Source organism: Candidatus Neomarinimicrobiota bacterium, from assembly GCA_022573815.1.
GTDB lineage: Bacteria > Fidelibacterota > SORT01 > SORT01 > SORT01 > JACZTG01.
In genome coordinates this window covers 1-40720 of record JACZTG010000018.1, presented here as the reverse complement: position 1 = coordinate 40720, position 40720 = coordinate 1, and the positions used below count along the sequence as shown (strand labels likewise).

The 40720-nt window shown below is 41.4% G+C and carries 43 protein-coding genes; 25 read left to right on the top strand and 18 right to left on the bottom strand.

What is annotated here, in order from left to right:
- On the bottom strand, positions 1 to 436 hold a 436-nt coding region (locus IIB39_08055; protein ID MCH8928651.1), incomplete at its 3' end, for a peptidase.
- Between the two features lie 114 nt (positions 437 to 550).
- Entirely contained in the window at positions 551 to 1696 is a 1146-nt protein-coding gene (locus IIB39_08050; protein ID MCH8928650.1) for a putative sulfate/molybdate transporter, read from the bottom strand.
- 588 nt (positions 1697 to 2284) lie between these two features.
- Between IIB39_08050 and IIB39_08045 the strand changes: the two genes are divergently transcribed.
- Positions 2285 to 3814 (top strand): outer membrane protein transport protein, encoded by a 1530-nt coding sequence (locus IIB39_08045; protein ID MCH8928649.1) that lies wholly within the window; start codon positions 2285 to 2287, stop codon positions 3812 to 3814.
- Positions 3815 to 3833: 19 nt separating this feature from the next.
- Positions 3834 to 5141: a hypothetical protein gene (locus tag IIB39_08040; GenBank protein MCH8928648.1), complete on the top strand. Its 1308-nt coding sequence runs from the start codon at positions 3834 to 3836 to the stop codon at positions 5139 to 5141.
- Positions 5142 to 5239: 98 nt separating this feature from the next.
- On the opposite strand, the gene IIB39_08035 is transcribed toward IIB39_08040, so the two are convergent.
- From IIB39_08035 to IIB39_08000, 8 genes are read right to left on the bottom strand one after another with little or no spacing between them, the layout of a single operon-like run.
- Positions 5240 to 6172, bottom strand: a complete 933-nt coding sequence (locus tag IIB39_08035; GenBank protein MCH8928647.1) for a hypothetical protein — start codon at positions 6170 to 6172, stop codon at positions 5240 to 5242.
- Complete coding sequence (locus IIB39_08030; GenBank protein MCH8928646.1) at positions 6172 to 7341, bottom strand: hypothetical protein; 1170 nt, start codon at positions 7339 to 7341, stop codon at positions 6172 to 6174. Before IIB39_08030 ends, IIB39_08035 begins: the two co-directional genes overlap by 1 nt.
- Before the next feature lie 20 nt (positions 7342 to 7361).
- Positions 7362 to 8072 carry a flagellar motor protein MotB gene (locus tag IIB39_08025; GenBank protein ID MCH8928645.1) on the bottom strand — a complete coding sequence of 237 codons (711 nt, stop codon included), beginning with the start codon at positions 8070 to 8072 and terminating at the stop codon, positions 7362 to 7364.
- Between the two features lie 21 nt (positions 8073 to 8093).
- A complete protein-coding gene (locus IIB39_08020; protein ID MCH8928644.1) occupies positions 8094 to 8888 on the bottom strand; it encodes a MotA/TolQ/ExbB proton channel family protein in 795 nt (264 codons plus the stop codon).
- Positions 8889 to 8900: 12 nt separating this feature from the next.
- Positions 8901 to 10271, bottom strand: a complete 1371-nt coding sequence (locus IIB39_08015) for a hypothetical protein (protein ID MCH8928643.1) — start codon at positions 10269 to 10271, stop codon at positions 8901 to 8903.
- A gap of 15 nt (positions 10272 to 10286) precedes the next feature.
- Positions 10287 to 11312: a tetratricopeptide repeat protein gene (locus IIB39_08010; GenBank protein ID MCH8928642.1), complete on the bottom strand. Its 1026-nt coding sequence runs from the start codon at positions 11310 to 11312 to the stop codon at positions 10287 to 10289.
- Positions 11313 to 12026 (bottom strand): tetratricopeptide repeat protein, encoded by a 714-nt coding sequence (locus IIB39_08005; GenBank protein MCH8928641.1) that lies wholly within the window; start codon positions 12024 to 12026, stop codon positions 11313 to 11315.
- Positions 12019 to 13005 carry a hypothetical protein gene (locus IIB39_08000; GenBank protein ID MCH8928640.1) on the bottom strand — a complete coding sequence of 329 codons (987 nt, stop codon included), beginning with the start codon at positions 13003 to 13005 and terminating at the stop codon, positions 12019 to 12021. Before IIB39_08000 ends, IIB39_08005 begins: the two co-directional genes overlap by 8 nt.
- 312 nt (positions 13006 to 13317) lie before the next feature.
- On the opposite strand from IIB39_08000, the gene IIB39_07995 reads away from it, so the two are divergent.
- Complete coding sequence (locus IIB39_07995; GenBank protein ID MCH8928639.1) at positions 13318 to 14022, top strand: hypothetical protein; 705 nt, start codon at positions 13318 to 13320, stop codon at positions 14020 to 14022.
- A 262-nt stretch (positions 14023 to 14284) separates the two neighbouring features.
- Here IIB39_07995 and IIB39_07990 read toward each other — a convergent pair whose 3' ends face one another.
- From IIB39_07990 to IIB39_07965, 6 genes are all read right to left on the bottom strand, one after another.
- Positions 14285 to 14758, bottom strand: coding sequence for a cyclic nucleotide-binding domain-containing protein (locus IIB39_07990; GenBank protein MCH8928638.1), 474 nt, complete (start codon positions 14756 to 14758; stop codon positions 14285 to 14287).
- Between the two features lie 75 nt (positions 14759 to 14833).
- Positions 14834 to 15328, bottom strand: coding sequence for a VOC family protein (locus IIB39_07985; GenBank protein ID MCH8928637.1), 495 nt, complete (start codon positions 15326 to 15328; stop codon positions 14834 to 14836).
- Positions 15312 to 15674: a 4a-hydroxytetrahydrobiopterin dehydratase gene (locus IIB39_07980; GenBank protein MCH8928636.1), complete on the bottom strand. Its 363-nt coding sequence runs from the start codon at positions 15672 to 15674 to the stop codon at positions 15312 to 15314. The genes IIB39_07985 and IIB39_07980 overlap by 17 nt, the downstream gene beginning before the upstream one ends.
- 84 nt (positions 15675 to 15758) lie before the next feature.
- Positions 15759 to 16007, bottom strand: coding sequence for a hypothetical protein (locus tag IIB39_07975; protein MCH8928635.1), 249 nt, complete (start codon positions 16005 to 16007; stop codon positions 15759 to 15761).
- A 187-nt stretch (positions 16008 to 16194) separates the two neighbouring features.
- Positions 16195 to 16770, bottom strand: a complete 576-nt coding sequence (locus IIB39_07970; GenBank protein ID MCH8928634.1) for a DNA-3-methyladenine glycosylase I — start codon at positions 16768 to 16770, stop codon at positions 16195 to 16197.
- Positions 16771 to 16810: 40 nt separating this feature from the next.
- Positions 16811 to 17437, bottom strand: a complete 627-nt coding sequence (locus tag IIB39_07965) for a hypothetical protein (protein ID MCH8928633.1) — start codon at positions 17435 to 17437, stop codon at positions 16811 to 16813.
- Between the two features lie 284 nt (positions 17438 to 17721).
- Here IIB39_07965 and IIB39_07960 point away from each other — a divergent pair, with 284 nt between their 5' ends.
- From IIB39_07960 to queF, 22 genes are all read left to right on the top strand, one after another.
- Complete coding sequence (locus IIB39_07960; GenBank protein ID MCH8928632.1) at positions 17722 to 19101, top strand: alkaline phosphatase family protein; 1380 nt, start codon at positions 17722 to 17724, stop codon at positions 19099 to 19101.
- Between the two features lie 14 nt (positions 19102 to 19115).
- Entirely contained in the window at positions 19116 to 19736 is a 621-nt protein-coding gene (gene cysC, locus IIB39_07955; protein ID MCH8928631.1) for an adenylyl-sulfate kinase, read from the top strand.
- Positions 19737 to 20570, top strand: coding sequence for a PHP domain-containing protein (locus tag IIB39_07950; protein ID MCH8928630.1), 834 nt, complete (start codon positions 19737 to 19739; stop codon positions 20568 to 20570).
- A gap of 56 nt (positions 20571 to 20626) precedes the next feature.
- Positions 20627 to 21964, top strand: coding sequence for an alkaline phosphatase family protein (locus IIB39_07945; protein MCH8928629.1), 1338 nt, complete (start codon positions 20627 to 20629; stop codon positions 21962 to 21964).
- A gap of 39 nt (positions 21965 to 22003) precedes the next feature.
- Positions 22004 to 22579 (top strand): D-glycero-beta-D-manno-heptose 1,7-bisphosphate 7-phosphatase, encoded by a 576-nt coding sequence (gmhB, locus tag IIB39_07940; GenBank protein MCH8928628.1) that lies wholly within the window; start codon positions 22004 to 22006, stop codon positions 22577 to 22579.
- Entirely contained in the window at positions 22572 to 24134 is a 1563-nt protein-coding gene (locus tag IIB39_07935) for a hypothetical protein (protein ID MCH8928627.1), read from the top strand. The genes gmhB and IIB39_07935 overlap by 8 nt, the downstream gene beginning before the upstream one ends.
- Positions 24135 to 24144: 10 nt before the next feature.
- Positions 24145 to 25131, top strand: a complete 987-nt coding sequence (locus IIB39_07930) for a D-alanine--D-alanine ligase (protein ID MCH8928626.1) — start codon at positions 24145 to 24147, stop codon at positions 25129 to 25131.
- A gap of 103 nt (positions 25132 to 25234) precedes the next feature.
- Positions 25235 to 25390, top strand: coding sequence for a hypothetical protein (locus IIB39_07925; protein ID MCH8928625.1), 156 nt, complete (start codon positions 25235 to 25237; stop codon positions 25388 to 25390).
- A gap of 450 nt (positions 25391 to 25840) precedes the next feature.
- Positions 25841 to 26533, top strand: coding sequence for a hypothetical protein (locus IIB39_07920; GenBank protein MCH8928624.1), 693 nt, complete (start codon positions 25841 to 25843; stop codon positions 26531 to 26533).
- A gap of 497 nt (positions 26534 to 27030) precedes the next feature.
- Positions 27031 to 27984, top strand: a complete 954-nt coding sequence (locus tag IIB39_07915; protein MCH8928623.1) for a hypothetical protein — start codon at positions 27031 to 27033, stop codon at positions 27982 to 27984.
- A 52-nt stretch (positions 27985 to 28036) separates the two neighbouring features.
- Complete coding sequence (locus IIB39_07910) at positions 28037 to 29719, top strand: amidase (GenBank protein MCH8928622.1); 1683 nt, start codon at positions 28037 to 28039, stop codon at positions 29717 to 29719.
- Between the two features lie 21 nt (positions 29720 to 29740).
- Complete coding sequence (locus IIB39_07905) at positions 29741 to 31879, top strand: S9 family peptidase (GenBank protein ID MCH8928621.1); 2139 nt, start codon at positions 29741 to 29743, stop codon at positions 31877 to 31879.
- 425 nt (positions 31880 to 32304) lie between these two features.
- Positions 32305 to 33783: a cysteine--tRNA ligase gene (locus IIB39_07900; GenBank protein MCH8928620.1), complete on the top strand. Its 1479-nt coding sequence runs from the start codon at positions 32305 to 32307 to the stop codon at positions 33781 to 33783.
- A gap of 58 nt (positions 33784 to 33841) precedes the next feature.
- On the top strand, positions 33842 to 34534 hold the full coding sequence (locus IIB39_07895) for a YggS family pyridoxal phosphate-dependent enzyme (protein ID MCH8928619.1): 693 nt from the start codon (positions 33842 to 33844) through the stop codon (positions 34532 to 34534).
- Between the two features lie 10 nt (positions 34535 to 34544).
- Positions 34545 to 34838, top strand: a complete 294-nt coding sequence (locus tag IIB39_07890; GenBank protein ID MCH8928618.1) for a YggT family protein — start codon at positions 34545 to 34547, stop codon at positions 34836 to 34838.
- Positions 34839 to 34853: 15 nt separating this feature from the next.
- The gene (locus tag IIB39_07885; protein MCH8928617.1) at positions 34854 to 35477 is read left to right on the top strand and encodes a DivIVA domain-containing protein; all 624 of its coding nucleotides are present in this window, start codon (positions 34854 to 34856) and stop codon (positions 35475 to 35477) included.
- Positions 35470 to 36237 carry a hypothetical protein gene (locus IIB39_07880; GenBank protein ID MCH8928616.1) on the top strand — a complete coding sequence of 256 codons (768 nt, stop codon included), beginning with the start codon at positions 35470 to 35472 and terminating at the stop codon, positions 36235 to 36237. The genes IIB39_07885 and IIB39_07880 overlap by 8 nt, the downstream gene beginning before the upstream one ends.
- A gap of 60 nt (positions 36238 to 36297) precedes the next feature.
- Positions 36298 to 36741 carry a single-stranded DNA-binding protein gene (locus IIB39_07875; protein ID MCH8928615.1) on the top strand — a complete coding sequence of 148 codons (444 nt, stop codon included), beginning with the start codon at positions 36298 to 36300 and terminating at the stop codon, positions 36739 to 36741.
- A gap of 14 nt (positions 36742 to 36755) precedes the next feature.
- Entirely contained in the window at positions 36756 to 37334 is a 579-nt protein-coding gene (locus tag IIB39_07870) for a biotin transporter BioY (protein ID MCH8928614.1), read from the top strand.
- A gap of 80 nt (positions 37335 to 37414) precedes the next feature.
- On the top strand, positions 37415 to 38053 hold the full coding sequence (locus IIB39_07865; GenBank protein MCH8928613.1) for a radical SAM protein: 639 nt from the start codon (positions 37415 to 37417) through the stop codon (positions 38051 to 38053).
- A gap of 31 nt (positions 38054 to 38084) precedes the next feature.
- Complete coding sequence (gene queC, locus IIB39_07860) at positions 38085 to 38777, top strand: 7-cyano-7-deazaguanine synthase QueC (GenBank protein ID MCH8928612.1); 693 nt, start codon at positions 38085 to 38087, stop codon at positions 38775 to 38777.
- Positions 38774 to 39178, top strand: coding sequence for an NADPH-dependent 7-cyano-7-deazaguanine reductase QueF (queF, locus tag IIB39_07855; protein ID MCH8928611.1), 405 nt, complete (start codon positions 38774 to 38776; stop codon positions 39176 to 39178). The genes queC and queF overlap by 4 nt, the downstream gene beginning before the upstream one ends.
- Positions 39179 to 39310: 132 nt before the next feature.
- On the opposite strand, the gene vsr is transcribed toward queF, so the two are convergent.
- The gene (gene vsr / locus IIB39_07850) at positions 39311 to 39715 is read right to left on the bottom strand and encodes a DNA mismatch endonuclease Vsr (protein MCH8928610.1); all 405 of its coding nucleotides are present in this window, start codon (positions 39713 to 39715) and stop codon (positions 39311 to 39313) included.
- Positions 39708 to 40463 (bottom strand): hypothetical protein, encoded by a 756-nt coding sequence (locus IIB39_07845; GenBank protein MCH8928609.1) that lies wholly within the window; start codon positions 40461 to 40463, stop codon positions 39708 to 39710. Before IIB39_07845 ends, vsr begins: the two co-directional genes overlap by 8 nt.
- Between the last annotated feature and the right edge of the window lie 257 nt (positions 40464 to 40720).

Here is a 40720-nt window from a genome sequence, read left to right as displayed (position 1 = left end):
ATCCATATAAAGTCTCGACCTGTGCTGTTTCCGCTGCGATTCTTCTTTTAACAATATCAGGTACGGTTTGAGGTGAATCTGCAGCGTAATATAAAATAGTTTCGAGTTGCTTAGTTTGGATGGGACTCAAACTGCCCTTCCGGTCTAAAAAATATCTCGCCCTTTCAATGTTCTCAATGCTTCCGGAGAAAGCAGAAACCGCCTCATTCGCCTTATTCCGATTGAAGGAATTCATAGTGTCTCCCTCAACTATCATCGTGTTTGATGCCCATGAAGCCTTTGCATAAGAATATTGAAGCTCAAGGAAAGTTGCCGTGTAAGAGTCTATAAATGCTTGTGCCTCGGAAGAAGTATTCATATTGATATCAGAGGTTTTACCGCCCGTGCAGGAAAGAAGTAAAAGCGAAGAGACGAGAAGAAAGATTAAATTTTTCATACTATATCCTTTTTGAGTTAGAGTTTTGATAATAAAAGCAATTAGTGTTTAATATATCTGATTAGCGAATATTTATCAACTTTAAACACCAGATGATAGAATTAAGTTTCGCTGTCATCGAAGCACTGATTTTGATGCAGCTAAAGATAATAAAAACCCAGCAGTCAGGCTGCCGAACACAAATGATACTGCAACCAAAATAAAAATAGTTAATAAATTCCGCAACCCCCTCTGATCTTTTACGGCGGAGCCAAGTTCTATGCCTGCAACTATCAGCAAAACACCGAGAAGGCTCTCAGGAAACGCAGAAATTAGAGGAACAATTGAAGCCCCTAATACGACAGCGATTAAGATCTTTGCTGTGCCAAGAAAGATTATGCTGCCATTTGTTTCGGCACCAAACCGACTTTGAGCGGCTAATCCCCCGGAGCCGTGACACATTGGCATCCCCCCAAAGAAAGAAGCGAAATTCAATAGACCTACGCTGAGAGTTATATTACCGGTATCGGCACCCCGTTTCGGGAATAAATCATACGATAATGCCGAAACGGCTATAACTGAATTCAGCATTGTTAGAGGGAGTTGCGGGATCGCACCAGAGAACAAACCACCGGAGAAGGCAGAGAAATTGATATTAATAAGACCCGGGATGAATAATCCGGCTTTTAAAGATTTTAGTAGTTCGAAATCACTTAAAATAGCTATTGATAACCCGCAAATAAATATAATTAAGGCGGTTGGTATTCTATTGTTTTTATAAAGCGCCAATACGAATAAAAGCCCAAGGACTCCTACAACGATACTATCATAGCCGATTAGCGGTTTTAAATAAATCATATCAATGCCCTTTATCAAAAGCCTAAGACCGATACTGAGCTGAATTCCCCTTACAACAGCTTTCGGCACGAATTTTTCCAGCACGTTGGGCAATTTTAGGCTCCATATAAGTATCAACAAAACTGCCATAATGATACCGGAAGCATAAACCTCATCGGCACTCATTCCGCCGGATAATGCCACTGCGGCGATCGCTTTCATTGGCTGAACGGGCATAGGTATGGCAAATACCAAGCCCGTTAAAATGTTTGCCGCCCCGGACCAGAAAAGCATTGCTGAAAAAGAAAGCCCTGTAACATAAGCTAATCCGAGAATTATCGGTAAGAATGTGCCGAGGTCGCCAAGTGAACCGGAAAGCTCCCTCCGATTAAATTTTGCATAGGAAAGATTATTAGATATTTTTTGGAAAAGGGTGCGTATCAATCGTAAAGCGCCCTCCCCGCTATAGCCGATTCATGGTAAGAAACAGTAATACTTAATAATATTCCGTCATTAATGAATTCAGTGGGAACGAAACAACTCTTTTTTATTCCGACCGGCGGGTCGGAAACAGTTGGGGCGATTGAAATACCTATATAAGCCTTATAATAGCACTGTTTTAAGCCAATAAATATAAATCTACCTACAAGTTTGATTTCGGCAGGAAGATTAAATAAATTATCCGGAACGTCGAAATTGGTAATCGAAACGCCTCCCTAAATTTGTTTGCAATTGTCGGACATTAGCTTCTAAACATATTTTATTGGTATAAAGTGACTTAAGATACTTAATAGAACCCCCTTAATTCAAGGAACATGAGCCGGCATATCCTTTTATATAAATAGACAAAAGGGTTGACTTATTAACAGCTTAGGGCATATTTTCATTCAAGTTTTTATGTAATAATTACTATCTTAAACCGGGAGAAATCATGAGAAGTCATAAATTTATCTTGTAGATAATTTACTATTTATGGGCAGAGGGGCATGATGCTTAACTAAACAGACCTAACTATTATAAAAGAGGATAATAATGATAAAACAAAAAATTAGATTTAGTATAATAATCCTTCTTCTAATTGTACCGGCTACAAAGTTGAGTGCGAGCGGATTGGGTTTGAAACTTGTGGGAGCAAGAGCATTTTCACTTGGAGGCGCGTTTAGGGGAGTTGCAAATGATTTCAGCGCCGCATATTGGAACCCTGCCGGTATGACCAGATTAAATGGATTTCAATTGGGGTTTGGGGCGGTTGGAGTCAGGCCGTTAGCGACCATTACACCGAAGAATCTTACACCGGACGTATTTAACCCAAATCCGGCTGACGGGGGGTTGTATGGTCTGAACAATGGCTATACTATCGGTGAAACATCATTAACGAAAAAAACTCACTTGATACCGTCATTTGCATTCGGCTACCATTCTGAAGGTTCAAACATTGCCTATGGATTATCATTTTCGATCCCGTTCGGCTTAGGAACAAATTGGGACCTCTTCAATCTGGAACAAGTCAATAATTACGGTAATTCCTTTTCATCTCAATATCCTAAATTTGATACGGAGAGTGATATTGCCATTCTGGCAATTCAACCTACTGTCGCATATGAATTTTCAGAGCAACTATCGGTAGGGGTTGGATTTATATATACCATCGCAAATAAGTTAAGCTTCCGCCAGCCCTCATTCAGTAATAATCCAACGCTGGGAACACCCTTTGGCACCTATCAATATCCATATCTGATAACTGATACGATTTTGGATGGAACAGGCACAGGATTCGGTTTAAATTTTGGCGTAATGCTTGAGGCATCGGAACAGCTGTCAATAGGCGTTGATGTTCAGTATTTTACTGATATTGACGTTGACGGAGAGGTTACCGCAACCACATATTTCCCCTTTAACAAAGATAAATTTGAATTTATCAGCGGGTTACTTGCCGATCCAAGTCTTGATGATGCTACAAAAGCCCTATATACGGCTGCAGCAGGCGTGTATTCGGGAGCAACATTGGTAAACACCTCAAATGCTGCAACCACAACAGTCCCGCTGCCCCTGGAAATCGGCGTTGGAATAGGATATCAAGTTAACGAAAAATTATTGATAGCGGCGGATTTTATGTTCACACAATGGTCTGCATGGGATGAGATTCCAATTAACATTAACAAAGATTTTGATGGTGACGGAGTTAATGATGTAACTACTCTTGTGGAACATTGGGACGATGTAAATAAATATTCAATCGGTTTGGAATATTTAATTATGGACAGCGATGACAGGCTGACGTTCTTGCGCCTCGGGTTTACTTCCGATGGTTCCCCCATACCAGACGAGACACTCGGCGCTTTTATTCCGGATATAGGCACAAAGAACTCCGTTTTTGTAGGACTTGGTCTTAATATGGGTAAAATAACAATTGACCTTGCGGCTCAAACCATGTTTGTTGATGATAGAACAATTAATAAAGTATCGCTTTTTAACGGAGACCCGACCGATCAAACGAATTTGCCGGGAAACTGGAGTTTAGAGGAATCGGCACTTGTTGCCGGTCTTGCATATTCGTTTTAACTATGTATAGGAGTTGAAAATGAAACATATTCAATTTAGTTTGCTGTTCATTATAGGGATAACAATTACCGGATGTGGCGAAGATGAACCCACTACGCCCTTTGAAACGACCTTACCGAATGCCGGAACAATTGTAAATCTTGATATTGCAAGTACGGCTGTTATCGGGGAAGACAGGGTGGCAAAGGTATATTTGCCTCCGAATTATGATGCCACAAGAGCGGCAGGTTATCCGGTAGTCTATCAGCTGCACGGTGTTGGTGGCGATAACGAATCATGGCCTACCGGTTTTGATTTAGCGCAGATTCTTGACAGAATGATTGATGAGGGAGTTCTCGAACCCACTATAGTAGTAATGCCAAGCGCCTCAAATCCTCTTGGTGGTGGATTCTATACCAATTCATTCGATCACGATCTTACAAGAAATCCGGCATTTAATCCCGCATTTGGTTTTGGCGCGTACGAAGCATTGATAACGGCAGTTTTAATGCCGACTGCTGAGGCGACCTATAATATCGATGTGACAAAACGCGGTATAATGGGGAATTCCATGGGCGGTTACGGAGCAATGAAATTGGCTCTATTACATCCAGAGATGTTCGTATCTGTAGCGTCTCATTCGGGCCCGCTCGCATTGGCTCAGCTTTTTGAAGCTCCCGACAGCAGGTTGCTTGAAAGGATAGCCGCTGAAAAAATGGCGAGTGCGCCCAATTCGCCTGTGCTTGATTTAGCCGCTGCGGCAGCTGACAGGGCGGCGAATCCGATAACGCTGACACTGTTTGGGATGGCATCATCGTTCTCTCCGCACTACGGAAGTTTTCTTACCTTCGACAATTTATTGTTGGCCGCCAGTCTTGATCCCGACCCAACGGATAATTTTCAGTATCCCATATCCCTTCTCAGCGATTTGGGTACCCCATCTGATCCGACAGATGATATCTGGCTCGGGGCTGATCTTCCAGTCGTGTTTGATGCCGACGGTGTGGCAACTCTCAAGCCAGATATATTTGGTTTATGGCAGCTACAGGATGTCTATACGATGTTGGCACAGGGCGGTTCTCTATTATATCCTGCATTTGGCGCCCAGCAGGTTGCCGACTTCAGTGCTCTGAATATCTACTTCGATACTGGTATAAATGACGACTTTGATCCGACCGATGACATTGTCGGATTCGGTATAATCGCTCAACATAATAAATTCGTCGAGCTGTTAACTTCATTGGGCATAACTTTTGTGTCTGCTACTTATACCGGCGCTCATTCTGACGGAGTTTATACGCGCATTGATGAGGCATTTGCAGCGTTTAACAGCGCTATCGGTAATTAGAATATAGCCCTAATTAATACCCAAAGCCCCCCCGCCAAGTACACGCGGGAGGGCTTTTCCTTTGAGGATCCCATCCTTAGAGAAAATCTTAAAACTTATTATTCAATCATGTCGGATTCTAAAATATCTGCCATGTTGATCTTACCTTCTTTTTGTAATTCTTTAACCTGGTCCACAATAGACTTCTGCGCATTTTGAACTTTCCTGCGTGGCTGGGGTCCCTCAACCAGCCTGATTTCATCCTCAAGGATAATCTGAGCGCGTTCCGGAAGGTTGTTATATAGTTTGTCCCTAAATTCTTGTGTCTGTCCCTTGAGAGCCATCGCTATATCCGTTGTTTCTATACTTCGCAACAGTTCGCGCATTAGATTGTCGGGGATAAGCATTAAATCTTCAAATGTAAAATGAGATTTTCTGACTTCCTTTGCGAGCTGCGGGTCTTCTTTAGAAAGCATATCAAGAATCTGTTTCTCATTTGAAACATCAAGATGATCAAGAAGATCAGAAAGTGATTCGCTGCCACCTGTGGAAAGGTTGTGAAATTTCGGCAACCCGAGAGCTTTTTCGGCGAGGTCGCTTGCGATGTTTTCAACACCCTCTAATGGAATATCCACTAAATGACCCATTTCAATCATTACTTTACTCTGCAATTCCGGCTCAAAACGTGTTACAATTCTTGCCACTCTTTCGGTTGGCAGCTGAGCAAGCGCGATCGCTGAAATTCGAGATGTTTCCTCTTTAAGCAACAGTAGGACCTGCTCATCTACAAGATCATTCAGGAACGCAAATGGGTTTGATAGACTCTCCTTTCCACTAACCATCTTTTCAGACATGAAATTAAAGTAAAACTCTTCCATAACTTGCTTTTTCATATCAAAGGTAACATCAGAGAGCTCGTTCATTTTTGAGCGAATTTTCATTATATTGGTCTCGCTTAATGATTTAAATAACGGTCGGGCTAAATTCGGTCCCAGAACCCTGAACAGTATTGCTGCTTTTTCAAGACCGGAAAGTATAGTCTCTTCAGCCATTATATCTCCTCTGTGCTCTCACTGGTTGAGCTTATCCAATCATTCAATATTTTTGTAGCCGTATCAGGCTTTCCTATACTAAGTGTAATAATAGCTTGTCGTGTGTTTTTCAGCTCTGCTTTATGCATCTCTCTTTCCAATGCTGTCGCGCGCATTCGATTAGAATCGGATTCTCTGGCTAATTTAGCATCCGCCTGCGCAGAACTAATTTCTGCCGGAGTTCCCGAGACGACATTTTCGAAATTGTATCCAGTATCCGCTAATTCAGTATTATTGCGCCGTATGTAACGAATAATTAAAAATGCCAGAAGAAGCAAGAAAAGTAAGCCGCCTCCAAGATAGTAAAGAATACGATTTTCGGCATCATTCTGTTTTGCCTCCAACTCCAGCATTCTTGCTGCGAGGCTTTCTTCAATAGTCGCGAAATCGGTATCTGATAATGCACCCTCAGCTGTCAACTGGGCGATAGCTTCTCCCTGAAGGAAAGAGGTGGTGACAATATTCAATTTATCCCCTCTTTGATAGTCCAATCCGGTTGCGACTTCAACTATCGGTCTGACGGCATCCAAAACTTTTTTATCTACACCGTCTTCAAACATCACAGTAACATCAAGCTTAACAATTTCAGGAATCGCCATTACAGTTCTTTCGATAGAATAGCTTACAAGAGTAGAACCCGCCTCGTCTTTAGGCATGTCCGCAATTGTGTTAGACGGTTCCTCGGGAATTGTTTCAAGCGGCCTTGCCGGAGATTCAACTTCAGGAGTTTCGCTTTCCGCAGATTGGATCTCCGGGAATCCCGGTAATACCGGAGAAAATGATTGAGTCGGTGGAAGGAGAAGATCGCTTGGCAATACTCCTGCCGGCAGATTTTCGGGCGACAAGCCCGACCTGGATATATTCGTATCTTTCGCTTCTTTACCCGGTTCCCATATCTGTTGGGAGCGTTGCGCCGGAATAATATTAATTTCAGCATTTACGTTAACGAAAAATCTTACCTTGCCTAAAGCATGTTTTAATGCAGATTCAGCCCGAGTTCGCAAATGATTTTCGAGCATTATCTTCTGAGCCAGTTGCGATTGCGAATTTTGTGAAAGCGCTATGGATAGTGGCAGTACACTGACTGTAAACCATATTGCGAATGTTTTTAATAATTGATTTTTCTTCATTTTAAAATATCTCCGGACTGTTAACCGATAGTTAAAAATAGTATTTCAATTCTTCTGTTTGATGCCCTTCCCTCAGGGGTGCTGTTCGTATCTTTGGGCCATGTATCGCCATAACCGATTGCTGAAAGTTTCCCCGGGGGCGCATCAACTCCACCCTGCTCAAGAAGATATCTTACTGTAGCGCTTGCTCTGGCCGTTGAAAGCTCCCAATTAGATGGGAATGCTCCACCCTTTCTGAGCGGTACATTGTCCGTGTGACCTTCAATGGCGATTGGAAATGGCGGCGTAGCATGCAGCGCAGAGTTTATTTCCGGAGCAAGCTTGTCCAATAACGATTTGGCAGCAGCCGAAAGATCAGCCGAGCCTGTTTTGAAGGCTACGTCACCCTTGAAATCTATAGTAACACCTCTGGCATCAGAGCGAACAGAAACGTTATCCTGCATATTCTGCTCGACTACAATATCTACAACTTTTTTCATAATAGCAGCTAGATCAATCTCATCTCTTTCAATTTTCGAATGTCCGATCGTTTCTGACAGAGAATCGGCAAAGGCTCTTATTTTAACGGGATCTATCGTAGACATTGAAAAGAGCAGTATGAAAAACGTCATCATCAATGTGACCATATCTCCATAAGTGAGGAGCCACTGTTCCGTTTGGTCAGCAGGAGGTATCTTTTTCTTTTTCTTCCGAAGAATGAGCTCTTGATTTATATTATCGTTTTCAGGCATTCTTAAATGATCTCACAGTTATTATTTTTCTCCACCACCATCACTATCGCTTTCCCATTCGCTGGGGGGAAGGAAGGAGTTGAGTTTCTCGCGCACAACAAGGGGGTGTTTTTTCTGATACAACATTGAAACTCCTTCTATCAGCATATTCTGCATCACAGTCTGTTGTTCGATGCGTGATTTAAACTTTTCAGCCATTGGAACAAGCAGCAGGTTTGCCAAAAGAACACCATAAAAAGTTGTTACAAGCGCTACTGCCATATTCGGCCCGATAGTTTTTGAGGGGTCTGAAGACGCGCCCATTGAAACAAGCATACCTATCAGACCTATGAGGGTTCCCATCATACCGAATCCGGGAGCAAATTTTGCCATCGTTCTTAAAACGTTTTCTTCCCATTTTTCACGTATCTCTCTGTTTTCGATACGCGATTCCATAATTTCCCTGATCTCAAGTTCGGTATATCCATCAATAATCATCTGAACCCCGTCTCTCAAAAAAGGATTGCTAATAGATTCTTTTTCTTTCTCAAGCTCGGTAACGCCGAGCCTGGCTACTCGTGACAGATCGACCGTTTCATTAACAAATGGTCCTAAAGTCTCCATCCCGCCCTTTTTAAATATTATCAATGCTACAGATGCGACTCTTAAAACTTCCTTAATTGGGAAAGAGAGTAGTGTAGCAGCTATGGTTCCACCGAGAACAATTTCTATGCTTGGTAGATTGTAGAACGATATAAGTGGTGCTGCGCCTGTGGAAAGAGCGTGAAAAATAATGCCGATTCCGGCAAGCATTCCGACTAATGATGCAATATCCATACTTTTATCCTGTTACCTCCTGAAAGAAGTTACCCTTAAACGATTTTCGCCCATTGCTCTCAGAATGTTCCTGATGTCGTCATATTCAGGGTCAAGCTGAAGCGCTACATTCCAATTCATTACTGCTCGTTCCGTATCACCTAATTTATAAAATATTGATCCCCTGCGAGCATAAGCTAATGCGAGATTCGGATTGAACTCGATTGCTGTTTCAACCTCCTCAAGCGCCGACCTATATTGCGTGGCGTAAAAATATCTCAAAGAACGCGAAAGATGCTTTAATGCGGCATTTATATTCTGCTCAAGCGCAAACCGCTCTGTCTTAACAATTTGGACTGAATCTTGAAGAACAGAAACACGCTGTCTCAACATCATTGCGAGATCGTCAAGTGTCTCAATCTGTTGAGCGGCAAAGTTTAGCGAATCGCGAAGATCCTGAATTTCTTCATCAGACATATAGCCTGATGGAACCAGAAGTCCGGGTGCGCCGGTAACGCCCGGCGGAAGTGTGGTTCTTTCGGCATACGGTAAGCCTATTGGCCGTTCTATAATTTCTTCGGGAATTTTTCTTGGAAAATTTATGGATAGTCCCATAGAAATTCCGGGAAAGTCTTTGCCGGTTGTTTTCCCGAATTTCAATATTTTTTCTATCTGCGTAATTGCAAAGTTTACGGTATAGTCGCGCGTAAGCGGCAGTCTTGTTCCAATGTTCATTCCCTTACCGTCGTATTCACCGAGAATACGTAATCCGCCTATTTGAGGAAGAAGGGTGGTTCTGAGGTCAAATCCGGCAAAAATTCCAATAGCTGATGACGATCCTGTTGACACATCGGCTGCAAATCGATCTGTTCCTATACCGATAGACCATCTTAAGCGATAGAGTTCAAATTCCTGTTCTCTGCTCACAATACCATAAAAAGAAAATGCGCCTATCTCAGAAGAGAGAACCTGTCGCTGTAAAGAGTCGGTAGATTCTGTAAAAATAATATTCGTTACCCCTGCCGCTACTGACATATTTTCATACGTAAAAATATTTCTTTGAAAAGAAAACCCAAACTCCGGCGCGGGGTCAACCGGATTCGGAGCGACAAGTGTACTTTCCGGCAAAAACCCCTTTAAGGCGGTAATACCAAAGCGATATTTTGAAGAGGGTTCAAAATCAAAATATATTCCCTGACTTGATTGAAATGGAGAGAAATTGTTCAACTCCACACCAAATCCGAACCGTAAAAAATCAGGACCTATAATATGGCTTGTAGTAGGAATATTGATCATATCGCCTATTGTTGAAAAACCAACTCGAGCCTGACCACTGATATTCTGCACTGTTAGTAAAAGTGAGAACGAAGTTGCTAAAAATATTTTGATAACAGTTATTTTCATAAGCAGATAATCGGGTTAGATTCTTTCCAGGTCTGAAATAAGTTCCCTTGCTCGCTTGGTATAAGAACTTCTGGGATAGTTAGTAACAAGCGTCCGAAACTGAGCGATAGCATCGGATTTTCGACCTAAATGTTTATAAGCCTTTCCCCTCATAAGAATGGCAGAGTCTATTTTATTAGAATTCTTGTAGTTAAGTACATTTCCAAATCCAGTTGCGGCCTTGGAATAAAGCTTCATATGATAATAACATTCTCCTATCCAATATTGGGCATTGTCGGATAAATTGTTATTGTTATTCTCAGCTAAAAGTGCGTTGAATTTCTTAATAGCGGAAGCAAACCTTCTTTTCCGATAGTCAGAAAGTGCGTTATCATATCTAACCTTGTACGATTTCTTGATCTTCGGTTTGATTGTTTTTGAAGCTGTCTTAACTATCGGTTTTATTATTTTTCGCGATACTGCTTTTTTCGAAGTTTTTTTCTTAACTTTTGGTTTGGAAACAATCCTTTTTTCCAGTTCCTGCAATTTACTGAGCAGCAGCAAATTCTCGCTTCTTAGCGCTGCAAGATCGCCCTTCATACTGTTTTCAAGATTCGAAATTCGCAGATGTATGTCCGGAACGGCCGAGCTCATAATCTTTTGGGTGGAAGTTCCGCGTTCGTCCATTCCCCACTTAATCATAAGGTCTTGCCGAATGCTTTCGAGCATTGGATCAACAACAATATTATTCGTACTTCCCCCTATCGGTTCGATTTCAAGTCCGAGATCATACAAAAAGCCGCCATTTAACAAGGGATCATCTTTTCGGAGATTTTTGTTTACCGGGCTTTCGAGAGGTATCAGCGGGTGTGGTTTGAATTCCTCTTCCTCAGTGATGGAGCCTTCATTTCCGCCCTTGTCTGTATCTATGGAAGTCTCATCAATAGCAGGTTTAACGAATGCGTAAGGTCTGCTTTCGTTCGAATTGCTGTTGGTTCGTGAACCGCCACAGCCGGCAATAATTAAAATGGTTACTACGAGCGCTAATTGAAGAAGCCGCATCTATTGTATCCTGATTTTGAGCGTCTCTACTCTGCTCACAAGTTCACTTTCCGGGTAACTGTCCAGAAAAGACTGAAAAGCTGCATTTGCCTGATTGCGTTTATTCAATTTCAATAGGCAAAGTCCGATTTTAAATTGCGCATAATCATTTTTGTTGCTCTGTGGATATGTTAAGACAATCTCGAAAGTGCCCATGGCATCTTCGTAATGCCCGAGTGCAAAATATGATTCGCCTATCCAATACTGGGCATTATCAGACAAATCGTGTGAATCATCCACAGAAATTAGTTTTTCGAAGTATTTGATTGCATTTTTATATTCGCCGTCAAAATAAGATGATATAGCGGTTTTGTACATTTTTTCAACAGTGTCGGTTTCATCAAATTGCATAACAACTGCTCGACTATCGTTTTTCTTTATGACAGACGCTTTGCTTGAACTCGGATATCCTTCAATAGCTTTTAATCTCGCATTTTTCTCTTCAATCTGTGTGTTCAGGCGGTCATTTATATCTGTGGCGAGCTTCAGGCTTTCTTTCAGGTCTATAATTTCAGATTGAAGGATAATAACTGACGACCTTAAGTCCATAAGCTCAATATTATGCGTTACGGCATCGTTTCCGATCTCGGTTGAAAGGCTACCGCTTGAAGCAGAGCCTCCACAACCGATGAACAGTGACGCTATTATTGATGCCGTGAGAGAAAATTTATTCATACTCTTCCCAATCTATGGAATAAGAGTACCCGATGAATGGGCCTATCGAACGTGGTATATATATCTCAAACGCCCCCGTCGCCCCTGCCGGAAGAGTGGTATCCGTACTAACTCCACTGGCAAAAGTAAATTGGGCGCCGTTTACAAAAGTGGTATAAGTTTCGGTGTTACCTGACCAATCTTTTCTGATAATAAAATTTATTTTTACAAAATCAGCGCGCTTGTTACCGGTGTTTTTCAACACGCCGTTAAAAATCGTATTTCCGCTCTTGTCTTTCTTTTCCTTAATGGGACTTTCAATCACAACATTTGCAAGTCCCCGCTCTGTAGCTGAAGGAGCAAATCTGCTTTGATTATCTCTCGCGGCAGTGGGTTGTTTAGAAAGAAGCGTTGGCTGAGGCTCGTAAAGGCTTTGTATATCAAAGCCAGATGTATTTTCCAATATTCGACTAATAGAATTTCGTTGCAATACCAAACTGCCGATCAAGGTCTCAATTTTTACAAATTTTTGATCCTGATAAACAACGTTACCAAAAAAGATAGTTCCATTTGTAAGCACAATTTTCTTATTAAAAATGCTTTGCGGGTCACGCCACATTTCAGAACGATTATTCAGATTAGTAATCTCTGAATTAAGATGGGCTATTTCAGCCTGCAATCTCTTAATTTCAAAACGTACTTCTGATATATCCTGATTAGAAATGCTTGTGCCGACACGCTGAGTCACTAAACCGCCTGACGAAGATCGAGTTGCGGTACTCTGCTGTGCGGAAGCTGTTTGTTGTTGTTGAGGTGTTGGCTGTTCGTTCTTGCTGCTAACGGCTGATCGGAAAAGAGGGGTTACATCCTGACCATCGCCCTTATCGTCGCCACTTGTTCCAAATGGTGAAAGAGCGCCGCAGGCCGATAAAAACAGGGTTAGAATAAGTGTGGTGAAAAAAGCTCCACGCAGCTTGGCAGTGTACTTGTCGTTACTCATATTGATCCTCAAAGTGGTAAAACAATAGCAATAATTTCTTGCTATCTGCAATATATTAGGAGATGAAATGCGAAGTCAAGAAAAAATCGGAAGAATAATTGATATAGAGTCAAACGTATAAGATTATTTGTAGCACCTATGCCATATATTGTGATGTAAAATAGGGTATATCTATATATTGCAATGGTGCAAACTTATTAATTTTTCTGTTCGCACTATTTTATGACAATTTAAATAGATATGGTAAAAAAATAGAAATTAATTTATTTAATTTATTGTTAAGCCGATATTGATGGAGTAAATTTGATACCGATGAAAAGTTTTTCTAAATTAGCTCTCATATTTACCATAATTATCGTATCCGGCTGCATTAAACAAGAGCGGCCGGATACAACCTCAATTCAACCGACTGTACCTATGAATGTTGGTGATATTAAAGAATTTACGGCAAACAACTTGGCTGTCATTTTCAAAAAAACTCTTGGCGATACGATTGATCTGTCATTATTACTTTTACGGGTTGATGAAAAGGAAGATTCGACCAACAGTGATCTCGAAGAGCTCATATTAAGAGTTTCGTTAAGAAATGTACAAAACTACACAACCGTTCACATGACTAATTTAGGAGGATTTAATGCTCTTACAATTCAATCAGCAACCGCCCAATTCGAAGTCTCGCTTAACAATCTATTAAGTGTGTTTTATAACCTGTCTTTCGACTCTTTATTAATAGATTCCGTTCGGATTGGAAGATTTAATTCGCTTGCTAAAGCATCCGACGAAGATTTACAAAGGTATCACGCGGATAAATTTGTTACATCTCGATTATTGCTTTTAATAGAGGGTGACTTTTCATACCAAAATGTTAAAAGCGCGATCGAAAAATCGTTTTATGGCAAAACGGTAGGGGAATACAAAGGAAAGATGCTGATTTATCCGGTAAATCCGTTTATCTCGAATATCAGAACCGGAGAGATAAATTCAGATTCAACGAGGTATAATGGAAAATCCAAATGAAGGCTTTTCTATTGTATCTGCTGTTAAGGTTTACAATCTTCTATGGCTGTGAATTTGAGGGATAAATATTGAACACGATGCGGCAATAATATACACGCCGAAAGGTCTGTGTATGCCTTAGTAATTTTTACAAGAGGTATTGAAAATCATAACGCTGCCGAAGAATTGATTGCAGATATTTCAAAGATAGTTTACGAAGAAATTGCTAAAAAAAATTTATCCTGAAGGATCCGGAAGATACTCGTAAACAAAGAACAGATCTTCAAGCAGTAAAGTTATTAAAAAACTCCGAAAACATTTCATTTGAACTTCTTAGTCTGACGCTCAGAGCCCTCGCTATGTTAAGTGAGATTGTAGCAAGTATTTTGGGGTCTTTATCAAACAGTTCAGCAAGATCTCCACGTTCCAACATTATCATCTTTACTTCAGAATTTGCCCGGACAGTTGCAGAGCGCGGTTTCATATCGATGAGAGACATTTCGCCGAGCATCATTCCTTTTTTCTCGGCGTGAGCAATTTTAATTGTAAGGTCATTGCCGGCTTTCTTTTCAATTTGCACGCTTCCCTCAACAATCACGTAAAGCTCTCCACCCTCTTCTCCTTCGGTCATGATTGTATCACCGGCCTGAAATACAACCTCCTTCGCGGTGTCCAGAACGCTGGAAATCTGATCGCTTGATAGCCCCGAGAAGAGGGACGCTTGAAACAATAATCTTTTCTGTTCATCGGAAATCATAATAATGCTCCTTTTTGCCCATTTATCTGAAAGCACTAATTAAATATTAGTCGTAAAAAGATTATTTTCAAGGTGTTAATCTGTTTTCTTCCCGTCAATCTCAGCAAGAAGTCCTTCTATATCTAAGGATAGAGTAACCATTTCGAGATTACCTTCGGCTGTCCTTGGCCATTCATCCATAGGTTTATCCGAATAAAGTTCAATGCCGTTTCCGTCAGGATCAGCAAGATAAATAGCCTCTGAAACCCCGTGATTCGCAGCACCCTGCAATGGATAATCGGCATCCATCAGTTTCTTCAGCGCTCTGGCAAGTTCGACCCGGTTGGGAAAGAGTATTGCAGTGTGGTAAAGTCCTGTGTGACCCATCGGCGGAGGCGTACCTCCTTTGCTTTCCCATGTATTTAAACCAATGTGATGATGATATCCGCCCATAGAAAGAAACGCTGCCTGATCGCCTATCCGCTGCGTAACTTCAAACCCGAGCAGGTCCCGGTAAAATTCAATGGATCTGTCTATATCCGCAACTTTCAAATGGACATGACCTATTCGCGTATCAGGATGTGCCGGCATTGCCGAGATCGGAGAAAATTTTGTCCGTTTTGGCGGCCATAATGAAATCGTTTTTATGGAGACCTTTGATCTTGTGGGTCCACCATGAAACCGTCACGCTGCCCCACTCTGTCAATAAAGCCGGATGATGACCGTCATCTTCGGCAGCTTTACCGACAAGATTCGTAAAGGCAAGTGATTCAATAAAATCGTTGAACCTGAAAGTGTATTCAAGCCGGTCGACTCCATCAATTTGTATTAGAGACCAATTAGGGATTTTTGTTGAATACTCATTGATTTCTTTTTCAGTAACGGTTGGCGCTCCACGACGGCACGCCACACATTTCAATTCTGATAGCTCGCTCATAATTAATATCCTTTCCGGAAATGATTAAATTTAAAAGTAATATGCGAACCTGTAATATGAGAGGAAAATATTGAATTTCGGTTTTTAATCGATTTCAGATTTCATAGCTTCGAACGCAAATCGGGTAAATTCTTCCCATCTCTTTTCATCAGAATATGAAATACAAATCCAGCCCGTCATAGGGGGTTTGGATTTAAACGGATTTAAATACTTCGGATTTTCTATACCGTGTTTTTTAAAGTCAATTTCCTTTCCCACCCGAAAGACCATTTCGTCATTATGGTAAAAAGTTATCACTTTAGATTTATACTTAATGCCGGGAGAGGAGATCATTTTTCGATTGAGATATCAGGCTCTTCTTGTGAAAGAACATCTGAAATTCGATAGAGTTTTTCTTCACTGAGATTCGTTGTTGCCAATTCTATAAAAAAAGAGGACTTCTAATTACATTTAAAAACAGGGATAGTTTATGTATAAACTAAAAATATGGCACTTTTTCGACTATAAATTCGCTCCGCAACTATTTTTGCATCTTCTCGATTTCTTTATACCGAAAACAGCTTTTTATATGATCGTTCACTATGCCAACACTTTGCATATGTGCGTAACATGTGGTGGGTCCGACGAACTTAAATCCAAGGTTTTTTAATTCTTTTGAGAGAGCGGCAGACTCAGCTGTTTCCGCCGGCAGCTCGCTTAACTCATTATATATTGGAAGATTTTTAGGTCTGAATTGAAGCAGAAAATTATAATAACTTCCATGTTCGCTTATTACCTCGAGGAATCTTGAGGCGTTATTTATCGCTGCGCGGATCTTCAGGTTGTTCCTGATAATTCCTACATCGGCAAGCAATCGCTCAATATCAGTATCACCGAATTTGGATACTTTCTTCGGATCGAAACCGGCGAATGCTTTTCGGAATCCTTCCCGGCGATGAAGAATTGTTCGCCAGCTAAGTCCCGCCTGAAAGACCTCAAGGATATGATGTTCAAATTGATGAATATCATCTTTGGAAGGAACTCCCCATTCGTTGTCATGATACTCCTCCATAAGCGGATCATTAGAGGGCCAAGAACAACGGGCTTTTTCTATCATGAAAAAGCCCGCAAACTAAAATGTATAGGTTTACTGAATACTATTCTGATTTTTCTTCCTCATCGTCGCCCGATCCTGATTCTTCTTCGCTAGAGCTGGATTCTTCCTCCGATGCCGATTCTTCTTCGCCAGAACTGGATTCTTCCTCTGCCGGAGGTTCGGGTTCGGGAGTTGGCTCGGGTTCTGGAGTTGGTTCTGGTACAGGAGTTGGTTCCGGCTCTGATGCAGGCTCAGCAGCAGGGGCTTCTTCAGACGATGCTCCGCCATCCCCGTAAAGATGACCCATAACTCCACCATAAGCAAAATGGGCGATAACAGTACCCACAAATGCCATCATACCTCCCATGAAGATACCCATCCCCATCATCGGCATTGCCATAAAATTCATCACCGCCCAGGGTATAAGGCTGTAAATCATCCCCCGTTTCCATCCCGTAGATGGTAAAACATTAAGTAAAAATGCGGCATAAATCCAGGTTAGGAAGATACCAATGACGAAATGCATCATCCAACCCACGTTAGATGACATGGACATCATCCCCCCTAACATAGCGCCTATATTCATCTCCGGCACTCCCATCATCGGCGCCATAAACATAATTGCCGTCATAGCTGCCGTACCTGCGACAGCGGCGATCACTACTTTTTTGAAATCAACATTACCCATGGATTCCTCCTGTAGGTTTTTCTCTGCTTAAGCTATGTTACTTGCTCACAATGATTAAAATATTAGTTGTAAATTGTGTAGATGCAATAAGTTAAGAAAAATCAGCAAAAGGGCAAGGAAAATTGTAGTGCCGTAATATTTGATTGATATAGGCATCTAACAAAAAGCCACTTCTCCTTTGCATTTTCTGATATAATTCGTATCTTTTCTCCCTTCTTTTGGAAGGGACATTTAGATAAACGGATATGAAAAACAAGACAGACTACATAGCGGGCAACAGGTAAATGGCGGGACGGATATTGATCATAGGGCTGGACTGCGCTCCACCAGAACTGATGTTCGAGCAGTTCACCGATGAGATGCCGAACTTTAAGCGGCTTATGAGTGAGGGTGTGTGGGGCGAGCTGGAAAGCGTTATTCCACCCATAACCGTTCCAGCGTGGATGTGTATGATGACGAGCAAAACTCCGGGGCAATTGGGCTATTACGGATTCCGCAACAGGAAAGACCATTCATACGACGCTCTTTATTTCGCTACCTCCACAGCTGTAAAAGAACCGCTACTCTGGGATATTCTTAATCGGCAGGGATGGAAAACTATCACGATCGGCGTGCCTCAAACCTATCCTGTTCGTCAGGTGAACGGGATTCAGGTGAGCTCATTTCTTACGCCGAGCCTTGAAAGTCAATATACCTACCCCGCTCATATAAAAGAGGAAATTGCAGATCTTGTCGGGGAATATATGGTGGACGTGCCCAATTTCCGCACAGATGATAAAAAGTATCTTCTCGAACAAATTTATGAGATGACGGAGAAGCGTTTTAAAGTGATTCGAAAATTCATGGATGATAAAGAGTGGAAATTCTTTATGTTCGTTGAGATGGGCACAGACCGTATCCACCACGGTATCTGGAAATATTTTGATAAGGAACATCGGGCTTTCATCAAGGATGACGAACTTAATCCGGCAATGCTGGAGTATTATAAATATATAGACAGGGAAATAGGAACATTGCTTGAGCGGGTGGATGATGATGACACAATTTTGGTTGTCTCTGACCACGGCGCGAAGAAGATGGACGGAGGGATTTGTTTTAATGAGTGGCTTATCAAGGAAGGCTATCTGACTGTGAAAAATTATCCCGATAAGCCGACTCGGATGACCTTTGATATGGTTGATTGGTCAAAGACAAAAGCATGGGGAGACGGCGGATATTATGGGAGGCTGTTTATAAATGTTGAAGGGCGTGAACCAGAGGGTATTGTAAAGCAATCTGATTACGAATCGCTGCGTAATGAACTTCAGGAAAAGCTAGCTGCTCTGACTGACCCGGACGGCAATAATATCGGCACAATAGCACACAAACCGGAGGAACTGTATCCGGAAGTCAACGGAGTCGCGCCGGACCTTATTGTAATTTTCGGGGATTTGTACTGGCGGTCGGTTGGCTCTATCGGGATGGACGGCATACACACATTTGAGAATGATACCGGCCCCGATGACGCTAATCACGCAATGAATGGAATGTTCCTCATTAAGCATCCGGGAGTAGAGGGAGGAAGAAAAATTGAAGGAGCAAAGCTGTTAGATATAACTCCCACACTGCTGAAATTACATGGAATAGAGATACCTGCCGATATGGTAGGAAAACCGATAATATAAATCAGGAATACTCAATGACTAAATCTTATTATAAATCGGGCACCACACTCTGGATGACAGGTTTTTCCGGCGCCGGAAAAACAACAATTGCAAACGCTCTTGCCGAAATACTGATACGGCGCGGAGAAAAAGTTGAAATAATGGACGGCGATATCGTCCGTACAAATCTAAGCAAGGGCTTGGGATTCAGCAAAGAGGACAGAGAGACCAATTTGATGAGAATCGGTTTTGTATGTCGACTTCTCTCGCGAAACGGCGTAATAGCCATCGCAGCTGCCATCAGTCCGTATGACTATATCAGAAAAAACTTGCGGAAAGAAGATGAAAATTTCATAGAAGTATTTGTAAATGCGCCTATCGAAAAGTGTATAGAAAGAGACGTGAAGGGATTATACAAAAAGGCATTAGCCGGCGAGATAAAACAGTTTACTGGTATTGACGATCCGTATGAAGCGCCGGAAGACGCAGAGATCGAAGTTCACACGGATAAAGAAACGGTGGAAGAATCTGTAGGCATAATTATAAAACGATTAGAGGAATTGGGAAGAATCGGGTTTGGGGATTCTTCAGAGGGATATACGGCGGAAGAAGAAGAATTTATACAAAAACGTCTTGAGGCGCTTGGATATATTTAGATGATAGACCTCCACGCTCATACTTCAGCATCTGATGGAACTTATAGCCCGAAGGATCTTGTGAAGCTCGCTAAGTCAGAGGGCATTGAGGCGATTGCCATCACCGACCATGACACTATAGAGGGGCTTCCTGAGGCTTTGGAGGCGGGAGAGAAGATGGGTGTTGAAGTAATACCCGGAGTAGAGATAAGTATTGATCATCAGCCGGGCTCAATGCACGTGCTTGGTCTGTTTCTTGACATTGAGAACGAAAAACTGAAAGAATATCTCACTGACTTGCAGACAAGCAGGTCCTCGCGTAACCCACGAATCATAGAAAAACTAAATGAGCTGGGACTCAGTATTACAATGGAAGAAGTAGAGAAAATATCGGGCGGGGGGCAGGTTGGGAGACCTCACATTGCGGCGGCACTTTTGAAAAATGGTCATGTACGTACAATTCAGCATGCGTTCGATAAATACCTGAAAAAGGGAGCAGTAGCATATTACGAGCGACATCGGCTTACGCGGGAAAAAGCTGTGGATATGATACACGGAGCGGGCGGATTGGTTATCTTAGCGCATCCACATACCCTTGGAGTTAACGGTATTTCACTTGATAATCTAATGGCCGAACTGAAAGAAGTGGGCTTTGACGGGTTAGAACTGTTTTATAATAGTCACTCACCGAGCGATGAAGATAAATTAATGAAAATTGTTGATAAAAACGGATTTGTAATATCAGGCGGTACGGATTTTCACGGCGAGAACAAGCCGTCTATTAAGCTGGGCGTAGGTTACGGAAATATGGCCATACCTTATGAAGTGCTGCAGGAGATGAAGCAGCAGTTATAACTTAGAGATTGTCTGCTTGATATAACTCAAGCCATCTGTCTCTATCGAAGTATATTTTGATTACTCATTCCCCCAAAAAACAAGTGATGGTCATAGCAATAGACGGATTGCCGTTTTCTTTTTTCCCGAAAATAGATAAACATAATCTATCTCCGTTCTTGTCAGGGCTGTACAAGAGGAACCTGATTCATCCGATGACAACGACACTACCACCGGTCTCTTCCGTAGCGTGGGCTTCGTTTTTAACTGGGGTAAGCCCGGGGGAGCACGGCATTACAGGTTTTGTGGATAGAGAAGTGAATGGATACGCCCCGTTTGTACCAACAGCATCAAATTTGAAAGCGACAACAATATATCAACATCTTTCACGAAATGGGCTTAGAGTCTGCTCTATAGGGATTCCGGCCACCTTCCCACCCGAACCAATCAACGGAGTTATTGTATCGGGATTTCTTGCTCCGAATCTTGAAAGAGCCGTATATCCGAAAGAAGAAGTCAAATATTTAAATTCGATCAACTATCAGATAGATATTGATGCATGGTCTGCGAGAAAATCTACTGATTCTCTAATAGAGCAGCTCCCCAAGACTCTATCGGCTCGACTTAATGCCGCCCGGCATTATTTAGGCCGCGAACGATGGAATCTTTTTGTTTTACATATTCTCGAAACAGACCGCTTACATCATTTTATGTGGCGTCAGATGGAGGAAGGAGAAAGTTCGGCAATCGGTCTATTTTCCAAAATTTACAATATGATAAATGATTTTCTTGTAGAGATTTCAAAGTCAATTCCCTCTGACACGGCAATTATCATTCTTTCAGACCATGGATTCAGTCGGTTGAAAAAAGATGTTTATCTGAACCGATGGCTGCTGGATGAAGGGTACTTAAAACTATCCGATCCGAATGCAACGAATTTAAAGGGAATGGACGTATTAAGTAAAGCGTTCAGCATGGCGCCCGGCAGGATATATCTGCACTTAAGTGGCGATACACCGGAGGGAAAAGTAGAAAAAGGTGCGGAGGCCCATAAGCTGAGGAAAAACATCTCAGAATCGCTATTGAATCTTCTTGATCCGGAGACCGGAGCGAATGTAATAGAAAGAGTCGTTGATATGCGGCAGGAATGGAACACAACTGATTTCGATAAATCAGAGGTTCAGCTGCCCGACCTTATAGCGATTCCATTTCCGGGCTATGAATTAAAAGGTGAGCTTTCGGTAAAAGAACTGTATGGAAATAACAGGTTCAGCGGGATGCATACCTATGGAGATGCGTTTGTGTATCTTGACGGCGATTCTGATTCAAATGAGTATGATATCACACAAATATCATCAATTATATGCTCTTATTTAGGTGTTTCGGATGTGGCGCAGCGGGGTAATCTTTCTTGACTTGCCCTTGCTAACTGAGTAAATTACACGAACTTAGAAATGCCCCAATTAGACAAAAATAAGCAAATTATTTTCCTTGACAGGGATGGAGTTATCAATCGCGAGATTGATGGATACATAACTGACTGGTCACAATTTGAATTCCTACCGAACGCATTAGATTCATTAAAATATCTTAACGAGAATAGCTGGAGTGTAATTGTCATAACAAATCAGTCCGCAATCGATAGAGGTTACGCTACAGCAGAGGAAATTGATGAAATAATGGCGAAAATGATTTCTGAAGTGCAAGCAACCGGCGGCGATATTCTGGATGTTTTTTATTGCCCTCATACGCCGGAAGAGGGATGCAGTTGCCGGAAACCAAAGCCGGATCTGTTTTATCAAGCTGCTGAAAAATATGGGATTGATCTTTCTGATAAATGGTTTATCGGTGATAAATTGTCGGATGTAGAAGCGGCGAAGTCAGCGTCGCTGAAACCGATTTTGATAAAGGGAGGCAAGGAAGTAAAGGGACTTTCCGTGTCTGAAGATGACGCTGTGGCAATCGTAACTGATCTTTCTGAGGCAATTAAGTTTATAATGGCTGATTCAAAAGTGAGCGCAAATGCGTAAACTTGTTTTCGTTATTTTATTCGTCACAACCTATATTATTCCGAATATTAAACTCCACGCAGGAGTGAATGAAACGCTTCCAACCTACCACTGGGTATATGATTATGTGGAAGAATTGCGCCTGAGAGGATTTTTATTGGAATTGAATTTGGCTAAAAAACCCTTCTCAAGAGGTGAAGTGGCAAGCGAACTTGTGGATATGTTAATAGTCGGGTGGGCGATGGATGATATGCCGAAGGCTGTGTGGCTTTTAGATGAATTATATGCGGAATTTGCTTCGGAAATGAACCAATTGCGCAAAGGTAACGCTAATGATGAATTCTTCATCGGATTGCTGACTCAGGCAGGTCTCGAAGACGAAGGCAATGAAACCGACGACACCGGAAGCTTTCGAATTAAAGGCGGGTTTCAAGTCGGTGATAACTTCGCTGTAATAAATACAATGAATTTTGATTCAGATTTGGCGAATGATTCGACCTACATTGGGAGTACTTGGCGCGGTCTCTCAGCGTTTACCGAGCAAGCATACCTGCGTTATGAAACGGAGCGGTTCAGCATACTTTTCGGCAGAGACTTTCAAAGATGGGGAGTCGGAAGGGCGGGAACGCTTTTAATTTCAGACTATTCAAGACCGTTAGACCAGCTTTATGCTGAACTTAGAGTTGGGCCTGTAGAATTATCTTTCCTTGCTGCCGAGCTGGATAAAATAGCCGGTAAAAGAAGATTTATATCGGCTCATAGAGTTGATATTCATATAAGCAATTCGCTTAATATTGGTGTGTCTGAAATGCTGATTTATGGCGGTGTTAACGCAAGCCCATTGGCGGCATTCAGTAACCCCGCTCTGGTTTTTCATGGTGAAAATTTGAACGATGAAAATAACCAGGCGAATACTCTCGGCAGTATAGACTTACTCTGGTATCCAAAGAGAAACTGGCGTCTGTCAGCCGCTCTATTGATAGACGATGTCCAACTTGACAATAAGGAGATCGGCGATTTAGAACCAGACGAAATTGGAATAGTACTGGGATTGCGGAGGGCAAATCCGTTTAGCTTTGATGGCGTTGATCTGTGGGCTGAATATGTTAGGATTACCAACAGAACTTATACGACACCGAATATTGAAGAAACTCTGATTCATCGGAATAGACCGATCGGATATTTTCTCGGAAACGACTTCGACAGCTGGGAATTCGGAGCTTCCGCGTGGATAATGAAAGGGTTAAAGATTTCAACAGCGCTAACTTTTATCAGAGATGGAGAAGGCGGAATCAATGTACCCTTCAGCACACCCTGGACCGATGTAGACAATTTGGGGCTTCCGCTATATTCTGTTAGTGGGGGTTACTCGGAACCGTTTCCAACCGGAATCGTTCAGAATATAACTTCATTTGAGATAAAGGCGGAAAAAAGCGTATCGAATAGGCTCAGACTCAGATTTGAATACGAATATAGATCTATTGATAATTTCGGTAATGTGGAAGGAGCTGATGAAAGTGATAATAGGATTTTTATCGGATTCTGGTACGATTTTATAAAAACCGTAATGTTATAGGGATAAATAAATGAAGATAGTTGTCATTTGCGGGGGGTTTTCTCCAGAGCGCGAAGTATCTCTCGCTTCCGGAAGCGCTATTGGACGGGCATTAGTGAATTTGGGTCACGATGTCTCTCTGGCGGATCCGAAATTGGGGAAGAACCAGGAGTCATATGAATCTGATGTCTACAAAACAAAACCGGGAAGAAAGCCGCCCGATATCACGGAAGCTGATTATAGCAAAGCGATTGAGATGCTCAATACATCCATATTAAAAGAGGCTGAACTCGCATTTATCGCCCTTCACGGCACTTTTGGAGAGGATGGAATGATTCAAGCGCTGCTTGAAACGGCTGGTCTTAAATACACCGGTTCAGGGGTACTGGCAAGCGCCCTGGCAATGGATAAGGACAGGTCAAAAAAGATGTTTCAACGGGCTGGAATCCCGGTGCTTGACTGGACTATGGTAAGAGAGGGAAAAGTGGTGCACAGCGAGGAGGATATGGATTTTCCTATGGTTGTGAAGCCAAACGATCAAGGCTCAACAGTAGGTTTCAGCATTGTAAAAAGCTATGATGAACTTGATGCGGCGGCAGCTAAAGCGGCAAAACATTCATCTGATGTGATGGTTGAAAAATACATAAATGGCAGAGAATTGACAGTGGCTGTGATTGGAAACGAAGCTTTTCCAATAATTGAAATCAAGCCGAAAAACGAAATCTATGATTATGAGAGTAAATACACCCCCGGTATGACTAAGTATGTCTGCCCTGCGGAGCTACCCGAACAATTGGAAGTAGCAATTCAGTTAGCAGCCATAAAAGCATTCAATGCTCTTGGTTGCAGGGATTATGCCAGGGTAGATTTCTTGCTCGGTGATAAAGAAAGGTATTATTGTCTTGAAGTCAATACGCTGCCGGGTATGACGGAAACAAGCCTTGTACCAAAATCCGCCGAAGCTCTCGGGATGAGCTTTGATGTTTTGGTCGGAAAGCTATTGGAGCTGGCAACTTGATATTGCGCGTCAAATAGTCTAAATTTTTAAATATCTACCTAAGTTCAATATAAATAACACTATTCGGACGATTATTGTACACTTCAATAAAGGGAGCTAACAAATGGAACCTAAAAAAACGACAGGAGCCTGGCTCGGCGCGTTCGTAGCGATGTTTCTATTGAGTTATGTGTGGCATGATGTATTGATGGGGAGTTATTTAGCGAAAGTTTACGCGTCGGGTGCGACAACCCCTGAAGGTTCTGCATCAGAAGAATAATATATTTAAAGTAAAATTATTTATTTAATTGTGATTAAGGGCGGCAATTTTGCCGCCCTTATCTTATATTAAAATCAGCCGAATAATTTCTAATCAGAGTATTATGTAGGTATTGCGATCATATTTGTAATTCTTAAATTATTTGCGATTTCAGTTCTATTTTTAAACAGTTCAGAAAAAATCAATGCGCAATCAACCGGTAATATTCATTCGGGCAGAGGGGAACCTTTATCCACATCCACAACCAATGGAGGGTTTAGAGATTTTAACACCGGCTGGAAATGGATTGACAGAGATTGGGGGGCAGCGTTTGTACCCGGTATATATAAAAGCTATTCAAGCGTTTTTGTAGATACGGATAAGAAACGCGAAGCGATATTATGGGATGAAGATGAGATCGGATTATATAAGGACCTGGTAAAAAAATCTATAAAACCCGGGTTTTTGTTAATGGAAGTAACCGGATATCCAGTCGCGTCATTATCGGCATGGATGGAAGAGAAAAATAACGACGCCTACCACGATTTCGATTTGGGCGATAATTTTAACCTGTTAAAAAACTTTGCAGGAGGAAAACAAGAGCCGATATCCGCAAGTCTTTTTGTCGGTCAGCTTGCCACTTTTTGGGATTTGGACGAGAACGATGATTTAATGATTGCCGCGAAAGGAGCAAGCGGTGTAGTTATCACAGGTGGATTACACCAACTGTTCGACAATAGTTTCGTCAGGTCTAATTGGTTCAGAGTTGAATGGAAAGTTAAGGGAAACGGGGGATACCTAAATAAGAAATGGAATTGGGATTTAAAGGCGGGATTTCGACAGTACGGTTTAAGTGATATTCCCAATACAATTACCATAGTGTTAAAACGCTCGAGAAGAGAAAAATCCAAAACTGATTGGAGAATTTTGCATAACAGCAAGGTTTCCATTGAAATTGAATACCCTGTTACCGAATCGGAAGACGGATTTTCAAGAATTCTGGCGGCATATGGCAAATTTTTCCCGTTTATCGGGCATTTGGCAGGGATAGAATTTGGCTTATTGTTCGAAAATAGAAGGGAATATAGTTTTGAAACAAAAACATTCAGCATTGACAAGGAACGTCAATTTGAAATTTTCATCAAGCCTGTCATTTTCTTTTGAGAATGGGGGAATTGATATTCTTTTACCTTTCTTCTACTTGAAATCAAGTGAGATAACATATATCTTTTATGTCTAATATTAAAAACGAAATACCCGGAAAATTTTTAAGGAGAACTTTATTGAAAAAATTAATAAAAATTATTATCCTCTTGTCACTATTTGTTTTAATCGGATGCACGAAAGAATCAGTAAAAACGGAAGAAGTGGCAATGCCTCAAAGCATAGAGGAATCGATAAATAAATTTGCCGAATCATACGTTGGGATAATGCTCGGTATGGATATTCACGAACCGGGATATGTTGATGCTTACTACGGCCCGCAAGAATACAAAGATGATGCTATCGCAATTCAGAAGTCACTTGTAGATTTAAGGGCGGACGCCAAAGAAGTAATTGCCGGACTAAGCGAATTAGATGTGTCGGGAGAAGAAGAAATTTTACAGCTCCGGCATCAATACTTGATGAAGCAGTTGGAATCGGTAATGTCGCGGATTGATATGAATGAGGGAGTGAAATTCACATTCGAAAGGGAAGCAAAAGAAATATTCGATGTAACTCCTCCCGTATATCCCGAAAGTCACTTTAAAGAGATTGTCAGGGAAATCGGCGAAATGCTTCCCGGTACAGGCACGATTCAAGAACGGTTTAACACTTTTAGAAACGAATTTGTAATTCCTATTGATAAGCTCGACACAGTATTTGTAGCAGCCATAACTGAAGCACGAATTCGAACTTCAAAATATATCGAACTTCCTGAAAACGATAATTTTGAATTGGAATATGTGACCGGCAAGCCGTGGACAGGCTATAACTGGTATAAGGGCAACAGCCACAGCCTTATACAATTGAACACCGAATTCCCGCTTTATATTGACAGGGCTATTGACGTGGCGTGTCACGAAGGCTATCCGGGACACCACCTTTATAACGCACTATTAGAAAAAACATTGGCACGGGGGCGCGGTTGGGTGGAATTTACGGTCAACCCGCTTTACAGCCCCCAATCAATAATTTCCGAGGGAAGCGCCAATTTTGGCATTGAGGTAGTTTTTCCGGGAGAAGAGCGAGCCGTATTTGAGCGAGAAGTACTATTTCCGCTTGCCGGCTTGGATCCGAGCAGGGTGGAAGAATATTATAATGTAATCAATTTGGTCGCTAAACTTAATTACGTGTCAAACGAAGTTGCGAGGGGGTACTTGAACGGTGATGCAGATAGGTCTGAATCAGAAGAAATGTTCGTGAATCTTGCCCTAATGACGCCTGAAAGAGCCGCCCAGCGAGTACGGTTTATAGATAAATACAGGGCATATGTCATTAACTATAATTTAGGAAAAGATTTGGTAAGTGAGTATATAGAGTCCCGCGGAGGCAGTGCCGACAACCCGGAGAAACGCTGGGAAGAATTCATACTGCTGCTTTCTTCTCCAAGGCTTCCATCAAGTTTAAAATAGTTGATTATAGAAAAACAGTGACTGATTTGAATTTACATTCGAGGTACGAATGATGATAAAAGTTAATGGGAAAAAATTAATTTCTACATTAGGAGTAATTGTTTTGCTTACTCTTATAACTTCCACTTTTTACTACTCGCTGAAAGAAGAGGGGAATATTACGTCAGAAATAATTTCCGAGGCTTCTGAAATAATGGGGTTGAAATTTACACGCTCCGAAATAGATTCCATGCGCGGAGATTTGAACGACCTTCTGGGAAATTATGAGAAATTAAGGGAAATTGATCTGCCGAATTCTGTACCTCCGGCTTTTTCATTCAGCGCTATTCTGCCGGGTATGAAATTTAAAGAAAAACCACCGAATCTTAGTTATAAAAGACCTACGGGCGTCAGAAGACCTCAAAACCTTGAAGATGTTGCTTTCTGGACAGTTACTCGGCTGGCGGAGCTCATACGAACCGGGCAGGTCACGTCTGTTGAATTGACAGAAATGTACCTTAGCAGACTAAAAAAATATGGCTCAACGCTTCAGTGTGTGATAACACTAACCGAAGATCTTGCTATGAAACAGGCACGGCAAGCCGATGCCGACATACGGTCAGGAAATTATAAAGGTCCGCTCCACGGCATACCCTGGGGCGCTAAAGACCTGCTGGCTACTGACGGGATTAGAACGACATGGGGAGGAATGCCCTTCAGAGAGCAGCTTTTCGATTATGATGCTACAGTTGTGAAAAAACTCGAAGAAGCAGGCGCGATTCTCGTAGCAAAGCTCACGATGGGAGCATTAGCCTGGGGCGATGTTTGGTATGGTGGGAAAACTAAGAATCCATGGAACCTTGATGAAGGCTCAAGCGGTTCATCCGCCGGTCCCGGTGCCGCTACATCCGCCGGATTAGTGGGATTCGCAATAGGTTCAGAGACATGGGGTTCTATCATATCTCCCTCGACGAGAACAGGAGTCACGGGGCTGCGACCGACATACGGGATGGTTAGCCGTCACGGCGTGATGGCGTTGTCTTGGACGATGGACAAGCTGGGCCCAATGACGCGTTCGGTGAACGATGCCGCGTTGGTGTTTAATGAGATTTATGGTCCCGATGGATTGGACCTAACGGTGGAGGATATGCCGTTTAACTACAATCAAAAAGTAAACCTGAGAAAAATAAAGATAGGTTACCTGAAGTCTGAGTTTGAAAAAGAACGCGATCAGAAAAAAATTGACGATGAGGTTGTAGATGTTTTATGGTCTTTGGGCGCGGAGCTGATACCAATTGAATTACCTGATTTTCCTGTTTTTGATATAAGTTTCATACTCAGCGCGGAAGCAGCAGCGGCGTTTGATGAATTAACACGCTCGGGAGATGATGATTTACTTGTTCGCCAGATAAAACAAGCGTGGCCTAACGTATTCAGGCAGGCGAGATTGATTCCTGCTGTAGAATATATAAATGCTAACAGGGCAAGAACACTTTTGATGAGGCAAATGGAAGTATTATTCAAGGAAATAGATGTTTTCGTCGCTCCGACATTCGGAGGCAACAGCCTTCTTATGACGAATCTAACAGGACATCCGGCAGTAGTTGTGCCAAACGGTTTCAGGGAAAACAATACTCCAACGAGTATCACCTTTACAGGGAATCTGTACGAAGATGGAATGGTATTGGCTGTAGCCGGAGCGTATCAGGATGCAACAAGTTTTCATCTAAAACATCCTACGCTGCCGGAAAAATAATCAATTAAAAAAATGGATTTCATGAAAACAGAGATAATATCTGTGGTTTCAATAGTAATTGTTTCAATTGGGTGTTCAGCTGGAGAAAATATAATGACAGATAAAGCAAAAACACGTACGCCCCAACCGCCGATTGCTGATAAAATACCTAAAATAGAGACTTTGCACGGTCATGAGCGGGTAGATAATTATTATTGGTTGAGGGATAAAGATAATCCCAGGGTTATGGAATATCTGAATGCAGAAAATAAATATACCGATGAAATGACATCTCATACCAAAGAGCTTCAGGAATCGCTATATAAAGAAATGGTGGGAAGGATAAGAGAAACAGACCTTTCTGTCCCGGAAAAAAGGGGAGAATATTTTTATTACAATCGTACGGAGGAAGGAAAACAATATCCTATCTACGCGCGAAAAAAGGGCACGCTGGACGCCGAAGAAGAGGTTTTGCTTGACCAGAATAAGCTTGCTGAAGGATATGATTTTTTCGAAATCGGGGCGTTTGAAGTAAGTCCGGATCATAACCTGGTGGCGGTAACCATTGACAGCACCGGATCAGAGCGATATTTACTTCGCATAAAAAACCTGGAAACGGGAGAGTTTTATCCTGACGAAGTAAAAAATATCGGCGGATATTCGATTGAATGGGGCAACGACAATAAAACTCTCTTTTATAATACTTTGAATGAGGCGCATCGACCGGATAAGGTCTTCAGGCATAAGCTCGGCGAAAGCGGAGATTCCGACGAATTGGTCTATCACGAGAAAGATGAACAATATTTCCTTTCCCCGGGTAAAACGAAAGACGGAAAATTCCTGATTTTGAAGTCGGGTAGCGCCACGACAACGGAAGTCCGTTATCTTTCTGCGGATGAGCCTGAGGGCGAATTCAAGATATTCCATCCACGCCAACATATGATGGAATACTATGTTTATCATCATGCGGAAAAATTCTATGTAGTGACGAATGACGAAGCTTTAAACTTTAAACTGATGGAAGTTTCTGACGATAATCCCGGCAAGGAAAACTGGAAAGAGGTTTTGCCGCATCGGGAGGATGTGAAAATTGATTACGTTGATATGTTTGCCGGTCATATGGCGGTCTATGAACGAAAGGAGGGATTAAAACAGATTCGCGTAGTAGATATGAATAGCGGAACACACTATTATGTTGAATTTCCTGAACCCGTATATACTTTTAGCGCCAGAGGAAACAGGGAGTTTAACAAAAAGGAACTCCGGTTCACTTACACTTCAATGATCACGCCGAAAAGCGTCTATGATTATGATATGGGAACCAAAGAACAAAAGCTTTTAAAAGAATATGAAGTGCTTGGCGGTTATGATAAAAAGGATTATACAACGCGTCGTATTTTCGCCACCGCTGCAGACGGGAAAAGCATCCCGATTTCGATTGTATACCGGAACGATTATGTTAAAGATGGAAGCCGTCCAGCCTTGTTATATGGCTACGGTTCGTATGGGTCAAGTAGAGAGCCCTCATTTGATTCGAATATATTGTCGCTGTTAGACAGAGGATTTGTTTACGCAATAGCGCATATTCGTGGCGGCGGAGAGATGGGAAGAGTATGGCATGATGACGGAAAGTTGAAAAATAAGATAAATACGTTTACTGATTTCATCGCTTGTGCGGAATATTTGATAGCTGAAAAATATACGAATAAAGATAAATTGGCTATCTCCGGCGGAAGCGCAGGCGGGTTGCTGATGGGAGCCGTTACCAATATGAAGCCGGAATTATTTGAGCTGGTTATCGCAAGTGTGCCGTTTGTGGACGTGATAAATACTATGCTGGATGAAACGATTCCGCTTACGGCGATCGAGTGGGAAGAATGGGGTAATCCGAAAGTAAAAGAAGATTACGATTATATGGTGAAATATTCTCCATATGATAATGTGGTCGAAAAGGATTATCCGAATATGTTTATCAAGGCTGGTTTGAACGACCCACGTGTGGGATATTGGGAGCCGGCAAAATGGACAGCGAAGCTGAGGGAGCTTAAGACCGATGATAACCTGCTGATACTTGAAACAAAAATGGGAGCAGGTCATATGGGAGCATCGGGCAGATATGATTATCTAAGAGAAAAGGCATTTGAGTTTGCTGTTTTGCTTGATGTATTAGGAATAGAATAACGGTTTATGTATAAACTGTTATTTCAAACGCTATTTGTTTATAATACACTATATGTAAACTAAATTCACTAATCATATCTATATATAGTAGTATTATAGATTTGAAAAAATAATTATTCACAGATTCCTATCTTAATAAGCTAATAAACAGAAAATTTTCGCTACTGCTTTCAGTCCGATTTATAGTTTATACATAAACTAATAATATGGGCGTAATATGTTCATTATATACTATGTATAGATATATTAAAATATAAAACCAACATAATGTATATAATTTTAAATAACAATAGTAAGCTTTATGAAGTTATTGCACCAACACCATTAAGAATTTATCATTATATAGCTTAAATCCATTATAATCATAATCAGTCTAAGCTTAAACTAAATTGGTCTCATATTTTATTTGTATAAGCATTTAAGATATGGTAATATTAAATGTGGCTCTAAAACTTTATAACACCCTTACTCGAAAGAAGGAATTATTCACACCTTTGATAAAGGGGGAAGTGAAAATGTATGCCTGCGGACCAACGGTTTACGATTACCCTCATATTGGAAATTACCGCGCCTATGTGTTTGAGGATCTTCTCAGAAGATATCTTGAGTACAGCGGATATAAGGTAAAATTAGTTATGAACATCACCGATATTGATGATAAGACCATCGCCGCATCCGGTGGAAATTTAGAAGAGCTGAACAGATTCACAAAGAAATATGAAACAGATTTTTTAGGCGGACTTAAAACTCTCAAGATAAAAGAAGCGGATCTTTATCCGAGAGCGACAGAGACGATAGATGAAATGGTTGCCCTAATCACCAGTCTCCTCGAAAAAGAATTTGCGTATAAATCAGATGACGGTTCGATATATTTTTCGATAGATAAATATCCCGATTATGGAAAGCTTGTACACCTTAATCCCGAAGATATGCGTTCCGGCGAGAGAGTTCAGGACGATGAATACGAAAAAGGCGGCGCGCGCGATTTCGTGCTCTGGAAAGCCTGGAAAGAAAGTGATGGGGGGATTTTTTGGGAAACTTCGCTTGGAAAGGGTCGCCCCGGCTGGCATATAGAATGCTCGGCAATGTCTATGACTCACCTTGGCGAGCAGATAGATATTCACTGCGGTGGCGTGGATAACATTTTTCCCCATCATGAAAATGAAATTGCTCAAAGCGAAGCTGCCACGGGAAGCAAGTTTGTCAGTTATTGGGTTCATTGCGCACACCTGATTTTAGATGGTGAAAAAATGTCGAAATCGCAGGGAAACATCAAACTATTGGATGAATTGATTGAGGAGGGACATTCTCCAGAGGCAATAAGGCTTGCACTATTATCCACTCATTACCGCTCACAGCTTGACTTGACTGCCGAACTGCTAAATGATGCCGATGGGAAGATCAAAAGGATAAAAAGTTTCCTAGCTTCAATGAAAAGAGTAGAAGGGGATAATAGTAATGTCAAAATCAAAGAAAAGCTAGCGGAATACACTTCAAAATTTGAGCAGGCACTTGACGACAATCTTTATGTTACCGGAGCATTTAATGCTGTATTTGGTATGATTGGAGAGATGAACCGGTTAAGAGATAAGGGCAAATTAGGCAAACAAAGCGCTTTGGAAATAATAGAAACGTTCGGAAAATTTGATCAAGTACTTAACTTGAACCCAATGGAACAAATTGAAATAAATGACAACATAAGAATATCAGATGGATTAGAAATTACTATTGAAACAAGGGGAGGGAAACCGCCTCCACATATCCAAGAAATGGCTAAGCAAAGAGCCGCAGCAAGAAACGCAAAAAAATGGGAAGAAGCTGATAAATTACGAGAGGAAATGGCTGTTGAGGGTTGGCAGATGGAGGACATAAAAAATCGTATTGTGCTTAAAAAGAAAGAATAGTTGCAGCCCAAACCGCTTGATTTTTGCGATAGATAAAAATATATTAACGTAACCTAAATTGAATGTTACAACGTTTTCTATAATAGACAATATACGGCACACACTTGACAGAGTGAGGGCAGCCGAGCAGCATTCCGGTAGAGAGACCGGAAAAGTCAGGGTGGTCGGAATAACGAAAACATTAGGTCCTGAGGTTATTCGGGAAGCGATTAGCGAGGGTATAACGGAAATAGGTGAGAATCGGGTGCAGGAAGCGGCGTGGAAATTTTCGGAAGTGGAGGGAGAATTCAAAAAACATTTGGTTGGTCACCTGCAAACCAATAAAGTTAAAAAAGCTGTGGAGCTATTCGATGTGATACATTCTGTAGATAGCTTGAAACTTGCCTCTAAGATTGCCGACCAGAACGCTGTGGGGAAAGAACTGCTTTTGGAAGTGAACACTTCAGGCGAAAGTACTAAATTCGGAGTAGAACCGGACAGTGTAATAGACATTCTGTCTGAAATATCCGAAACCGCGGGTCTAAATATCGACGGATTGATGACCATTGGTCCGCACACGGATGACGAGAATGAAATTCGAACGGCATTTAAAAAATTGAAACGGCTTTATGACAAAGCGGCTAAATCTGAGATTGACGGTATAGAGATGAAAAGTCTGTCAATGGGAATGACTAACGATTTTGAAATAGCAATTGAAGAGGGCGCTACGATGGTTCGAATCGGTCGTGCGCTTTTCGGCGAGCGTAAATGATGGAGGGTAGATGGTAGTTATAGGCAATTTATTAGTGGCAATCGGAAAGATTTTGGATTTGATTATAAGCGTAGGATACGTCTTATTTATTATACGGGCAGTCATCTCGTGGATTGAGGTTGATAAAAGCAGCCAATATTACAGTTTTTTAATAAATGTAACCGAACCGGTTCTTGAACCTATTAGAAAGTATTTGCCGGGTGGAGCAATGGATTTTTCACCAATGGCGGCAATGTTAATTCTTTATTTCGCTGATATATTCGTTGTCGAAAGCCTTCTCGATATCGGATTCAGGCTTAAGTAAGGCTGGAGGTTACCATTGAAACTTACACCGATTGACATACGGAAATGGGAATTTAAAAAAGGAATACGCGGATACGATAAGTACGAGGTACAGGCATTCCTCGAACTTGCGGCGGAAGAATTTGAAAAATTGCAGCAAGACCGCAGGGAGTTTGAGCAAAAGAGCAAACGCCTCGAAAAGGAAATAGAAGAGTATAGAAGGGTGGAAAAAAGTCTTCAGGATACTCTCGTAAGCGCTAAAGAAACCACAGACCGCTTAATGGAAAATTCCAGAAAGGAAGCGGAGCTTATTGTGGGCGATGCGGAGCTTCACGCCGATAAAATATTGGAAGGTGCGAGAAAAAAAGCATCGAGAATTGAAGATGAGATTACAAGATTAACGGTCTTAAGAGATTCATTTGCGGTCAAACTGAAGAGCATCCTAAGTTCTCAGGTTGAACTGTTGGAAATGTTTGGCGAGGTTAACGTCGAAGAAAAAGAGTTTCGAATTGTTGAAAACAGTGCGGAAGAGATAGCTGAGGTCAAGGAAAAAATAGTTGACGACTTGGAAGAATCTCCTGCTTCAGATCCTGAAAACGAAAGCGAAAGCAGTCCTTTCGAAGACGTTACTGATGACGTAGTTGAAGAGAAAAGTGAATGATTTAAACCTCTACGAACGGTTTTTATCAGCCTCAGAGGCAATCCGAAGTAGGTTCCAATATGAAAGTAATAGAGCGTTTTTTCTCGGGAATAACCAGCTACCGACTATAAAATTTTCCGCGGATAATTTCATTCAGTATTCAACCCTGCCCGGTCTTGATGACCAAAAGATCAGAGCCGGTGGAATTTATTTCGGAGAATTAGCTCCGGGAGCGCTCGTTGTTACAGAGCCGGTGTTTGAATCCGGAATTCGATATGATGTGCGGCTCAAGGCTCTCGGCATAAGATTACTACAGCTGTTAGGTATTGAAGAACTGATCGTTTTTGGAAAAGGCGAACAGTTGAAGGGCGACGCAATTGAAGAACAGTTGTTTTGGGCGGAAGATCATATAAACCTTTCAGGCAGCAATCCATTGGTAGGAGCCAACGTTGATGAATTTGGAGAGCGATTTCCTGATATGACCGGGGTTTATGATTCGGAATTGACCACTGAAGGGATAAAGGTGACGGAAAATTTGGGAGTAAACACAAAGAAAGGAGTCTGGGCGTCAGATTGGAACGAAAAATTTCTGCCGGAAAATCTCATTGACACATTACTCAAGATAAAAGTTGATGTTATCAGCAACCAGGGGATGCAGGAAGTTATTACGGCAGCACATGGTAAAACGAGAACCGCATTGACCCTTTTTATTAATGTTGGTGAAAAAGAAGATGAATTGCTCTATAAAATGCTTAGAAGCCTCAGCTCCGGAAGCAAATAGCTTGCTGTTTTATTCATCATCTCGTAAATTTTTAATTCAAATTATATAATGGAGTAAGCTATGGCATATGCTGTCAGTAGTATGAACAAAGTGATTTTAATCGGACGCCTCGGTAATGATCCTGAACTGAAATACACCCCAAATGGCACGGCACAAGCACAAATTAGTCTTGCCACATCAGAAAAATGGAAAGATAGTGACGGTAATCAGAAGGAAAAGACCGAATGGCACAGAATCGTTGCCTGGCGGCGACAAGCAGAATTTGTTGGGGAATGGCTCAAAAAGGGTCAATTGGTGTCTATTGAGGGAAAGCTCCAAACTCGTTCGTGGGAGCAGGACGGGCAGAAAAAGTATATGACTGAAATCGTTGCTGATACTATAACTATGCTCGGCTCGCGCGCAGAAGGTGGCAGCGGAAGCAGTGCCGGGGGTCCTCCAAAAACTCAGGAGCCGCCGGCATCAACAGACAACATTGATGATGACGACGATGATCTGCCATTTTAACGAAGGAGAAGTAATTGAATCAGAACATTAGATCAATTTTCACGAAGGCGAAAACAATAGAGCAGGGCGATATATTGAGAATCGGTCTGCCTGTGGCTGGATTTGCTCTTCTCACCGCGATTGCCGCTCTTATTCGTATCCCGCTGCCATTCACACCGATACCTATTACGATGCAAACGTTTGTCGTACTCCTTTCAGGAGTTATACTCGGTGGTAGAAAAGGTTCGATGTCCCAGATTATATACGTATCAGCCGGAGTTATCGGATTACCAATATTTGCCGGTATGACATCAGGATTAGCATTGTTATCAGGAGCTACGGGCGGATTTCTTGCAGGGTTTATTGTTGCGCCCAAGGTAGTCGGGTTAATCTTAGGAGAGTCGAAAGAACGAAGTCGATTGATTATTGCCTTAATTGCAGGAACGGTAACTATTTTTCTTTTAGGCAACCTCTGGTTATTGATTATAATGAATGGAGCTGTTGCTAAAACACTATCACTTGGATTCATACCGTTTCTACCGGGCGCAGCGGTAAAAATAGGATTGGTTATTGCTGTTGTGGAAGCTATGAGATTTCGTAACAAGAATAAGTAATATAACGGTGTTAATGTATTCAGGGGCGCAAGCTGCGCCCCTTTTTTTCGGTTGGATTATACCGTAGGAATGAACAAAATTTGTTGAAGATATACGAGATATACACGAGTATTCAGGGAGAATCAAGTTATCAGGGATTACCTTGCGTTTTTATTCGTTTAAGCGGATGTAATTTGCGCTGCGCCTGGTGCGACACGGCGTATGCGTTTTTCGGCGGGGAAGAGAAAAGCATAAAAGAGATAATGGCTGAAGTAAAAGAGGCCGGTCCGCTTTTGGTGGAATTAACCGGCGGAGAACCGCTGATGCAGGGTGAGTGTTACGCCTTAATGAAAAAGCTTTGCGACAAGGAGTACGAAGTGTTACTGGAGACAGGCGGTTCAATAGATACTAAGGAAGTTGACCCGCGGGTCAAAAAAATTATTGACTTCAAGACCCCTTCAAGTCTTATGGTGGATGAAAACAATTGGGATAACTTATCAAGACTTAATCCGGGTGATGAACTGAAATTTGTTATCGGAGACAGAGCCGATTACATGTGGGCTTTGAATATTATCAAAGAAAACGGTCTTGAGGAAAAAACTATCGTTAATCTCTCTCCCGTGCACGGTGTGCTGAGTCCCTCCGAGTTAGCAAAATGGATGTTAGATGATAAAATAGATGTTCGGATGAATGTGCAGATTCATAAATATATCTGGGGAGAACAGACTCTCGGGGTGTGAGCATTTTTAATAAATTGATATTGATAAAGTGATTGACAAAAATTTAGCAATAGTGGCAGTATCCGGTGGGCTGGATTCAGCTGTTGCAACAGCAGTGGCTGCGGAAAGTCATGAGCTGGCTCTGATGCACATCAATTATGGCAACCTAACGGAAAAACGTGAGTTAGAAGCATTTCATCATATTGCCGATTATTACAATATCGATAAGAGGTTTGTGGCGGATATTGACCATCTAAGGAAAATCGGTACATCGAGTCTTACCGACAAAAATATTCCTGTGGAAGATTTCAGTGGAAAGAATATAGGTATTCCGCTGACATACGTTCCGTTTCGCAATGCTAATATTCTTTCAATCGCTGTTTCGTGGGGAGAGGCAACGGGAGCCGCGTCTATCTATGTGGGGATGATGGAGGAAGACAGCGCAGGCTATCCTGATTGTACGGAAGAATTTATTGAAGCATTCAATCAGATGATAGAAATCGGTACTCGACCGGAGACAAAAATCAAACTTATAGCGCCGCTTATACATATGAGCAAGGGTGATGTAATCAGAAAGGGTATAGAACTTGGAGCGCCTTTTGATCTGAGTTGGTCATGTTACAAAAATGAGGATAAAGCATGCGGAGTTTGTGAATCATGCGTTCTGAGACTAAACGGCTTTAAAGATGCAGGAATTGAGGATCCGATAGTCTATATTAATAACGATGAGGAATCAGAGAGTTGAAGGATAAAGAGAAAGAAATTATAGGCGATTTTAAGTCGCCGGATTCGGTCCGCCCGGACATTTTAGAAACTTTTGAATACGAATATCCCGAAACGGATGTAGGTCTCGACATCAGCACTGATGAATTTACCTGCGTCTGCCCGAAGAGCGGACTTCCTGATTTTGCTACCATAACGATTAACTACTTGCCGGATAAAAAATGTGTGGAGCTCAGAAGTCTGAAATTTTATCTGATGTCGTATCGCAATGTGGGAATTTTTCATGAGCATGTGGTGAACAGAATCCTCGGAGATTTCGTGGAAGCTGTGGAACCTAAAATGGTAACAGTTTACGGCGATTTCAAGATTCGAGGCGGGCTGCATACAACTTCGGAAGTTTCATGGGAGAAAGGCGCGGCATAGGTTTGTAATCATTACGCCGACGGATGTTCATTTCAGCAGGTCAAAAGATTGGTTACTAAGGTAGGATGAGAATTAGTCCATGCAATAAATTCTTAATCTATAATATCGTGGAAAACTTATCTTAAAAGCCGATCAAAATAATAATTTAGTAACAACTTTTTGGCTTAAAATTTTTTGTTTTATCTTACATTCCCAAAGCCTTAACACATCCCAACCATCTTCAATTAGACTTTCTGTAACTAATTTGTCTCGTTTTTTATTTCGTGATATCTTTTCTATCCAATAATTTTTATTAGTAGCAGGAATTAGCTTTCTGCAGTCATGACCATGCCAGAAACATCCATCAGCAAATAAAACAATTCTTTTCTTCGGAAACACAAAATCAGGATTCCCAAATAAACCATATTTTCTGCGCCAGCCACTAATACCGTATAGTTTAAAGGTTTTTATAAGTTTAAGTTCAGTTGATTTATTCCCGGAAGATTTTACAGAAGTCATTATTTCTGAACGCTTTTCTCTTGTAAATGTATCAACCATTTGAAGTACTCACTTTAATCCAATTATTATCAAATCCAATCCCATCTAATATCAAGTCCTTATCAAGCTTGTTTGGTAATTTGATATTTATTATTAAAAAATCTGATGGCAATTTTTCAATAATTGTAAATTGAGACCCATGAGGTTGCCAAGTAAATTTATGTGAATTAGTGATTTTATCATTGCCTTCCAAATTTTTATTTTTATTCCATGCCCAAGTAAATAATTCTGGTTCATATCGTATGGTATCATATTCGAATACTACCACTTCAGATAGGTCGTTCGATTTTACTAATACAATAGTCCTGAGATGTTTAAACTTTTCTCGTAATGATGATACACGTTCATTCCAAATTGTCAATATTTGCTCGCCCAATTCCATAGGATCAGCTTCAATTGATATATTAGATTCTCCATATGAATATATAGGTGAGTTTCTTCCCGAAATAAGGCGAACTTTTTTTGCCTTCGAAGGATTTATATTTTTTACTGTTTTAGCACCCCAAGCGCAGGAACCCAATATTACATCGTCAAGACCTATGTTTGATGGTTTCCATGTGGCGCCGATACAATTTGAAAACATTTCTTCCCATTCTTCACCAGCAATTGCAGGTCGTCCTTTGGTAGCGAGTAGGTAAACAATTTCACGACCAAGATTCAATCCAAAGTTTTTCGGAAAATTATTAAGTAGATAAGGTGGTTTTACCTTATCTACTGTGCGTAAACGAGGTGATTTTTTCTTTTTCATAATATTTAATTAATCTCTTAAAAATTTTAAAAGAGTCTTTTTCAGTAGATAGTAAAAGTTCTTCAATAGAAAAAGGAATTTTTTTATTTATATCTAAAATTTTAGGTGCAAATCCTTTTTTTTCTATTTTTTTTTGATATTTTTGGCTAGAGTGCAGAGGCTTTTAATAACTTCCGCTGTTCTGGATTTCAGAATGGCTTGTAATTTACTCAGGACTCTTTGATGGCCAAGGTTCCCAGGCGCCAGCGGGCAGGCGT

Coding starts and splice junctions, on each gene's coding strand:
- IIB39_08045 (MCH8928649.1), top strand. CDS start 2,285: ATGATAAAACAAAAAATTAGATTTAGTATAATAATCCTTCTTCTAATT.
- IIB39_08040 (MCH8928648.1), top strand. CDS start 3,834: ATGAAACATATTCAATTTAGTTTGCTGTTCATTATAGGGATAACAATT.
- IIB39_08035 (MCH8928647.1), bottom strand. CDS start 6,172: ATGGCTGAAGAGACTATACTTTCCGGTCTTGAAAAAGCAGCAATACTG.
- IIB39_08030 (MCH8928646.1), bottom strand. CDS start 7,341: ATGAAGAAAAATCAATTATTAAAAACATTCGCAATATGGTTTACAGTC.
- IIB39_08025 (MCH8928645.1), bottom strand. CDS start 8,072: ATGCCTGAAAACGATAATATAAATCAAGAGCTCATTCTTCGGAAGAAA.
- IIB39_08020 (MCH8928644.1), bottom strand. CDS start 8,888: ATGGATATTGCATCATTAGTCGGAATGCTTGCCGGAATCGGCATTATT.
- IIB39_08015 (MCH8928643.1), bottom strand. CDS start 10,271: ATGAAAATAACTGTTATCAAAATATTTTTAGCAACTTCGTTCTCACTT.
- IIB39_08010 (MCH8928642.1), bottom strand. CDS start 11,312: ATGCGGCTTCTTCAATTAGCGCTCGTAGTAACCATTTTAATTATTGCC.
- IIB39_08005 (MCH8928641.1), bottom strand. CDS start 12,026: ATGAATAAATTTTCTCTCACGGCATCAATAATAGCGTCACTGTTCATC.
- IIB39_08000 (MCH8928640.1), bottom strand. CDS start 13,005: ATGAGTAACGACAAGTACACTGCCAAGCTGCGTGGAGCTTTTTTCACC.
- IIB39_07995 (MCH8928639.1), top strand. CDS start 13,318: ATGAAAAGTTTTTCTAAATTAGCTCTCATATTTACCATAATTATCGTA.
- IIB39_07990 (MCH8928638.1), bottom strand. CDS start 14,758: ATGATTTCCGATGAACAGAAAAGATTATTGTTTCAAGCGTCCCTCTTC.
- IIB39_07985 (MCH8928637.1), bottom strand. CDS start 15,328: ATGCCGGCACATCCTGATACGCGAATAGGTCATGTCCATTTGAAAGTT.
- IIB39_07980 (MCH8928636.1), bottom strand. CDS start 15,674: ATGAGCGAGCTATCAGAATTGAAATGTGTGGCGTGCCGTCGTGGAGCG.
- IIB39_07975 (MCH8928635.1), bottom strand. CDS start 16,007: ATGATCTCCTCTCCCGGCATTAAGTATAAATCTAAAGTGATAACTTTT.
- IIB39_07970 (MCH8928634.1), bottom strand. CDS start 16,770: ATGATAGAAAAAGCCCGTTGTTCTTGGCCCTCTAATGATCCGCTTATG.
- IIB39_07965 (MCH8928633.1), bottom strand. CDS start 17,437: ATGGGTAATGTTGATTTCAAAAAAGTAGTGATCGCCGCTGTCGCAGGT.
- IIB39_07960 (MCH8928632.1), top strand. CDS start 17,722: ATGGCGGGACGGATATTGATCATAGGGCTGGACTGCGCTCCACCAGAA.
- cysC (MCH8928631.1), top strand. CDS start 19,116: ATGACTAAATCTTATTATAAATCGGGCACCACACTCTGGATGACAGGT.
- IIB39_07950 (MCH8928630.1), top strand. CDS start 19,737: ATGATAGACCTCCACGCTCATACTTCAGCATCTGATGGAACTTATAGC.
- gmhB (MCH8928628.1), top strand. CDS start 22,004: ATGCCCCAATTAGACAAAAATAAGCAAATTATTTTCCTTGACAGGGAT.
- IIB39_07935 (MCH8928627.1), top strand. CDS start 22,572: ATGCGTAAACTTGTTTTCGTTATTTTATTCGTCACAACCTATATTATT.
- IIB39_07930 (MCH8928626.1), top strand. CDS start 24,145: ATGAAGATAGTTGTCATTTGCGGGGGGTTTTCTCCAGAGCGCGAAGTA.
- IIB39_07925 (MCH8928625.1), top strand. CDS start 25,235: ATGGAACCTAAAAAAACGACAGGAGCCTGGCTCGGCGCGTTCGTAGCG.
- IIB39_07920 (MCH8928624.1), top strand. CDS start 25,841: ATGGAAGTAACCGGATATCCAGTCGCGTCATTATCGGCATGGATGGAA.
- IIB39_07915 (MCH8928623.1), top strand. CDS start 27,031: ATGAATGAGGGAGTGAAATTCACATTCGAAAGGGAAGCAAAAGAAATA.
- IIB39_07910 (MCH8928622.1), top strand. CDS start 28,037: ATGATAAAAGTTAATGGGAAAAAATTAATTTCTACATTAGGAGTAATT.
- IIB39_07905 (MCH8928621.1), top strand. CDS start 29,741: ATGAAAACAGAGATAATATCTGTGGTTTCAATAGTAATTGTTTCAATT.
- IIB39_07900 (MCH8928620.1), top strand. CDS start 32,305: ATGGTAATATTAAATGTGGCTCTAAAACTTTATAACACCCTTACTCGA.
- IIB39_07890 (MCH8928618.1), top strand. CDS start 34,545: ATGGTAGTTATAGGCAATTTATTAGTGGCAATCGGAAAGATTTTGGAT.
- IIB39_07875 (MCH8928615.1), top strand. CDS start 36,298: ATGGCATATGCTGTCAGTAGTATGAACAAAGTGATTTTAATCGGACGC.
- vsr (MCH8928610.1), bottom strand. CDS start 39,715: ATGGTTGATACATTTACAAGAGAAAAGCGTTCAGAAATAATGACTTCT.
- IIB39_07845 (MCH8928609.1), bottom strand. CDS start 40,463: ATGAAAAAGAAAAAATCACCTCGTTTACGCACAGTAGATAAGGTAAAA.